Origin of the sequence: Serratia plymuthica NBRC 102599, assembly GCF_001590925.1 — a bacterium.
In the GTDB taxonomy this organism is placed as follows: domain Bacteria; phylum Pseudomonadota; class Gammaproteobacteria; order Enterobacterales; family Enterobacteriaceae; genus Serratia; species Serratia plymuthica.
Genome location: NZ_BCTU01000032.1, coordinates 1 through 57,671 on the forward strand (window position 1 = coordinate 1; position 57,671 = coordinate 57,671).

Genomic DNA, 57,671 nt, shown 5'->3' on the forward strand with positions numbered 1-57,671 from the left:
TTGGTGGGTCGTGCGGGATTATTCGGCTTTCAGCCTCACCCTTCGGGCCATCACTTCGTGATGTTGTCTCGCTTTGCGAGACTCGAACCTTTACGGTTCTCACCCTTACGATTTCACTTCATTTCTGATTTTAGGAATTGGTGGGTCGTGCGGGATTCGAACCTGCGACCAATTGATTAAAAGTCAACTGCTCTACCAACTGAGCTAACGACCCAATTTCCTAGCTGCTTTAACATCTTGCAAGTTGTCTTGGCAACGGCGGCATATATTACTAATTTATCTTGGCAGCGCAACTTAAATTTTAAAACAAGTGGTTCAACTGCTTGTTCTTCACACGAATGAGCCCAGAAAGCGGTCAGATAGACTAATTTCTGGGCTCATTTTTTTGCTTATTAACCGGCAACGCGACTTTTCGCCTGTTTGGCCGCAGCACTGGTTGGGTATTGTTTAATCACCTGCTGGAACACGGCTTTGGCTTTATCGGCCTGCCCTTTTTCCTGCATGATGATACCCACCTTGTACATTGCGTCCGGCGCCTTAGGTGATTTTGCGTAATTCTTCACCACGACGGCAAAATAGTAGGCCGCATCGTCTTTCTTACCCTTGTTGTAGAACAACTGCCCCAGCCAATAATTGGCGTTGGGCTGGTAAGTAGACTTTGGGTACTGTTTTACGAAGGTCTGAAAAGCGGAGATCGCCTGATCATACTGTTTTTTTTCCAGCGCCAATGAAACAGCGGCGTTGTAGTCGCTGTTTTCATCGCCCGTACTGGCCGGCGCAGCTGCTGAGGCGCCCGCAGACGCGCTGTCAGCGCCGTCGGTGGAGGCAGCCGCTGCTGCCCCACCTGCGGCACCCGCAGCGGCTGCGGAGCTCTGAGCGCCGCCCTGGCTGATGCTATCCATCTGTTGATAGATCTGCTTTTGGCGTTCAACAACCTGATTCAGTTGATACTGGCTTTCCTGGATTTGCCCGCGGAGAGAGTCAATATCGCGCTGGTTATCAGAGAGTTGTTGCTGGAGTTGGTTTAAAAGCTGGCCCTGAGCATTGGAGATACGCTCAAGTGAAGTGACACGGTCTTCGACCGAGCCGGAGCCGACATTACTGATTGGCGCTTGGGCAGTAGCGGCCCATGGGACCGCTACGCCAACCAGTAACGACAGACTCAACAAGTGACGTCTGAAGTTACTGTTCATGCGATTCTCTTAGTAAACCAGAACGGCACGACGGTTTTTAGCATAAGCCGCTTCGTCGTGGCCCAGTACTGCTGGTTTTTCTTTACCGTAAGAAACGATAGAGATCTGGTCAGCTGAAACGCCTTTGCCTTGCAGGTACATTTTAACTGCGTTAGCACGACGCTCGCCCAGAGCGATGTTGTATTCCGGCGTGCCGCGTTCGTCCGCGTGGCCTTCAACGGTCACTTTGTAAGACGGGTTGTTACGCAGGAATGCAGAGTGTGCGTCCAGCATCTGAGCGAACTCGGAGCTCACGTCATACTTGTCCAGGCCGAAGTAAACAATGTTGTTCTTCTGCAGTTCTTGCATCTGCAGACGAGCTTGTTCTTCAGAAGACAGGTTGCTGCTGCCGTTTTCTGTACCAGTGCCAGCGCCAGCGCCCAGACCAGATTGGTCGTTGTTTGCGCTTTTGTTAGAACTACAAGCCGCTACAGCCAGAACTGGCAGTGCCAGCAGAAGCCCTTTCAGCACTTTGTTCAGTTGCATTTCTTTGATCCTTTTATAGTTTGCCATACATATTTACACATGCATCACAGATACGGCGACCAGGCAGGGAATTTGACCTGTCCATCAGTTGCCGGAAGACGCGCTTTGAAACGCCCATCAGTCGATACCAGTTGCAGCACGGAGCCCATACCTTGCGTGGAGCTATAGATCACCATGGTGCCATTTGGCGCAATACTAGGCGTTTCGTCCAGGAACGTGCCGGTTAAAACTTGAACGGCTCCCGATCCAAGATCTTGTTTGGCGATATGCTGAGCGCCGCTATTGGAGCTCACCATCACCAAGAATTTACCATCAGAGCTGACTTCAGAATCCTGATTCTGAGAGCCTTCCCATGTCAGACGCTGTGACGCACCGCCACTGGCACTGACTTTATAAATCTGCGGTCGGCCGCCCTGATCGGAGGTATATGCCAGAGACTGGCCATCCGGGAACCAGGTCGGTTCGGTATTGTTGCTGCGCCCGTCTGTGATTTGCGTGATCTGGCCAGAGCCGAGATTCATCACGTACAGGTTCAGGCTGCCGCTTTTAGACAGCGCAAAGGCCAGACGGCTGCCGTCCGGTGAGAACGCCGGTGCGCCGTTGTGACGCGGGAACGAAGCGATCTGACGGATAGCGCCATTAGCCAGGGTCTGTACGACCAGCGCAGAACGGCCGCTTTCAAAGGTCACGTACGCCAGCTTGCTGCCATCCGGCGACCAGGCCGGGGACATCAACGGCTCCGGTGAACGGTGTACCACAAACTGGTTGTAACCGTCGTAATCCGCTACGCGCAGCTCGTACGGGAATTTCCCGCCGTTGGTCTGCACTACGTAAGCGATACGAGTACGGAACGCGCCCTTGATACCGGTCAGCTTCTCGAACACTTCGTCACTGGCGGTGTGTGCAGAATAACGCAACCATTGCTTGGTCACTTTATACTGGTTTTGCGCCAATACGGTGCCCGGTGAACCTGAAGTGTCCACCAGCTGATAGGAGATCAGGTAGCCGCCGTCTGCACCAGGTTGCACCTGGCCGACCACGACCGCGTCAATGCCCAATGCAGTCCAGGCCGCCGGCGTCACTTCAGACGCGGAGGTCGGTTGCTGCGGCATGCGCGCCACGTCAATTGGGTTGAATTTGCCGCTATTGCGCAAATCCGCGCCGACAATCTTGCCAATATCTTCCGGAGGCGTGCCTGGGCCAGCCCATTTAAACGGTACCACACCAATCGGACGAGCAGAGTCGACCCCTTGGGTGATTTCGATGCGAACTTCCGCGTGAAGAACGGACGCCCACAGTATTAAAAAACCTAACGCTACTCGAAATGCCTGCTTCATCTCATCTCCCTTATCCAGGCGGGATGCCTGCGATAAATTAGCAGAATTTTAACAAACCAACGCAAACAAAACTACATAATCCCTGTTGGTTACCTTAGTACATCCCTGCGATATGACTTAGTCAATCAACCGTTATTATGGCTTGAATACAAGGGGAGCATTCTTAAACACCTCATACACAGCCTGGCTAGGTGGTTTTGGGATCTTCGCCTGCTTCGCTGCGGCTATCGCCGCCTGACACAGAGCCGGATCACCCCCTTCAGCTTTAACATCAATCAACAGGCCATCCGGTGCCAGCTTAATACGCAGGTTACAGGTCTTACCGGCGAACGAGCTGGCATCATAAAACTTGCTCTCGATCGCGCCCTTAATCTGCCCCAAATAACCATTAATATCAGCCCCACTGGCCCCTGCGGTCTTGGCATTGCCCTGACCGGCAGGTTTACCGTCGCCCTTCGACTTAGCGCCGCCAGACTTGGCGCCGCCGCCTTTCGGCGCGTTTTTACCGTCTGCCAAACCGCCAAAGAGATCGTCAACCTCTGAGGACTGAGCTGCAGCTTCGGCAGCCGCCTTCTTCTTGGCATCCGCTGCGGCTTTCTTGGCTGCGGCCTTCTCGGCAGCAGCCGCTTTTTTCTCAGCCTCTGCGGCCGCTTTCTTCTCGGCGTCAGCAGCTGCCTTTTTCTCGGCTTTCTCGGCTTCTGCTGCGGCTTTCTTCTCGGCGTCGGCAGCCGCTTTTTTCTCTGCGGCTTCCGTCGCTTTTTGCTCAGCGGCAGCCGCTTTCTTCGCTTCTTCCGCCTGTTTCTTGGCGGCAGCGGCGGCGGCGGCTTCTTTCTTGGCTTCAGCTTCCGCTTTCTTCTGCGCGTCCGCTTGTGCCTTGGCAACTTTATCCGCTTCGGCCTTGGCCTTGGCGGCGGCCGCTTCCGCTACTTTCTGTTGTTCTTTGGCTTTCTCCGCAGCCTTCTCGGCCACTTTTTGCTGTTCAGCGGCCTGCTTTTGTTGCTCAGCGGCCTGTTTCTGCTGTTCTGCCGCTTGCTTTTGCTGCTCTGCGGCCTGCTTTTGCTGTTCAGCCTGTTCTTTCGCGTCCTGCGCCGCTTTTTCCTGCGCGGTCAAACGCTCTTTCTCCAGCTCTTTCAGGCGCTGTTGTTCCGCCGCCTGCTTCTGCTGAAGTTCTTCGGCCTGTTGCTCCGCTTTTTTCTGGCGCTGCTTTTCAGCACGCTGCGCGTCGTTACTCTGCTGTTGCTGGCGGTTGTACTGCTCCACCACTGCCCCAGGATCGACCATCACTGCACCAACAACCGAACCCTCGCCGCCACCGCCGGCGCTGTCCATGTTGACGTTTTCTTGCAGCGATCCCCAAATCAGCAGGGCAATCAATATGAAGTGCAGAACGACCGAAACAATAACGGCGCGGTTCAGCTTATCGTTTTGCTCAGTTGCCTTTACCAAAATAGATTCCCAAAAACTGGTGTTGCTTATACGGGGTTCCTGCGCCTGAGCACAGGAACCGGGTTGCCTCCAACCTTACGGTCAGATTGGCTGGGTCATCAGCCCCACGGAAGCGACGCCCGCCTGATGAAGAATATTCAATGCCTTGATAATCTCATCGTAGGGTACTTCCTTCGCCCCGCCGATCAAAAAGACCGTCTTCGGGTTAGCCGCTAAACGCGACTTGGCTTCGGCTGCAACCTGCTCCGGCGGCAACAACTCCATGCGGTTGTGATCCACCACCAACGTATATTGACCGACACCGGAAACCTCGAGGATCACCGGCGGGTTATCGTCACTGGACACCGCCTTGGAATCGGTGGCATCCGGCAGGGAGACCTCAACGCTCTGGGTGATGATCGGCGCGGTTGCCATAAAGATCAGCAACAGCACCAGCAACACGTCGAGCAACGGAACTATGTTAATTTCGGACTTCAGCTCGCGCCGATTGCGTCCACGAACTCTCGCCATGCTACCTCCTACTTATTTGCTGTCGCTGGAGAAGGCCTGACGATGCAGAATAGCGGTGAACTCTTCCATAAAGTTGTCGTAATTCTGCTCAAGCTTGTTGACGCGCTGGTTGAGGCGGTTATAGGCCATAACGGCCGGGATAGCGGCGAACAAACCGATGGCAGTTGCGATCAGTGCTTCGGCGATACCCGGTGCTACCATTTGCAGCGTGGCCTGTTTCACCGCACCCAGTGCGATAAAGGCGTGCATAATCCCCCACACGGTGCCGAACAAACCGATATACGGACTGATCGACCCCACGGTGCCGAGGAAAGGAATGTGGTTTTCCAGCGTTTCCAGCTCGCGGTTCATCGAGATGCGCATAGCGCGTGACGCGCCTTCGATCACCGATTCCGGCGCATGGTTGTTAGCGCGGTGCAAGCGAGCGAATTCTTTGAAACCAGAATGGAAAATTTGTTCGGAGCCGGTCAGGCTATCGCGACGTGCCTGGCTTTCCTGATACAGACGGGAAAGTTCAATACCGGACCAGAATTTGTCTTCAAAGGCCTCGGCGTCACGCGTGGCCGCATTAAGGATGCGGGTGCGCTGAATGATGATCGCCCAGGAGGCCACCGAGAAGCATATCAAAATCAACATGATAAGCTTAACCAGCAGGCTTGCCTTCAAGAATAAATCTAGGATGTTCATCTCATTCACTGCTTAAACTCCGCGACAATAGACTTAGGAAGCGCTATCGGCTTCATTTGGTGTGGATCAATGCATGCAATCAACACATCGGCCTGACTCAAAAGAGTTCCGTCAGAATTGACAATACGTTGAGCAAACGTGAGAGAAGCCCCGCGCATTGAGGTGATTTCACTCTGCACTTCCAGCTGTTCGTCGAGACAAGCCGGAGCCAGATAATCCACCGTCATGCGCCGGACTACGAAAGCGATATGTTCACTGAGCAGCTGCTGTTGATGAAAGTTGTGGTGACGCAGCATCTCGGTGCGCGCTCTTTCAAAAAAGGCGACATAGCGGGCGTGATAGACCACACCACTGGCATCGGTATCCTCGTAGTAAACGCGAACCGGCCATCGAAACAACGTATTACTCACTCTACTTCCCAGCAATGCAATTTAACGGTGCTACTATACGCAAGACGGATCGGGTTGGGAATGGGTTACAAGAAGGGAACGAAAATAATTATGGGCCGGAACGGCCCATAACACGGGGATATAACGGAGATTATAAAGAAACGTAAAATAATCCTGCGGCCAGGATCACAATTGCCGGAAGTGGCGCAAAAAAAGCACGCCATAACGAACGTTGCGGTCGGAACCCGACGCCGTGAATCACGCCCGTGCACACCGCCCAAATAAGCAGCAGGCCTTCCCAAATCTCCAGCGAGCTGGTCTTCGCCGCAAAGCGGGTCGGATCCCAGAAAATACAGCCCGCCAAAATCAACGCCAGCACCAATGAAAGGGCCCGAACCGGGCCCTTGTCAGTCATGGCGTACAGCTTGTCAGCCAATGACGAACTCATCACTTGCCGTCTTGCTGCGCTTTTGAATCTTCGTGATGCTCAAGCGCCAGCGCCGTGATGATGCCGAAGGCGCAGGCAAGAAGCGTTCCGAGAATCCAGGCAAAATACCACATGGTTTAGCTCCTTATCCTTAATACAGCGAATGCTTGTTGTTCTCGATGAAATTCTTGTCGAGACGGCCAAACATTTTGTAGTACGACCAACTGGTGTACGCCAGAACGATAGGCACGAAGATCGCCGCAACAACGGTCATCACTTCCAGCGTAAACAGGCTGGACGTCGCGTCCCACATGGTCAGGCTAACGTTAGGCACAGTGCTTGACGGCATCACGAACGGGAACATGGTTACCCCGGCGGTCAGGATCACACAGGCAATGGTCAGTGACGAAGACACGAAGGCCAACGCGTCTTTCTGCAAACGCGAGAACAGAGCGGTGAACAACGGCAGCACGACGCCCAACGCAGGCAGCGCCCACAGCGCCGGATACTTGTTGAAGTTAATCAACCAGGCCCCCGCCTGATGCGCCACTTCTTTACGCATCGGGTTAGACTCCGCCATAGTATTCAGCGCCGAGGTAATCACATACCCATCGATGCCTTTCACCAGCCATACGCCGCCCAGCAGGAAGCATACCGCCATCACCAGCGTGGAGATCTGCGCCGCAGCGCGTGCGCGCAGGTGGATCTCGCCGGAGGTACGCATCTGCAGATAAGTTGCCCCTTGCGTCACCAGCATGGTCAGGCTGACCACACCCGCCAACAGGCCGAACGGGTTCAGCAGTTGGAAGAAGTTGCCGGTGTAGAACAGACGCATGTATTCGTCCATGTGGAACGGCACGCCCTGCAACAGGTTGCCGAACGCCACGCCGAACACCACGGCCGGCACAAAGCTGCCGATGAAAATGCCCCAGTCCCACATGTTGCGCCAGCGGCTGTTTTCCAGCTTCGAACGGTAGTCAAAACCGACCGGGCGGAAGAACAAGGCTGACAGCACCAGGATCATCGCGACGTAGAAACCGGAGAACGCCGCCGCGTAGACCATCGGCCAGGCGGCGAACAGCGCGCCACCTGCGGTGATCAGCCACACCTGGTTACCGTCCCAGTGCGGAGCGATAGAGTTGATCATCACCCGACGCTCAGTATCGGTTCTGCCGATAATGCGCAGCAGGATGCCGACGCCCATGTCGAAACCGTCGGTGACGGCGAAACCGATCAGCAGTACGCCAATCAGAGCCCACCAGATAAATCGCAGTACTTCATAGTCAAACATACGTGGACTCCTGTTTAGCGCGCTTCCTGCACGGCGGCAGTCGGTTGTTCAAAGTGGTAGCGGCCAGTTTTCAGGCTGCTTGGACCCAGACGCGCAAATTTGAACATCAGGTACATCTCAGCCACCAGGAACAGGGTGTACAAGCCGCAAATCAGCCCCATCGAGAACAGAATGTCGCCCGCAGTCAGTGAAGAGTTGGCGACAGCCGTCGGCAGCACCTCACCGATCGCCCAAGGTTGACGACCGTATTCAGCCACAAACCAGCCGGCTTCAATCGCAATCCAAGGCAGCGGCAAGCCATACAGCGCCGCGCGATGCAGCCATTTTCTCTGACCGATGCGCCCGCGAATCACGCTCCAGAACGACAGACCGATAATGAACAGCATCAGCACGCCACAAGCCACCATGATGCGGAAGGCGAAGTACAGCGGCGCCACGCGTGGGATGGAGTCTTTGGTCGCTTGCTGGATCTGCGCTTCCGTCGCGTCGGTGACGTTCGGGGTATAACGCTTCAGCAACAGACCGTAGCCCAGATCCTGCTTGGCTTTGTTGAACTCGGCGCGCACGGCCGGATCGGTATTGCCACCACGCAGCTCTTCGAGCAATTGGTAGGCTTTCATCCCGTTGCGGATACGCACTTCATGCTGCGCCATCAGATCTTTCAGGCCGGTGACCTGGGTGTCCGTTGAGCGAGTCGCAATCAGCCCGAGCGCGTAAGGGATTTGAATCGCGTAGGAGTTTTCCATTTTATCCTGATTCGGGATCCCGAACAGGGTAAAGGCGGCCGGAGCCGGTTGGGTTTCCCACTCGGCTTCGATAGCGGCCAGCTTGGTTTTCTGCACGTCGCCCATTTCGTAACCGGATTCATCACCCAGCACGATAACGGACAATACGGCAGCCATACCGAAACTGGCGGCAATGGCGAAGGAGCGCTTGGCGAAGGCGACATCGCGGCCTTTCAACAGGTAGTAAGAGCTGATACCCAGAACGAACATCGCGCCACAGGTGTAGCCGGCAGCCACGGTGTGCACAAACTTCACCTGCGCAACCGGGTTAAGTACCAGTTCGGAGAAGCTGAGCATCTCCATGCGCATGGTTTCGAAGTTGAAGTCAGAGGCGATCGGGTTCTGCATCCAGCCGTTGGCAACCAGGATCCACAGTGCGGAGAAGTTCGAGCCCAGCGCCACAAGCCAGGTTACCGCCATGTGCTGCACTTTGCTCAGACGATCCCAGCCGAAGAAGAACAGCCCGACCAGCGTCGATTCAAGGAAGAACGCCATCAGACCTTCGATGGCCAGCGGGGCCCCGAAAATATCACCGACGTAATGGGAGAAATATGACCAGTTGGTCCCGAACTGGAACTCCATGGTCAAACCGGTGGCCACACCCAGAGCAAAGTTAATCGCAAATAACTTGCCCCAGAATTTGGTCATATCTTTATAGATTTGTTTGCCAGACAGCACATATACCGTTTCCATAATTGCCAGCAAAAACGCCATGCCTAGCGTTAATGGGACAAATAAGAAATGGTACATCGCCGTTAAAGCAAACTGTAAGCGCGACAGTTCGACAATATCAAACATCTTGACTCCTTGCTCCTCGCAGGAAGACTCCGACATGCGGTTATCGGTAATACTTCTTTCGAAGACACCGGTAACGCCCCGCAGTGAATGCCCTTAAAAACAACAAATTTGATCCAGCTTCTCCGCTTTCAACCGCACACTCACCGCAAGGCCACGCGGGCCAACGTCAAGCACACCACTGAAAACCGACAACGGGTAACAAATGCAACAAGATCAACCATCCATAATCACAACATGGATGATACTCGCCCAATCCCACACAATAAATAGGTTTTTGCGTGATGTGGGTTAGACTTTTGGTTACAGGTCAAATCCTGGCCAAAAGAGGGACTCTGGGCTAATTTGATCTGAAACAATTTAAGCCTATCTTAGTATTATTTCCATATTCATCAGCACATTTCTCATAATTTTCTTAGGGTCATGTTGCGTAATGGTTTAATTGTTTTTTAATGATATTTTTGTGTTAAATAAATGTAATTTAAAAGCAGTGCCATTGTATTATTACGCGCTTATTATGCGACATAATTAACTTTTTATTTCCAATAATCGAACACAGTGATTTCAGTCACAAAAGCAAAAAACTCTCTCCAATATTAGTCTATTTTTAGCTATTTGATCGTAAAGGTTGCATTTTTGTAGCAAAATAGAATCTTGTATAAAAAATCTTTGGCCTACAATAACTTATGAAAAAAATTCTTTTTGCCTCTGTGCTTGGACTCTCAGGGAGCGCCATCGCTGCGGAAACGGTGAACATTACGTTGCTGGGCACCTCTGACCTGCACGGCACCTTCGTGCCCTGGGACTACGCCAGCGATACCGAAAACCTGGCAGGCAGCCTGAGCCAGATCGCCACTCAGATTAAAAAACTGCGTACCGAACAACCCAACCTGATCCTGGTTGACGCCGGCGACACCATTCAGGGCAATTTTGTCGAAACCTTCAAACATGAGGCCATCAGCCCGATGATGCTGGGCTTTAACGCGCTCAAGTACGACGTCTGGGTGGTGGGCAACCACGAGTTCGATTTCGGCCTGCCGGTGCTGGCGACGCCACTCAAGCAGTTTGAAGGCACCGCGCTGGCGGGCAATATTTTCTGGGATAACGGCAAGCAGTTCCTGCCGGCGTACAAAATTATCGAACGCCAGGGCGTTAAAATCGGCATTATCGGCATGGATACGCCAATGACCGCCGAGTTTGCCAAAGGCACCGATCGCACCAAAGGGCTGAACTTTACCGACCCTGTGCAAGCGGTGAAGAACGTAATCAGCGAGATTGACGGCCAGGTCGACGCCATCGTTCTGGTGGCGCATATGGGTATCGATAACGAAAACCAGCGGCCAGGCACCGGCGTGGCCGACATTGCCAACGCCAACCCGCAACTGGCCGCGATCGTTGCCGGACATATGCATGTAAAAATCGACAAGGCAGTGGTCAACGGCGTCATTATTACCGAGCCGGATAAATATGGCCGCGCGCTATCGCGCATCGATCTGCAGTTTGAACGGCGCGACGGCAAGTTCGCCCTGATCAATAAAGACAGTTTTACCTACCCGATTAAGGGCATCACACCCGACAGCGGCATGCTGGCCCTCTACCAGCCGTATCACGATATTCTGCGCGCCAATGCCAATCGGGTGGTAGCGACGCTAACCGGCAGCGATCTGGTGCCGGCCGACGAGATCAAGGGTATTCCGCAAGTGCATATTCAGGATACCGGCATCAGCGCCCTGTTCCAGCAAGCCGCCCGTTATTACGCGCCGCAGGCGCAGGTGATCGCCCTGCAAATCGATAATGACTCCGCCAAACTCGATGTCGGTGAAATCAAGGCCAAGGATATCGCGTTTAACTATCAATACGCCGGCGGTGAAATCACCGTTTATCAGCTTAACGGCAAAGCGTTAAAACAGTATATGGAATGGTCCGCCGGTTACTTTAACCAGCTTAAGCCGGGTGATGTTACCTACAGCTTTAACCCGGCGCGTCGCTCCTCCAAATACTCCACCAACGACTTTTTCGACGGCGTCACCTACAGCATCGATCTGCGCCAACCCGCCGGTTCGCGCATTACCGATTTACACCTGGCCGATGGCACCCCGGTTACCGACGAGATGCCGATTCGCCTGGGCATGAACAGCTATCGCATGGGGCATCTGACGCAAAAAGGCGGTGCGCTGGAGGGGCAATCCTTCCCGGTGCTGTCCGACAGCAAGGCGCAATACGGCGAGGAGGAAGGCACCATCCGCAATCTCACCCTGCGTTATCTGACGGAAGTGAAAAAAGGACAATATCAGGGGCTGCCGCAGCAGCGCTGGAAACTGGTGGGCATGGAAGGCTATGAACCCCAGCGGGCGATCGTCAAAAGTCTGTTAAATCAAGGCATCATCCGCGTCCCCACCACCGATGACGGCCGTTATACCAACGTGGCATCAATCAACGTTAAGGATGCATTATTCAGTGACGCCGCCGGTTATAACGCCGCCCTCTCCTCGCTCGAAAAGCAACGGGGAAACAGCAACGACGCAATGCAAAAACAACGTCTGCAGGATCGCATCACGCTGATCAAGGCGCTCAACAGCTTCTGACCCCTTTCCATAAAAAAGGCCACCCAAAAGGGTGGCCAATCATGTCGAGAGACTATTGCCGTATCAGCGGTTCAATACCGCTTTTACCGCTTCACCGATGTCAGCCAGGCTGCGTACGGTTTTAACTCCGGCCGCTTCCAGCGCTGCGAATTTTTCGTCCGCAGTGCCTTTGCCGCCGGCGATGATGGCGCCTGCGTGGCCCATACGTTTGCCTTTCGGCGCAGTAACGCCGGCAATGTAGCCAACAACCGGCTTGGTGACGTGTTCTTTGATGTAAGCTGCCGCTTCTTCTTCCGCGCTACCGCCGATCTCGCCGATCATCACAATCGCTTCAGTCTGCGGATCTTCCTGGAACATTTTCAGGATATCGATGAAGTTGGAGCCTGGGATCGGGTCGCCGCCGATGCCCACACAGGTAGACTGGCCCAGACCGGTATCGGTGGTTTGCTTAACCGCTTCATAGGTCAGGGTGCCAGAGCGGGAAACGATGCCCACTTTGCCCGGCAGGTGGATGTGGCCTGGCATGATGCCGATTTTGCACTCGCCCGGAGTGATAACGCCTGGGCAGTTCGGGCCAATCATGCGCACGCCGGCTTCATCCAGCTTCACTTTCACGGTCAGCATATCCAGCGTAGGGATGCCTTCGGTGATGGTGATGATCAGTTTGATGCCTGCATCGATAGCTTCCAGAATGGAATCTTTGCAGAACGGCGCCGGTACGTAGATCACGGACGCAGTTGCGCCGGTAGCTTCGACCGCTTCACGCACGGTGTTGAACACCGGCAGACCCAGGTGTTGAGTGCCGCCTTTGCCCGGCGTAACGCCACCGACCATTTTGGTGCCGTAAGCGATAGCCTGCTCGGAGTGGAAGGTCCCCTGGCTACCGGTGAAGCCCTGGCAAATTACTTTGGTGTTCTTATCGATTAAAATGGACATTATTTACCCTCCACTGCCGCAACAACTTGCTGAGCCGCATCAGTCAGGCTGGTCGCAGCAATGATATTCAGACCGCTGTCCGCCAGTTTCTTGGCGCCCAGTTCGGCATTGTTCCCTTCCAGACGCACGACCACAGGGACGTTAACGCCCACTTCGGCGACTGCGCCAATGATGCCGTCGGCGATCAGATCGCAGCGCACGATACCACCGAAAATGTTAACCAGAACCGCTTTCACCTTGTCGTCAGACAGGATGATTTTGAACGCTTCGGTCACGCGCTCTTTGGTCGCGCCGCCGCCTACGTCGAGGAAGTTGGCCGGTTCGCCGCCGTGCAGTTTAACGATGTCCATGGTGCCCATCGCCAGACCCGCGCCGTTAACCATGCAACCGATGTTGCCGTCGAGAGCAACGTAGTTCAGCTCCCACTGTGCAGCACGGGATTCACGCTCGTCTTCCTGAGAAGGGTCACGCATTTCACGCAGCTCAGACTGGCGGAACAGTGCGTTGCCGTCGGCGCCCAATTTGCCGTCCAGGCAGATCAGATCGCCCTGCTTGGTGACTACCAGCGGGTTGATCTCAACCATCGCCAGGTCGCGCTCCAGGAACAGCGTCGCCAATCCCATGAAGATCTTGGCGAACTGGCCGACTTGCTTGCCGGTCAGGCCCAGTTTGAAGGCCAGCTCACGGCCCTGGTAAGGCTGTGGGCCTGCCAGTGGGTCGATGGTCATTTTGTGGATCAGTTCCGGGGTTTCTTCCGCAACTTTTTCAATCTCAACGCCACCTTCGGTGGATGCCATAAACACCACACGACGGCTTGCACGGTCAACTACCGCGCCCAGATACAGTTCTTTATCGATGTCGGTCGCCGCTTCTACCAGGATCTGGTGAACCGGTTGGCCCAGCGCGTCAGTCTGGTAGGTCACCAGACGCTTGCCCAGCCAGGCTTCAGCGAAAGCACGGATGTCTTCTTTGCTGTTAACCACTTTAACGCCGCCAGCTTTACCGCGACCGCCAGCATGAACCTGACATTTTACCACCCACGGGCCGGAGCCGATTTTGGATGCGGCTTCTTCTGCTTCACGCGGTGTGGTACAGGCGTAACCGGTTGGTGCCGGCATGCCATACCGAGCAAACAGCTGTTTTGCCTGATATTCGTGTAAATTCATGATGTTCTATCCATTCAGTTCTGAAGGTTTTAGCCGAGCCATTTTGGCGGAAAACCGCATGACTTTTGTCGGCCACATAGCACAGAGTGTGGGCGCGGCGTACCGCGCCCATCAGGGTTATACGTCCAGCAGCAGACGAGCCGGATCTTCCAGCATCTCTTTCACCGTCACCAGGTAACCAACGGACTCTTTGCCGTCGATCAGGCGGTGATCGTAAGAAAGTGCCAGATACATCATTGGCTGGATCACAACCTGGCCATTCACCGCCATTGGGCGATCTTTAATGGCGTGCATGCCCAGGATGGCGCTCTGCGGTGGGTTGATGATCGGGGTAGACATCAGTGAACCGAATACGCCGCCGTTGGTAATGGTGAAGTTACCGCCGGTCAGTTCTTCCACGGTCAATTTGCCGTCACGGCCTTTGACCGCCAGCTCTTTGATTTTCTTCTCGATGTCCGCCATGCTCATGCTGTCTACATCGCGCAGTACCGGGGTCACCAGGCCGCGTGGGGTAGATACCGCAATGCTGATATCGAAATAGTTGTGGTAGACCACATCAGTACCGTCAATGGAAGCGTTCACTTCCGGGAAGCGTTTCAGCGCTTCAACCACCGCCTTGATGTAGAAGGACATGAAGCCCAGACGTACACCGTGGCGTTTTTCGAAAGCTTCACCGTACTGCTTGCGCAGATCCATGATCGGCTGCATGTTGATTTCATTGAAGGTAGTCAGCATCGCAGTGCTGTTCTTCGCTTCCAACAGACGCTCGGCCACGCGCTTGCGCAGACGGGTCATCGGCACGCGTTTTTCGCTGCGGTTGCTCAGGGCAGGCTGCGGTGCGGCTTCAACTGCGGCTGCGGCCGGCTTGTCGGCTTTCTTGCCGTTAGCCAGATGCGCTTCCACGTCTTCGCGAGTGATGCGGCCACCCACGCCGCTGCCTTTGATGGCTGCAGCGTCGAGATCGTGTTCAGCAATCAGACGGCGGATCGCCGGGCTGAGTGCATCGTTGCTCTCTTCTTCCAGGCTGGCGGTTGCGCGCTGGGCCGGAGTGGCTTCTTTAGCCTGGCTCTTCTCTTCGGTCGGCTTGCCAGAGCTGTTGCCCGGGCGAATACGGCCGAGGATCTGGCGAGAAAGCACGGTTGCGCCCTCTTCTTCCACGATCGCATCAAGAATACCTGCTTCGCTGGCCGGCACTTCCAACACAACTTTGTCAGTTTCGATTTCAACCAGAACTTCGTCACGCTGGACGCTGTCGCCTGGTTTCTTGTGCCAGGTGGCTACGGTCGCATCGGCAACCGATTCAGGAAGGTCAGGAACCAGAATATCTACGCTACTCATTTAGCTTTCCCTTAATCTTTATTCAATATTCAGCGCGTCATTAACCAGAGCCTGTTGCTGCTTCTGGTGTACGGACATATAACCGACCGCCGGAGAGGCGGAGGCTGGACGTCCGGCGTAACGTAAAGAAGCCCCGAACGGCACGACTTCACGGAAATTGTGTTGGCTGCAGTACCAGGCGCCCTGGTTCAGCGGCTCTTCCTGGCACCAGACGAAATCATGCACGTGAGCATACTTCTCCAGCACGGCCTGAACGGCCTGGTGCGGGAACGGATACAACTGCTCGATACGTACGATGGCCACGTCTTTCTGGTCGTTCTTGCGGCGCTGTTCCAGCAGATCGTAATAGACCTTACCGGAGCACATCACCACGCGTTTGACCTCTTTCGGATCCAGTTCGTCGATCTCGCCGATAGCCGGCAGGAAGGTGCCGTTAGCCAGTTCTTCCAGAGAAGAAATCGCCAGCGGGTGACGCAGCAGGGATTTCGGTGACATCACCACCAACGGACGACGCATACCGCGCAGCGCCTGACGACGCAACATATGGTAAACCTGCGCCGGGGTGGACGGGATGCACACCTGCATATTTTGTTCCGCACACAGCTGCAGGTAACGTTCCAGACGCGCGGAGGAGTGCTCCGGACCCTGGCCTTCGTAACCGTGCGGCAGCAGCATCACCAGGCCACACATACGGCCCCATTTCTGCTCGCCAGAACTGATGAACTGGTCGATCACGACCTGAGCGCCGTTGGCGAAGTCACCGAACTGCGCTTCCCAGATGGTCAGGGTGCGCGGTTCCGCAGTGGCGTAGCCGTATTCGAACGCCAACACCGCTTCTTCAGACAGCACGGAATCCCAGACTTTAAACTCGCCCTGCCCACTGTGCACATTCGCCAGCGGAACGTAGACCGAACCGTTTTTCTGGTTATGCACCACCGCATGACGGTGGAAGAAGGTCCCGCGCCCGGCATCTTCACCGGAGATACGAATCGGAATGCCTTCATCGACCATAGTGGCGTAGGCCAGCGTTTCAGCCGCACCCCAGTCGAACGCTTTGTTGCCTGCGGCCATCTCTGCACGGTCACCGTAGATTTTCGCTACGCGCGACTGCATTTCGATCGCTTCCGGTACGGTGCTGATGCGACGAGCCAGTTCCTGCAAGCGCTTCATCTCAACCTTGCTTGGGTACTCTTCGTCCCACTCATGGTTCAGGTACGGCGACCAGGTAAAGGAATGCAGATTCATCGGACGCCATTCTTCAACCACGCAATCGCCGCGATCGAGCGCATCGCGATACAGGTTGACCATTTCCGTGGCATCTTCCAGGCTCGCGACTTTCTGTTCGGTAAGAACGTCAGCATAAAGCTTGCGCGGCGTCGGGTGTTTTTTGATCTTCTGGTACATCACCGGCTGGGTTGCACTTGGCTCGTCGGCCTCGTTATGCCCATGACGACGGTAACAGACCAGATCGATCATCACATCGCGTTTGAAGGTGTTACGGAAATCCAACGCCAGACGGGTAACAAACGCCACCGCTTCCGGATCGTCAGCATTGACGTGGAAGATCGGTGACTGCACCATTTTGGCGATATCGGTACAGTATTGGGTCGAGCGCGCATCCAGCGGGTTGGAGGTGGTGAAACCAACCTGGTTGTTGATGACGATACGCACCGTGCCGCCCACTTCGTAACCGCGAGCCTGCGACATGTTCAGGGTTTCCTGAACCACGCCCTGGCCGGTAATGGCGGCATCACCGTGGATGGTGATTGGCAGCACCATGTTGCTGCGCGCTTCGTCCAGACGATCGCGGCGGGCACGTACGGAGCCCATAACCACCGGGCTGACGATCTCCAGGTGCGACGGGTTGAACGCCAGCGCCAGGTGAACCATGCCGCCTTCGGTTTCGACGTCGGAGGAGAAGCCCTGGTGATATTTTACGTCACCGGTACCGAGATGTTCTTTATGCTTGCCGGCAAACTCGTCGAACAGGTCGGCGGGCTTTTTACCCAGCACGTTGATCAACACGTTCAGACGGCCGCGGTGAGCCATACCCAGCACCACTTCGCGCGTGCCGTTCTTGCCGGCATGGCGAACCATCTCTTTCAGCATGGGCACCAGCGCATCGCCGCCTTCCAGAGAGAAGCGTTTCGCTCCCGGGAATTTAGCGCCGAGATAGCGTTCCAGGCCTTCCGCTGCGGTCAGCTCGTTCAGGAAACGGCGTTTCTCTTCGTTAGTAAAGCTGGCGCGCCCCGCTACCGATTCGATGCGCTGTTGGATCCAGCGTTTCTCTTCGGTATTGGTGATATGCATGTATTCCGCACCGATCGAACCGCAGTAAGTCTGCTTCAGCGCAGCATACAGGTCGCCCAACTTCATGGTTTCTTTGCCGATGGCGAAAGAACCCACGTTGAAGGTTTCCTGGAAGTCGGCGTCGGTCAGATTGTGGTAAGCGGGATCGAGGTCAGCAACGGTCTCTTGCTGCCACAGGCCGAGCGGATCGAGATTGGCATGCTGATGTCCGCGGAAACGGAAGGCGTTGATCAGCTGCAGTACCTTGACCTGTTTGGCGTCGGTGTCTGGATCGTTGATGGTGGTATTGTAACGCGCAGAGTCTTTCGCCAGGCGGCGGAAGTAGTCACGCGTTTGAGAGTGAAGCTGATCGGGTTTAACACCCGCGGTTGGTAGCTGTTGAAAAATGGAACGCCAGCTATCTTCAACGGAGCCCGGATCGGTTAAGAAGTCTTCATAGAGCTGTTCTATGTAAGACTGGTTCGCGCCCGCCAGATAGGAGGAATCCAGCCAGGCCTTCATTGCGCCGTTCTGCATCATGATCCCTTAAGCTTTGAAGCTTTAGTTTTCGCCGTGGTTAACATAATTACCGTGATGGATACGGTTTGCCGTAGAAACGGTTCACTCGACATATCTTATGACCCTAATAAGGCCTGATACGTTTTGTTATGGACCTTGCGGTCCCTTACAAGGAACCTCTAAAAACCGGCGGACGAACCAGGCTGCATAGCGCCGCAGCCGCGGGTCAGTTTTTAGAGGCTCCCTCCTTTGCGATGTGCGCCGGAACCAGCCCGGCGCAGCATCTCATTGCGCTTATGCGCCGCGTTGCAGCAGCATGGACTTGATATGACCGATCGCACGCGTCGGGTTCAAGCCTTTAGGGCATACACTGACACAATTCATAATGCTATGGCAGCGGAAAACACTGAAAGCGTCGTCCAGATCGTCTAAACGTTCTTGTGTTTCCGTGTCACGGCTGTCGATCAGGAAGCGGTACGCCGCCAACAGGCCAGCAGGCCCTACGAACTTGTCAGGATTCCACCAGAACGATGGGCAAGACGTCGAACAACAGGCGCACAGGATGCATTCATACAGACCATCCAGTTTAGCCCGTTGTTCCGGCGATTGCAGGTGTTCGCGCGCCGGAGGATTCTTGCCGTCGTTCTGCAGGTAAGGCTTGATCTTTTCATACTGGGTATAGAACTGGCCCATATCAACCACCAGATCCCGCACCACCGGCAAACCCGGCAGAGGACGGATCACAATCTTGTTGTTGCCTTTGCGCAACGCCGAGATGGGGGTGATGCATGCCAGGCCGTTCTTGCCGTTCATGTTCAGGCCATCGGAACCGCACACGCCTTCACGGCACGAACGGCGGAACGACAGGGTCGGATCTTTCTCTTTCAACTGGATTAACGCATCCAGCAGCATCATGTCCCGGCCGTCTTCCGCTTCCAGGGTGTAATCCTGCATATGCGGAGCATCATCAACATCCGGGTTATAGCGATATATTGAGAATTCGAGTTTCATCAATCGATCTCCGCGATCAGTAGGAACGCACTTTCGGTGGGAATGCCGGGCGCAGCTTCGGTTGCATGTTCACTTCACGACGCGTCATGCTTTCCGATTGCGGCTGATACAGCGAATGGCACAGCCAGTTGGCGTCATCGCGATCCGGGAAGTCGAAGCGGCTGTGCGCCCCGCGGCTCTCGGTACGGAAGTTGGCCGACACGGCGGTGGAAAACGCAGTCTCCATCAGGTTATCCAACTCCAGGCATTCGATGCGCTGGGTGTTGAATTCGCTGGAGGTATCGTCCAGGCGTGCGTTCTTCAGACGTTCACGGATCTCTTTCAACTCTTCCAGCCCTTTCGCCATGGCATCACCTTCACGGAATACCGAGAAGTTGTGCTGCATACAGGCTTGCAGCGCCTTGCGAATTTCAACCGGATCTTCACCCGAACGGGTGTTGTTCCAGCGGTTCAGGCGCTCCAGCGACGCATCCACATCCGATTCGCTGGCGTCACGGCTCTCGCCCTGCTCCGCCAGAGATTCCTGTAAATGCATACCGGCAGCACGACCGAATACCACCAGATCCAGCAGCGAGTTGCCACCCAGGCGGTTGGCGCCGTGTACCGATACGCAGGCGATTTCGCCCACGGCAAACAGACCCGGGATCACCACATCTTCGCCTTTCTCGTTCACGGTCAGTGCCTGGCCGGTCACCTTGGTCGGTATGCCGCCCATCATGTAGTGACAGGTCGGGATCACCGGGATCGGCTCTTTTACCGGATCAACGTGTGCGAAAGTGCGCGACAGTTCCAGAATGCCCGGCAGACGGGATTCCAGTACCTCTTTACCCAGGTGATCCAGCTTCAGCTTGACGTGTGGCCCCCACGGACCGTCACAGCCGCGGCCTTCGCGGATTTCAATCATGATCGAACGGGCAACGACATCACGGCCCGCCAGGTCTTTGGCGTTCGGCGCATAGCGCTCCATGAAACGCTCGCCGTGTTTGTTCAGCAGGTAACCGCCTTCACCACGGCAACCTTCGGTCACCAATACCCCAGCACCGGCGATGCCGGTCGGGTGGAACTGCCACATTTCCATGTCTTGCACCGGCACGCCGGCGCGCAACGCCATGCCGACACCGTCACCGGTGTTGATATGCGCGTTGGTGGTGGACTGGTAAATACGGCCTGCACCGCCGGTCGCCAGTACGGTAGCTTTGGCTTTGAAGTACACCACTTCACCGGTTTCGATACAGATAGCCGTGGTGCCCACCACCGCGCCATCCTGGTTTTTCACCAGATCCAGCGCATACCACTCGGAGAAAATGGTGGTGTGGTTTTTCAGATTCTGTTGATACAGGGTGTGCAACAGGGCGTGACCGGTACGGTCCGCCGCCGCCGCGGTGCGTGCCGCCTGCTCGCCACCAAAGTTCAGTGACTGGCCGCCGAACGGACGCTGATAGATGCGGCCTTCATCGGTACGGGAGAACGGCAGCCCCATGTGTTCCAGCTCCAGAACCGCTTCCGGGCCGGTTTTACACATATATTCGATGGCGTCCTGGTCACCGATGTAATCGGAACCTTTCACCGTGTCATACATATGCCATTCCCAGTTATCTGCGTGGTTATTGCCCAGGGCTACGGTAATGCCGCCCTGTGCAGACACGGTATGGGAACGGGTCGGGAATACTTTGGATATCAGGGCGCACGTGGAGCCCGCTTGAGAAATCTGCAGTGCCGCGCGCATACCTGCGCCACCAGCACCGATAACTACAGCATCAAACTCTCTGACCGGCAGTTTCATTTACACACCCCACACTACGATTGTTCCGTACAGCAAATAGACCAGCAACACGACAACGATTGCCAGTTGCAACACCAGACGCACTGCCAGCGGTTTGACGTAGTCCGTCAACACCTGCCACAAACCGACCCAGGCGTGAACCAAAATCGACAGCAGCGTCAGCAGCGTGAACACTTTCGTAATAGAGGTGGCGAAGAAGCCGCGCCAGATTTCATAGGTGAGATCCGGAGCCGTGACGAAGAAGCCCAGGATATACAGCACGTACAGGGTGATGACGATAGCGGAAGCACGCAGTAACAACCAGTCGTGTACGCCGTTGCGCCCTAATGCAGAAACATTGTTTACCATACGAGGACTCCAGCCAGAACTGACAGCACGACGGTCAGACCGATCGCCACCTGGGCGGAACGGGTACCGGCGGCTAAACTCTCTTCGATATAGCCAAAATCCATTAACAAGTGACGGATGCCACCGCAAATGTGATAGGCCAGCGCCGTGAGGATGCCCCAGAATATGAATTTGACAACGAAGCTATTCATGATGGCAGCAGCCTGCATGAAACCCTCTTGGGAAGAGAGAGACAAGCCCAGCAGCCAGAGGAGGATACCCACGGCAACGAAGGTAATTACGCCAGAGACTCGGTGTAAGATGGACGCTATCGCAGTTACGGGAAACTGAATCGTTTGCAGATCCAGGTTGACAGGTCTTTGTTTTTTCACGTTTTTGCCCACACAGCTCTTATTATTTTCCTTCCTCCGGACCTGGGCGGGGATCAGACAGCGTTAAGAGCCAAAACCCTTACACGTCACACGCTTAAACCTCAACATCCTCTGAGCTTAAACGGTGCGCATTTATAACGCTGGGTGCTCCTACTTCAGGGTAATCCGGAGACCTGGCGGCAGTATAGGAGGATCACATTCTGATTACAATTCCCATACAATCTGTTTGGTAACATTTCCCCCGAACAGTGATTTACATCACGGATTTCACAATTGGCACAAAATTAATTATCTGATTTGACAAGAGATCAACATTTCCATTACATATAGGGGCACAAACGGTCCTATGATGCGCTATAGGTCAGCGGATACACTTCCCCCAGTGTTCAAGATATGCAACAGTGTATTTGGCAGAACCTATCCCAATAGCCGTTTTTGCCGGTCATGTTTGCAACAAATCACCGCAGGTAAAAGCAAATAAGGCAGATAAAACAGCTTATTGGGATAGGTTCATAAAACCCCCGAACACGTCGTAGGTACGATTAACAGAATATAACGAATTCCGATGAATCGTTAACAACTGGTCACCCGCCTCGTTCGCCTGGTTAGCACTCTGTACCCTACCCGCGCAATTGCGCAGTCGCTCACAGAGTTAGCGTCCGCTCCATTTTTTGCGGGCAACCTGCGGAGAATTAAGGTATTTCAGTTGTTAGAGGTTTTTAAAATAAGGCGCTAAGGAGACAGTAAATGACTGATAAGAAAGCGACGCTAACCATTAACGATGGTGAAGCTCCGATCGAACTGGGCGTATTATCCCCGACACTGGGCCCCGATGTCCTCGATGTCCGCGCTCTGGGCTCCAAAGGTTATTTCACATTTGATCCCGGCTTTACTTCTACCGCTTCCTGCGAATCCAAAATCACCTTTATCGACGGTGACAAAGGCGTGCTGCTGCACCGCGGTTTCCCGATCGAACAGCTGGCGAAAGAGTCTTCCTACCTGGAAGTGTGCTACATCCTGCTGTACGGCGAGACCCCGACCGCAGAAGAATTCGAGACCTTCAAAACCACCGTAACCCGTCATACCATGATCCACGACCAGATTACCCATCTGTTCCGTGGCTTCCGTCGTGACTCGCACCCTATGGCGGTGCTGTGCGGCGTGACCGGGGCGCTGGCGGCGTTCTACCACGATGCGCTGGATGTGAACAACGAGCGCCATCGCGAGATCACCGCGTTCCGCCTGCTGTCCAAAATGCCTACCGTGGCGGCGATGTGTTACAAATATTCCCTGGGCCAGCCGTTCGTTTATCCACGTAACGATCTGTCCTACGCCGGCAACTTCCTGCACATGATGTTCGCTACCCCGTGTGAAGAATACGTGGTGAATCCGGTGCTGGAACGCGCAATGGATCGCATCCTGATCCTGCACGCCGACCACGAGCAAAACGCGTCCACTTCTACCGTACGTACCGCAGGTTCTTCGGGCGCTAACCCGTTTGCCTGTATTGCAGCCGGTATCGCCTCCCTGTGGGGGCCGGCGCACGGCGGTGCCAACGAAGCCGCACTGAAGATGCTCGAAGAGATCAAAACCGTTGAACACATCCCAGAGTTCATCAAGCGCGCGAAAGACAAGAACGATTCGTTCCGTCTGATGGGCTTCGGCCACCGCGTGTACAAGAACTACGATCCGCGCGCCACCGTGATGCGCGAAACCTGTCACGAAGTGCTGAAAGAACTGAACAAGAAGGACGACAACCTGTTGGAAGTGGCGATGGAGCTGGAACACATCGCGCTGAACGACCCGTACTTCATCGAGAAGAAACTGTACCCGAACGTCGATTTCTACTCAGGCATCATCCTGAAAGCGATGGGTATCCCTTCTTCCATGTTCACCGTTATTTTTGCCATCGCCCGTACCATCGGCTGGATTGCACACTGGAACGAAATGCATGACGAAGGCATCAAAATTGCCCGTCCGCGTCAGCTGTATACCGGCTATGCCGAACGTGATTTCAAATCCCAGCTGAAAAACAAATAACGCCGCTTTACCCTACATAAAGCAGCACAGCGCCGCCCGATTGGGCGGCGTTTTTTTTTGCTACTTTTGGCAACCGGGGCACCAATAAAACGGCCGTGACGACAGTTGGGTTCTGACAATCATCGCGCCGCAGCGCTCGCAAGGCTCACCGCTGCGGTGGAAAACCTTAAAGCTGAACAGTGCGCCATGATGGCGATTCTCATCCACCTGCCCGCGCGTCTGGTAAGACAGGCGAGGCACCGCCAGCAGAGCCTGCGCCAGCCGCTGCAGCGTTTCCGGCATCAGGTCCTGTGGCCGGTGCTGTGGCGCCAGTTCCGCCTGCCAGAGAATTTCGGCGCGCAGGTAGTTGCCCAACCCGGCAAGAAACCCCTGGTCGAGCAGCATGCCCCCCAATTGTCGGCGGCGAAACGCCGGCGACAGCAGCCGTTGTGCCACCATTGTCACCGTCAGCGACATATCCAGCACATCGGGACCAATGCGTTGCAAAAACGGATGTTGTTCAATCTCTTCGCGCGGGCCCAGGGTGATCTCCGAGGCGCTGTACAATAAAATCGCCTGCTGCGCCGTTTCCAGCCGCACGCGCAAATCACGCTTGGTATCCGGCGATTCTCCCGCTTTTGCCACTTTCCACACGCCATACAGCTGGTTGTGGCTGTACATCGTCAGCCCGTTAGAAAAGTGGGTCAGCAGCGCCTTGCCGCGTGGCTCGATAGCAATGATACGTTCCCCGATTAACCGATCGCGGTAATGTTTAAGCTGGGGAAAAGCGAAGCCCACTTCCGTCAGCGGCTGGTCGATCACCGCCGCAGCCAGCGCATCCGCCGCCCGGCGAATTTCCGGTCCTTCCGGCATATTGCAACTCCTGAATTAGCCGGGCCTCCGCAGCGAGAGGCCCATAGAAAACACGATTAATGCGTCGCGCCGCCAACCACTTTCAGATCGTGCTCCACCTGCAACGCGATGGAGATAGCCAACTCCAGAGCGAACAGCACCGTCTGCGACGCCATGCTGGGTGCGCCAGGGTGGGCGGCAGCCTGCTCCGGCAGATAAGGGATATGAATAAACCCGCCCTTAATCTCTTGCTGGCCGTTTAACCGGTGCAACAGGCCGTACATCACGTGGTTGCAGACATAGGTCCCGGCGGTTTGCGATACCGAAGCGGGTATGCCGGCTTCACGCATCGAGTTGACCATCGCCTTTATCGGCAAGGTGCTGAAATAGGCCGCCGGCCCGGCTTCAAGGATCGGTTCGTCGATCGGCTGCCGGCCCTGATTATCAGGAATGCGCGCATCATCGACGTTGATCGCTACCCGCTCTATAGTGATATCGGTGCGTCCTCCGGCCTGGCCGATGGCCAGTACCATCACCGGCTTTACCTCATCAATCGCCGCGTTCAGCACCTCAAGCGCTACGCCAAACACGCAGGGCAGCTGGCGCGCAATGATGCGCGTGCCAACAAATTCCCTGTCGTTCAGTTGCTTTACCACTTCCCACGAAGGATTAACGCGTTCTCCGCCAAAGGGCTCAAAGCCCGTAATCAATACCTTTTGCATGGGTTCTCCTACAAAAACATCAGGAAATAAAGCAGGAACACGTTCACCAACAGCAACAGCGCCCCGGTCGGCACCTGCGCCTTGATCACCGCATTCTTGTCCGGCAATTCCAGCAACGCCGCCGGCACAATATTAAAGTTAGCAGCCATTGGCGTCATCAGCGTGCCGCAATAACCGGAAAACATGCCGATTGCCGCCATGACCGCCGGATTACCGCCGTGTTGCAGTACCAGGATCGGGATGCCGATACCGGCAGTGACGATCGGGAAGGCGGCGAAAGCGTTGCCCATCACCATGGTCAGCAGAGCCATGCCGATGGCGTAAACCGCCACGGCGATAAAGCGATTGTCGACCGCCAGGTATTCCTGGGTCAGATGGGAAATCGCGGTGCCGACGCCGGCAGCAGTGAACAGCAGCCCCAGCGTGGCCAGAATCTGCGGCAAAATAAACGCCCAGCCGACCGAATCCAACAGACGACGCGCTTCCTGTATCGGCTGCGAAAGGGTTTCACGAGTCATTCGCACCGCAATAATGCCGCCCAGCACCACACCCAGCGCCATCGAGAACAGCGTAATCAACGTGGCGTGATTGCCGCTGCCGAACACCGCCTGCTGCAGAGCCGGAATATTGTTGAACAGCAACACGCCGGCCACCGTCACCACCGGAATAGCCAGCGCAGGAATAAACAGCCGGTTCCCCAACCGTTTGGCACTTTCTTCACGCTGTTGCGGAGTACGTTGATGGTAGCTGCCAAGCCGCATCCCGCCGAAACCGGCGATCAATGCCATCACTATCACCACTACGCCGACGATGATATGCAGCATGCGTTTCTCATTGCTGCCCTCGCCCAACACGTCACCCAGCAGGCTGTAGGTCCAGTCGCCGACCAAAAAGACCAGGCCGTACAGCGCCCAAAACAGCCCGGTGGTGATGCGGCGCGGGTTGGCGCGATCGCGGAACGACATCACCGCCACGATCAACAGCACCACGCCGGCCAGCCAGTAGAGATATTGTTGTTGGAAATTCATTGGGCATCTCCTTTGGCCCGCAGCGCCGCCTGGTTAAGCTGCGCCAACTCGGCGCTGAGTTGTTTGTCCATCCGGTAAAGCCGGAAGGCATGGATCAGGAAAGCGAAAATGGCGGTCGGAATGCCCCATAAAGCGATATGCAACGGCTCGGTCTGGATACCGCCTGACTCCAGCATAAAATTATGCATGAAGATGATCGCACCAAAGGCCACGAAGATGTCCTCGCCAAAGAACAGCCCGACGTTATCGGTGGCGGCAGACATGGCACGCAGGCGATGCCGCGTGCGTTCCGGCAACTCGCCGTAGCGATTTTCGGTTGCCCCTTCCGCCATCGGCGCCAGCAGCGGACGCACCATTTGCGGGTGGCCCCCCAAGCTGGTCAGCCCCATGGCGGCGGTGATTTCACGCACAAACAGATAGACGATCAACAATCGCCCTGCAGTGGCGCTCTTGATCTTGGCGATCCACGCCTGCGCGCGCTCTTTCAGCCCGTGACGTTCCAGCAGACCTATTACCGCCAGCGGCAACAGCAGGATCAGCGGCAGATTCCGGGTATTGAGGAAGCCTTCACCCAGTTTTTCCAGAATGACGTCCAGCGGCATCAACGCCGCCAACCCGGTGATGATGCCGGCGGCAATCACCACCAGCACTGGGTTGAAACGCAAAACAAATCCAACCACGATGGCGACAATGCCAATCAATGGCCAGAGATTAATGGCCTGTTCCATGATCGTCCCTCGGTAGTTTCCAATCGTTTTTTAGAAGTGATGTTGTGTACTGCTCTTAATCTGCGCTGACGCTAATGCCCTCTACGGCGAAACGTTCGCGCAGCGTGCGGGCGAAACTCAACGCATGTTCACCGTCGCCGTGCAAACAGACGGTTTCCGCCTGCACCGCCGCCCAGGTGCCGTCCTGCGTGCGCACCCGATGATGGCGTACCATTTCCAGCGTTTGCTCCAGCGCCAGTTCGTCGCTGGTGATCAGCGCACCCGGCTGACCGCGCGGCACCAGCGTGCCGTCGGCCTGATAACCGCGATCGGCGAACACTTCCTGCCGCGTCGCCAACCCCAGTTTCTCTCCGGCGCGGATAAGCTCGCTGCCCGCCAACCCCACCAGCCGCAGAGCGGGATCGACCGCCGTCACCGCCCGGGCGATGGCCTCCGCCAAAGCCGGTTCAACCGCTGCCTGGTTGTACAACATACCGTGCGGCTTCACATGCACCATCACCCCGCCTTCGGCACGGGCCATCGCCGCCACCGCCCCCAGTTGATACACCACCTGCGCATACACCGTTTCCGGCGGCAGTTGCATGCGGGTACGGCCAAAGTTCTCGCGATCGGGGAAACTGGGGTGCGCGCCTATAGCCACACCATATTGCAGCGCCCAACGGACCGACTGACGCAGGGTTTGTGCATCGCCGGCGTGAAAACCGCAGGCAATATTGGCGGAACTGACCAGTTGCAACAGCGCTTCGTCATTGGCACAGCCTTCGCCGAGATCGGCATTCAGATCAACGAGCATCTAACCCCCAGGCAATTTGTTGGATAAAGCGATCCTGCTCGGCCTTGGCGCGTTGCGCCTCCGCCAGGGTACAGGGAACAAAGTGGATAGCCTCGCCCAGACGGATCTGCGCCAAATGGTAGAGATCGGCCTCGATCACGCAGGCAATGCGCGGGTAACCGCCGGTAGTTTGCGCATCGGCCATCAGCACGATCGGCTGGCCGTTATGCGGCACCTGCACCACGCCCGGCAGCAGGCCGTGCGACAGCATTTCGCGGTCGGTGGTGCGGCCCAGCGCATTGCTGCCGTGCAGGCGATATCCCATGCGGTTACTCTGCGGGCTGAGCTGCCAGGCGGTGCGCCAGAAAGCCTCCTGCGCCTCGGGGCTGAACTCGGCATACTCCGGTCCCGGCAAGGCGCGGATGCGATTATTGAACAACAGTTGCTTAACGCCACAGCTGTTTTGCGGCACGGAAACCGGCTTGCCCAACGGCAGGCTGTCGCCGTCTTTCAGGTTGCGCCCTTCCAGCCCGCCAAAAGCAGCTTTGATATCGGTGCTGCGCGAGCCGAGCATTTCGGGCACGGTGATGCCGCCGGAAATCGCCAAATAGCTGCGCATGCCGCGTTTAGGCATGTTCATGACCAGCTGCTGGCCCGCTTTAACCGGGTAACGCCAGCCGGTCCACAGCGGTTTTTCGTCCAGTTTTGCATCGCAACCTGCCCCGGTCAGCGCGATCCACCCTGACTGGGTGAATTCGGCGCTGAATTGGCCAAGGGTGATTTCCAGCCCGGCATCACCTGGTGAATTCCCCACCAGCAGGTTGGCGATTTTCAACGCCGGCAGGTCAAGCGCACCGCCCTGGCTAACGCCCAGATGGCGGAAACCGCGACGGCCCGCGTCCTGTACCGTGGTGTAAATACCCGCACGCAGGATCTTCAACATACGCCCTCCTTCTGCGGCACGAAGCGCACGTTATCGCCGGGGCGCAGCAGCGTCGGCGGCATGTCATAAGGGTTGAATAACGGCAGCGGCGTGCGTCCAATCAACTGCCAGCCCCCAGGGGTGACCAGCGGATAAATGCCGGTCTGGCTGCCGCCGATACCAATGGAGCCTGCTGCCACCGCCAGACGCGGTTCGGCGCGGCGCGGCGTCGCCAATTTTTCCGGCATGCCGCCCATATAAGAAAAACCCGGCTGAAAGCCAAGGAAATAAACCACATAGGCCGCCGAAGAATGGCATTCCACCACCTGCTGTGGCGTCATGCCGGTGTGGTGCGCCACCTCGTCCAAATCAGGCCCATATTCGCCGCCGTAGATCACCGGAATGTCCACCTGGCGCGATGGCGGCATCAGACTTTCCTCGCTGTCCCAGCCCTGCTGCAACTGTGCCAACATCGCTTCGGCGTCGGCCTGTGGCGTATTGAGCAACAGCGTAAGATTGTTCATTCCCGGCACCACTTCAAGCACATCGGGATGATGATTAAATATTTCGGCCAGCGCCCAGATCCGCTGCTGGCTCGGCAGCGTCATCGGCGGCGACAGTTCAAGCACTATGGCTCTTTCACCCAACAGGTAATAACGCGCTCGTTGTCGTTGCACCTGATTCTCCTTAATTACCGCGATGAAAAACACACCAGTTATGCGTGACGCAGCCCCGGCTGTCAATAGAACGCAACCATTGAAAAAATAAGGAATTAAGGCGCAAAAAGGATCCAGCCGGCGCGCAGGCCGGGCCAGATCCTGAGGAAAAATCAGGCGGGGTTCGGGATATCGATAAAGGTCACGTTAAAACCATGATGCTGCGCCAGCCATTCCCCCAGCGCCTTCACACCGCCGCGCTCGGTGGCGTGGTGACCGGCAGCGAAGAAGTGAACGCCCATTTCCCGTGCAGTGTGGATGGTTTGTTCCGATACCTCGCCGCTGATAAAGGCGTCCACACCGAAACGCGCCGCGCTATCGATGAAACCCTGGCCGCCGCCGGTACACCAGGCCACGCGACGAATGTGCGCCGGCGCGTTATCGCCACAGTGCAGCACTGCACGGCCCAGTCGGCTCTCAATGCGCTGCTGCAACTCAGCGCCGGTCAGCGGTTGTTCAAACTCGCCGTGCGGCACCAGCGGTTCCACTTCACCGATAACGCGAATGCCAAGCAGGTGCGCCAGTTGCGCGTTGTTGCCCAGCACCGGGTGGGCATCCAGCGGCAGATGATAACCGTACAGGTTGATGTCATTGGTCAGCAGCGTTTTCAGCCGATTGCGTTTCATGCCGCGCACCGCCGGCGCTTCGTTTTTCCAGAAATACCCGTGATGCACCAGGATGGCGTCCGCCTGCTGCTCCACCGCCGCATCCAGCAGCGCCTGACAGGCGGTCACGCCGGTGACGATGCGCTTCACGTGAGGCCGCCCTTCTACCTGCAGGCCATTCGGCGCATAGTCCTGAAACGCGACGGTGTTCAGTTCGTTGTTGATCAGATTTTCCAGATCGAGGTTACGCATAATCTTCTCTCTTCAATTCAAAATGTTTGCCGGTCGCCCTGTGCCATCAGGATAAACTTCACGCCCAGATCGTTGCCCTGATCCAACTGCTGTTTAATGGTAGCGCGCACGTCTTCGCCCTGCTTCAGGCTGGGTTTGATGTGGCTGATCACGACCGGGAAATCCTTCAGCGAGCCTTCGCCGCCGCTGTACTGAGCCAGACTTTTCAGCTCTTTCAACAGCCACGCCGGCGTCAGGTGGCCGTACAGGTTTTTATCTTCAACGCCATTGGGGTAAGAGGTTTCAATAATCATCCCCTTCAGCTTTTTCTGTTCAATTAACGGCCCCAGCGCACGCCAGGCGGTATCCAGATTGCGCGACTGCTCGAGCGCATCCGGCCCGGTGTCGCCGAAATAGGCGAAAGATCCGCTGCGATCGGACACCAGCAGCATCGAGGAGGAATAACGATCGTGGCTGAGCGGATACATCACGCCGCTCAGGCCGGTGACGCCCAGGGTAAAGCGCTGCAGTGGCCGCACCGTTTGCAACCGATAGGTACCCAGCCGCGATCCGTTACCGGCGTCGGTGAAGTTTGGCCAAGCCTTCCAGTTAAAGTAATGATTGCGCAAGGTCAGGATGGTATCGGCCTGGGCATAAATATTTTTCTTGCCGTCCTCCGGCGAACCGATAATCAGCCCGGCCACGTGGTCCAGATGACCGTGGCTGATAAAGTAACCACCAATCAGTTGCCGGAACACGTAACCCTGAGGGGTATAAGGCGCCGCCAGTTCGGGGGTCACCTGCGGGAAACTGCCTTTTTCCAGCCCTTTGGCAATGCCCGGCAACAGTGAACCGGCATCGAGCGCCAGGTACTGCGGCTGGTTGTCGCTGCGGATCAGATAGGATGTCAGATTGCCGTCGCTGACACCGCCGTCAACGCCAAGTGCTACCACGTCAAAGCCGGCCAGCGCCAGGGCTGAATAGCCGCTCAGGCACAGGGCCAGCACCTTGTTCATCATTCTTTCGCTCCTTGCTGTTGGCTTAATATTCCCCCCGCTTGGCCGCTTCAAAGGCCGCCAGCGTCTCCAGCCGGGCCTGTTTGTGATCGACAATCGGCAAAGGATAATCCAGCGTGCATTGCTGTTTTTCCGCCCAGAGATGGGGCTGATGAAGAGCATTGTCCGGTACATCCGCCAGCTCGGGCAACCATTTACGGATAAAAGTGCCTTGCGGATCAAAACGTTCGCCCTGGGTGGTCGGGTTAAAGATGCGGAAATACGGCGCGGCGTCGGTGCCGGTTGAGGCCGCCCACTGCCAGCCGCCGTTATTCGCCGCCAGATCGCCGTCCAACAGCTGCGACATGAAATAGCGTTCGCCGGCGCGCCAGTCGATCAGCAAATCTTTCACCAAAAAACTGGCGCTGATCATGCGTAACCTGTTGTGCATCCAGCCGGTTTTATTCAGCTGACGCATGGCGGCATCGACGATCGGGTAGCCGGTCGCACCTTGCTGCCAGGCCAGCAACAGTGCGTCGTTATTCCTCCAACGTACCCTATCCGTCCACTCGATAAAGGGACGGTGCCTGCATAACGCAGGATAGGCCACCATCAGATGCCGATAAAATTCGCGCCAGATCAATTCGTTCAGCCAGCCAAAAGCGCCGCTGTCGCTGTTTTCCAGCACCTGTGGGCATTCGGCGCGCAGGCGGTTAAAGCATTGGCGCGGCGACAGTACGCCAATCGCCAGATACGGCGACAGGCTGCTGGTACCGGCAATAGCGGGAAAGTCGCGTTGTTGCAGGTAATCCTGCACTTGCTCGCGGCAGAAAGCGCGCAGCCGCTGCAGCGCCGCGTCTTCCCCGGCGGGAAAATCTGCCCCCGCCTCAACCTGCGGATAATCGAACGCCGCCGGCGCAGCTGACACCGACAACGCGCCGCCTTCACGACGTTTGGGCGCCGGCAAGGAACGGACGTCGGATTCGGTCAGCCGTTGGATAAAAGCCTTACGGAACGGCGTATAAATTTTGTACATCTCTCCGCCACCGGTTTGTACGCTGCCCGGCGGTAACAGCAGGCTGTCATCGAAGCTTTGGCAAATCACCTGCCCGGATAAACGCCGTTGCGCCTGTTGATCACGCTTTAGTTCATTGATCTCGTACTGGCGGTTATAAAACAGCGCATTCACCCGCTCTTGCGCGCAATACGCCACCAACCAGTCAACAGCGACGGAAAAATCATCGCACTGATGGCAGACCAGCGGGATACCGCGATCCGCCAGCGCCTGCTGAACCTGCAGCAGGTTGGCGTGAATAAATGCCGCCTGACGCGGCGCCATCTCATGCTGTCGCCACTGCCCAGGAGTAGCGATAAACACCGCCAGCACGCGGGCGGCGGGATCGCAACAGGCGGCATGCAGCGCTTTGTTGTCGGTTATACGCAGATCGTTACGTAGCCAGACCAGATGCGTGGCCATAAAACTCCTCGTCGGTTAGTGGCCGTAACGCAGGCGCAACGCTTCGGGATAGGGTTCGAAATAACGTTGTTCGGCCAGATAGCGATCCGGGTATTCGGCCATGTAATGTTTAAGCAGGGTGATCGGCGCCAACAGCGGCTGCATTCCCTGGCGATAGCGGTCGATCAGTTGCGCCAACTCCTGCCGCTGAGCCGAGCTGAGCTGGCGGCGGAAATAACCCTGCACGTGCATCAACACATTGGTGTGATTGCGGCGCGTCGCCTTGTGCGCCAGCAATCTCATCAGGCGGCTGCGGTATTCAATGGCGAATGCCTCGAGCGATTCCCACTTTTCGATATCGGCGACAAAACGGCCCAGTTCGCGGTATTCCGGCTGCGAATGCGCCAGCAGCGAAAGCTTATAACGGCTGTGGAAAGCGATCAGCCCGCCACGGGTCAGCCCCTTGCGCCACAGCATATTCAGTTCATACAGCGCGTAAACCCGCTCGACAAAATTTTCCCGCAGGGTGGCATCATTCAGCCGCCCGTCTTCTTCTACCGGCAGCCAGGGCATCTGGCGCAGCAGTTCGGCCGTGAATAGCCCGACGCCGTTTTTGCGCGACTCTTTTCCGTTTTCGCTGTAAACCCGCACTCGCTCCATACCGCAGCTCGGGGACTTGGCGCAGACGATATAGCCGCACAGATGCCCCAGTTCCGCGACGCGTTGCTCGGAGAACCGCTGCATTTTGTCGGTCACGTCGACGCTGTCGTCGTTGCTGTAGCGCATCGCCGGCGACGGATGTTGTTGTTTGCTCAACCGCAGTGCCGGGCGTGGGGTGGGCAAACCGATCGCCATTTCCGGGCACACCGACTCAAAGCGTACATAGGGCGCCAGTTGATCCACCGCAAAGGCCAGGCGCTTATGCCCGCCATCAAAACGCACCGCGTCGCCCAACAGGCAGGCGCTGATCCCGACCGGAATTTTGTCACTCATGATTTGCTCCCACAGTCCTGGACGATGCTAAAAGTGTAGAGGAATTCACGCGGGGAAACGACAGTTAGCTGCGTAATGAGCGGGCTGCGCCCATAAAAAAACCCCCGCCGCGAGGCGAGGGTTTCAGGGGACTCTGGCTGCGATCAGTAGAAATCGCAGGACGCCAGCTCCGCCTGTTGCAGCCAGACCGGCTTATCGCTGGTTTTAGACCAGACGCGGTGCAGATAGCTGTAAAAACGTGCCCGGTCGCTGCGGAACAGCATAACCGGTAAAGCCAAAGTCCCTGCCAGGATCACTGCGCTGCGGCGCAGGAGAATCCGATGCAATGAATAAGCGTGATAAGTAGACATGCGAACCTCCTCAAAAACGCCTGGCCGTTGATTTTCTGAAAACAGCGCTGGCGTAGACAATGTAAATGCGACAATTTGGTAACTGAACAAAATTTTAGCGCAACTGATGAAAGTTTACTACTCATCCGACCACTAAATTGTACAAAAAATCGCAAAAAAATCCGCCATTCCGTAATTTTGTTACACCAAGGTTAATAACTAACTAACCATTGGTTATATTATGGTTATTTACAGCCTGTTTACGCGTACCGCTTCCCCAGGCAGCGCAGAACACAGGCTGAAACGCGCCACCCGCTCACAAAGCCGCCGTTAAAAAGCCATTTTTCGCTGTAATTTCAGCCATTTTTATACTTTTTTTACACTGCCCAGCGCTATTTTTTCATCTTCTTTTTACCGCCCTCCCTACACTCGCAGTATCAAAAACTACACCTCTGGAGGTGTCCTGTGAGTATCAGCGTTATTGGTGGTGCGCTGTTGGTTCTGCTGCTGTTGGGCTATCTGGTTTATGCCCTGTTCAACGCGGAGGATTTCTGATGGCAGCTTCAGCCTTTTTACTGATTGCCAGCTTCCTGCTGGTGCTTGTGCTGCTGGCCCGGCCTTTAGGCAGCTTTTTGGCACGCCTGATCGAAGGCGAACCGCTGCCCGCCCTGCGCCAGGTGGAAGCCACCGTCTGGCGCTGCTGTGGCAATGACACCGCCGAGATGAACTGGTGGCAATACGCGCTGGCGATCCTGTGGTTCAACCTGCTTGGCCTGGCGTTGCTGTTCGCTCTGCTGATGACTCAAGGTTCGCTGCCGCTTAACCCGCAGGGTTTCCCTGGTCTGTCGTGGGATCTGGCGTTCAATACCGCAGTCAGCTTTGTCACCAATACCAACTGGCAGGCCTACAGCGGAGAAAGCACCCTCAGTTACCTCAGCCAGATGGCCGGGCTGGCAGTGCAAAACTTCTTGTCCGCCGCCACCGGCATCGCAGTGGCCTTTGCGCTGATCCGTGCCTTCACTCGCCGTTCCAGCGCCACCATAGGTAACGCCTGGCTCGATATTTTCCGTGTGACGCTGTACGTACTGCTGCCGATTTCGCTGCTGATCGCGCTGTTCTTCGTCAGCCAGGGCACGCTGCAAAACTTCCTGCCTTACCTGCATACCACTACGCTGGAAGGCGCACAGCAGACGCTGCCGATGGGGCCGGTGGCCTCGCAGGAAGCGATCAAGATGCTAGGCACCAACGGCGGCGGCTTCTTCGGCGCCAACTCGGCTCACCCGTTCGAGAACCCGACCGTACTGACCAACTTTGTGCAGATGCTGGCGATCTTCCTGATCCCGTGCGCATTGTGCTTCGCCTTCGGTCAGGTTGCCGGTGAGAACCGCCAGGGTCACGCGCTGATCTGGGCGATGGCGCTGATCTTCGTGGTGGCGGTGATCGTGGTGATGTCCGCTGAACTGACAGGCAACCCGCATCTGGGTGAATTGGGCAGCGCCAGCAACATCAATATGGAAGGCAAGGAATCACGCTTTGGCATTCTCGCCACCAGCCTGTTCTCGGTGGTGACCACTGCAGCCTCCTGCGGTGCGGTCAACGCGATGCACGACTCCTTCACCGCGTTGGGCGGTATGGTGCCGATGTGGCTGATGCAGATTGGCGAGGTGGTGTTCGGCGGCGTGGGTTCCGGCCTGTACGGCATGCTGTTGTTCGTGCTGCTGACGGTGTTTATCGCCGGGCTGATGATCGGCCGTACGCCGGAGTACCTGGGCAAAAAGATCGACGTCTATGACATGAAAATGACCGCGCTGGCGATCCTGGTCACGCCGACCCTGGTGTTGCTGGGCACGGCGCTGGCCATCGCAACCGACGCAGGCCGCGCCGGCATCCTTAACCCGGGCGCGCATGGCTTCAGCGAAGTGCTGTATGCCCTGTCCTCTGCCGCCAACAACAACGGCAGCGCCTTTGCCGGCTTGAGCGTCAACACGCCGTTCTACAACCTGCTGCTGGCTTTTGCCATGTTCGTCGGCCGCTTCGGGGTGATCTTGCCGGTGCTGGCGATTGCCGGTTCGCTGTGCGCGAAAAAACGCCAGCCTGCTGGCAACGGCACCCTGCCGACCTACGGACCGCTGTTTATCGGCTTGCTGATCGGCACCGTGCTGCTGGTAGGCGCATTAACCTTCGTACCGGCGTTGGCGCTGGGACCGGTAGCCGAGCACCTGCAGCTCTGGTTGGCAAACTAACAGACGTCATAGAGAGAGAATAAAGAAATGACTCGCAAACAACGCGCACTGTTTGAACCGGCATTGGTCCGTACCGCGCTGATCGATGCGGTGAAAAAACTGGACCCGCGCACCCAATGGCGTAACCCGGTCATGTTCGTGGTGTACATCGGCAGCATTTTGACCACCGTCATCTGGCTGGCGATCCTGGCGAAACAGACCGACGGCAGCGCCGCCTTTACCGGCAGCATCGCCCTGTGGCTGTGGTTCACCGTGCTGTTCGCCAACTTTGCCGAAGCGCTGGCCGAGGGGCGTAGCAAGGCGCAGGCAGAAAGCCTGAGGGGCACCAAGAAAACCAGTTGGGCGAAGAAACTGGCCGGGCCAAGTCGCGAGGGCGCTACCGAGAAAGTGTCCGCCGAGAGCCTGCGCAAGGGTGACGTGGTGCTGGTGGAAGCCGGCGATACCATCCCTTGTGACGGTGAGGTGCTGGAAGGCGGCGCGTCAGTAGATGAAAGCGCCATTACCGGTGAGTCTGCGCCGGTGATCCGCGAATCCGGCGGTGACTTCTCGTCAGTGACCGGCGGCACCCGCGTGCTGTCCGACTGGCTGGTGGTGCAGTGCAGCGTCAACCCGGGCGAAACCTTCCTCGATCGGATGATCGCCATGGTGGAAGGCGCCAAACGGCGTAAAACCCCGAACGAGGTAGCGCTGACCATTCTGCTGGTGGCGCTGACCATCGTGTTCGTGCTGGCGACCGCTACGCTGTTCCCGTTCTCGCAATACAGCGTGGATGCCGCCAAAGGCGGGTCAGTCGTCAGCATCACCGTGCTGGTGGCGCTGCTGGTCTGCCTGATCCCAACGACTATCGGTGGCCTGTTGTCTGCCATCGGCGTGGCAGGGATGAGCCGGATGCTGGGCGCTAACGTCATCGCCACAAGCGGCCGTGCGGTGGAAGCGGCCGGCGACGTCGACGTGCTGCTGCTGGACAAAACCGGCACCATCACGCTGGGCAACCGTCAGGCCTCCGAGTTTCTGCCTGCACCTGGCGTGAAGGAACAGGATCTGGCCGATGCGGCGCAGTTGTCTTCCCTGGCCGATGAAACGCCGGAAGGCCGCAGCATTGTGGTGCTGGCCAAACAGCGCTTTAACCTGCGCGAACGCGACCTGCAGGCACTGAACGCCACTTTCGTGCCCTTCTCCGCCCAGACGCGCATGAGCGGCGTCAACGTGCAGGACCGCATGATCCGTAAAGGGGCGGTGGATGCCATTCGCCGCCATGTGGAATCCAATCAGGGCCACTTCCCGCAGGCGGTAGACGATCTGGTGGCTAGCGTCGCACGCACCGGCGGTACGCCGCTGGTGGTGGCCGAAGGGCCACGGGTGTTGGGCGTGGTGGCGCTGAAAGATATCGTCAAGGGCGGTATTAAAGAGCGCTTCGCCGAGCTGCGTAAAATGGGCATCAAAACGGTGATGATCACCGGCGATAACCCCTTGACCGCTGCGGCGATCGCTGCCGAAGCCGGTGTGGATGACTTCCTGTCGGAAGCCACGCCGGAAGCCAAACTGGCGCTGATCCGCCAGTACCAGGCGGAAGGCCGGCTGGTGGCGATGACCGGCGACGGCACCAACGATGCCCCGGCGCTGGCGCAGGCCGACGTGGCGGTGGCAATGAACTCGGGCACCCAGGCCGCCAAAGAGGCGGGCAACATGGTCGATCTGGACTCCAACCCGACCAAACTGATTGAAGTGGTGCATATCGGTAAACAGATGCTGATGACGCGCGGTTCGCTGACCACCTTCAGTATCGCCAACGACGTGGCGAAGTATTTCGCCATTATCCCGGCGGCGTTCGCAGCAACCTATCCGCAGTTGAACGCACTGAATGTGATGCACCTGCACTCCCCCGCTTCCGCCATTATGTCGGCGGTCATTTTCAACGCCCTGGTGATCGTGTTCCTGATCCCGCTGGCGCTAAAAGGGGTGAGCTATAAGCCAATGAGCGCCGCAGCGCTGCTGCGCCGCAACCTGTGGATGTACGGTGTGGGTGGCCTACTGGTGCCCTTTGTCGGCATCAAGCTGATCGATCTGGTCCTGGTCGCCTTGCATATCGCCGGTTAAGAATTAAGAGGAAATGAACATGTCATATTTACGTCCTTCGCTGGTGATGCTGATTCTGCTGACGTTGATTACCGGCATTGCCTATCCGCTGTTGACCACCGGGCTGTCGCAGTTGCTGTTTTCCGGCGCGGCCAACGGCTCGCTGTTGTATCAGGGCGACAAGGTGGTGGGATCGGCACTGATCGGCCAAAACTTTACCAAACCGGAGTATTTCTGGGGTCGCCCTTCAGCCACCGGTGATTCAGCCTATAATGCCATGGCGTCCGCCGGCAGCAATCTGGCCGCCACCAACCCGGCGCTGGATAAAGCCATCGCCGAACGTGCGGCACAGTTACGTCAGGCCAATCCGGCGGCGAAAGGCCCGATCCCGGTCGATCTGCTGACCGCCTCCGGCAGCGGGCTGGATCCTCAGATTTCCATCGCTGCGGCGCAATATCAACTGGCCAGGGTTGCCGCAGCGCGCCAACTGCCGCAGGAGCAAATCGCCAAGCTGATTGACGAAAACACCGATCAGGCAACCCCCAACTTTATGGGTGAATCGGTGGTTAACGTGCTGAAACTGAACCTGGCGCTCGACGCATTGCGGTAATACGCCGCATTCAGCATAGTGAGAGGGTTCGGCTTGCCGAACCCATTTTTGCTTTGTTACGCAAGGAATTGTAATGGTCGAAGAAGAACAGCAGCGCCCCGATCCTGACAGCCTGCTCGCGGTAGCCAATGAAAAACCGCGCGGCCGGCTGAAGGTGTTCTTCGGCGCCTGTGCCGGGGTGGGTAAAACTTACGCCATGCTGCAAGAAGCGCAGCGCCTGCGCGGCCAGGGGCTGGACGTGCTGGTTGGCGTAGTCGAAACCCACGGCCGTAGCGAAACCGCCGCGCTGTTGACCGGGCTGGACGTGCTGGCGAAAAAGCGTATCCAGTATCGCGGCAGGCTGGTGCAGGAGTTTGATCTCGATGCCGCGCTGGCGCGCCATCCTGCGCTGGTGCTGATGGACGAACTGGCGCACAGCAACGCCCAGGGTTCGCGTCACCCGAAACGCTGGCAGGATGTAGAAGAGTTGCTGGACGCCGGTATCGACGTGCTCACCACCGTGAACGTGCAGCATCTGGAGAGCCTGAACGACGTGGTCGGCGGCGTAACCGGGGTGCGAGTACGCGAGACCGTGCCCGATCACGTATTCGACGAAGCGACCGAAGTGGTGCTGGTCGATCTGCCGCCGGACGATCTGCGCCAGCGGCTAAATGAAGGCAAGGTGTATATCCCCGGCCAGGCCGAACGCGCCATCGAGCACTTCTTCCGCAAGGGCAACCTGATCGCCCTGCGCGAGCTGGCGCTGCGCCGCACCGCCGATCGGGTCGATGACCAAATGCGCGCCTTTCGCGATACCCAGGGCCGAGAAAAAGTGTGGCACACCCGCGACAGCATTTTGCTGTGCGTCGGCCACAACAGCGGCAACGAAAAGCTGGTGCGCATCGCCGCCCGGCTGGCGGCGCGTCTGGGCTGCCACTGGCATGCGGTGTATGTGGAAACGCCGAAGCTGCACCGGCTGCCGGAAAACCGACGCAGGGCGATCCTGCGGGCATTGCGACTGGCGCAGGAGCTGGGTGCAGAAACCGCCACCCTGTCCGATCCTTCCGAAGAACGTGCGGTGCTGCGCTACGCCCGCGAGCATAACCTGGGCAAAATCATTATCGGCCGGCGTGGCGAACAGCGCTGGAAACTGCGCGGCAGCTTCGCCGATCGTCTTGGCCGCCTGGGGCCGGATCTCGATTTGGTGATTGTCGCACTGGAAAACGACAGCTTCCCGCCGCCCGGCAAAGAGCACGACAACCGTAACTTCACCGAAAAGTGGCGTATGCAATTGCGCGGCTGTGCCGTCGCCGTAGCTTTGTGCGCCCTGATTACCCTGCTCTCCCAGTGGCTGCTGCCGGGCTTTGACCAGGCTAACCTGGTGATGGTGTATCTGCTCGGCGTGGCGATCGTCGCGTTGTTCTTCGGCCGCTGGCCGTCTGTGCTGGCCGCAGTGATCAACGTCGCCAGTTTCGATCTGTTTTTCGTTCAACCCCAATGGTCGTTTGCCGTCAGCGATATGCAGTATCTGCTGACCTTCGGCGTTATGTTGATCGTCGGCATTACCATAGGTAACCTGACCGCCGGGGTGCGTTACCAGGCTCGCGTCGCCCGCTACCGCGAACAGCGTGCCCGCCACCTGTATGAGATTTCACGCGGTCTGAGCCAGGCGCTGACCCCCGAAGATATCGCCAAAACCAGCCGCCATTTCCTCTCCAGCAGCTTCCAGGCCAAAACCGTGCTGCTGCTGCCGCAGGAGGATGGCAAGCTGCAACAGATGGTCGGCGAGGCCGGCGGGCTGTTGTCGGTGGATGAGGCGATTGCCCGCTGGAGCTTTGACAAAGGCATGCCGGCTGGTGCCGGCACCGACACCCTGCCCGGCGTGCCTTATCAACTGCTGCCGTTAACCACCTCGAAGCAAACCTTCGGCCTGCTGGCTATCGAACCCAATAACCTGCGCCAACTGATGGTGCCGGAACAACAGCGGTTGCTGCAAACCTTTACGGTGCTGATCGCCAGTGCGCTGGAGCGGTTGCACCTGGCGCGCAGCGCCCAGGAAGCCAAGCTGGACGCCGAGCGCGAACAATTGCGCAACTCTCTGTTGGCGGCGCTGTCCCACGATTTACGCACCCCGCTGACGGTGCTGTTCGGTCAGGCGGAAATTCTGACGCTCGATCTGGCGGCCGAAGGCTCCAGTCATGCGCCGCAGGCCAGCCAGATCCGCCAGCAGGTGCTAAGCACCACCCGGTTGGTGAATAACCTGCTGGATATGGCGCGCATTCAGTCCGGCGGCTTTAACCTGCGAAAAGAGTGGCAATCGCTGGAGGAGATCGTCGGCGCATCGTTGCATATGCTGGAGCCGCTGCTGACCCAACACCAGATCAAGGTCGAGCTGCCGCCTGAGCTGGTGCTGGTCAATTGCGACGGCAGCCTGCTGGAACGTGTCTTCACTAACCTGTTGGAAAACGCCAATAAATACGCCGGCATCGATGCTATTATCGGCATTCGCGCCCATACTCTGCCGGAGTGGCTGGAAGTCGAAGTCTGGGACAATGGCCCCGGCATTCCCGAAGGGAAAAAACAGCTGATTTTCGATAAATTCGCCCGCGGCAATAAAGAGTCGGCAATCCCCGGCGTGGGGTTGGGGTTAGCGATTTGCCGTGCCATTATTGAAGTGCACGGCGGCCGCATCTGGGCGGAAAACGGCGCCAACGGCGGCGCCAGTTTCCGTTTTGTTCTTCCGCTGGAGAAACCGCCCGAAATTGATGGCGAATCCTTTGATCTGTAATCACCCCCTGGGAGCACTGTGAGCAGCACGCCAACCAATATTCTGATTGTCGAAGATGAAAAAGAGATCCGGCGTTTCGTGCGCATCGCATTGGAAAGCGAAGGTCTGCGGGTGTTTGAAAGCGAGACGCTACAGCGTGGGCTGATTGAAGCCGGCACGCGTAAACCGGATCTGATTATTCTCGATTTAGGGTTGCCGGACGGCGACGGGTTGAGCTATATCCGCGATCTGCGTCAGTGGAGCGCCATTCCGGTGATCGTTCTCTCGGCGCGCAATGCCGAAGAGGACAAAATCGCCGCACTGGACGCCGGGGCGGACGACTATCTCAGCAAGCCCTTTGGCATCGGCGAATTGCTGGCGCGGGTGCGGGTTGCCTTGCGCCGCCACTCCGGCAGCCAACAAGAAAGCGCGCTGGTCAGTTTTTCCGAAATCACCGTCGATCTGATCAACCGCCGGGTGCTGCGCAATGGCGAAGATCTGCACCTGACGCCAATAGAGTTTCGCCTGCTGGCCGAATTGCTGGCCAACTCCGGCAAAGTGATCACCCAACGTCAGTTGCTGAGCCACGTTTGGGGGCCGAACTACGTCGAACACAGCCACTATCTGCGCATTTATATGGGGCACCTGCGGCAAAAGCTGGAAGCCGACCCGGCCCGGCCGAAACACCTGCTGACCGAAACCGGCGTCGGGTACCGGTTTATGCCTTGAGGTTGACGGGGGCCGCATGCGGCTCCCCTACTGTTGTGGGCCCTTCTTCAACCCCACCATGAACTCCTTGAACGCCTCGCGCAGCGGTGCGAACACCGGATGCTTGCGGTTCTCGATCATCACCTCCGAAAACAGCTTCAGGCCGACGGCGAAGGCCGCACTTTTATCTTCGCCAAAATTCAGATCTTCACGCGATTTGATTCGCTCGACGATGCCGAGAATATCGTCGTGATTTTCCACTTCAAAACTCAACGGCGCTTTATCGACCGGATCGCCTTTGCGATCGTTCAGGGCTTCAACGGTGATACGGAAACGGTGGCCTGGCATCAGTCGTTCTCCTGCGTTGTCGTGTTAATGTTCATTTCGCTTTCGATCGCCGTTACTGCAGTGAGCAACGCCTGGTTGATACGTTCAACCTGCTGCGGCGAGAGATCGGCGCGCATTACGTTGCCGCGCAGCAAACTGCGCAGACGGTTCATGGCTTCTGAGATACCTTCCGCCAGGTTACCGTGATGATGATGACTGCGGCCGGCCCCGGCCAAACGGGCAAGGATCAGATCAACGGCGGCCTGGTGTTTTTGCAGTTCGCTCTGGCCCAACGCGGTGATTTGGTAGCTTTTGCGGCCGTTACCGGTGGTGATCGGCTCGAGGAAGTCCTGCTCTTCCAACAGCGTCAGGGTCGGATAAATAACGCCTGGACTTGGCACGTACAACCCGGAGGAAGCCTCGTCGATCGCCTTGATCAGCTCATAGCCGTGGCTCGGCTTGCGCGCCACCAGCGCCAGCAACACCAACCGCAAATCACCATGTTCAAACATACGGTGACGCCCACCACGGCCGCCGCGCCCACCACGTCCATGTTCTTCGCCGTGCTCGCCGCCAAAGTGGTGGCGCCCGCCGCGACGACGATATTCGTGCCCTTCTTCGCCGTCATGGTGGCAACCGTGCCGGCGGTGTAAACCTAATCGATGGAACATAGGGTTTTACCTCTCAATGAATAGTCAGTTGACGAGGTGATTTAGATATATCTAACTCACTTCGATATAGCTAATCTAGATCGATATATCGAAATGTGCAACGGGTCTTTGTAAATAGATATATCTAAATTGCAGGCATAAAAAAAGCGCTGTAAAAACAGCGCTTTTCATCAGGAAAAAGAAGAGATTATTTGGCGGAGGCCAACACTTCGCTGACGATCTCTACCGCTTCATGCTCGATCTTTTCGCGGTGCTCGGCACCCAGGAAGCTTTCGCAATAGATTTTGTAGGCTTCTTCGGTACCTGAAGGACGTGCGGCAAACCAGCCGTTGTCGGTCATCACTTTCAGGCCGCCGATGGAGGCGCCGTTGCCCGGAGCCGCCGTCAGACGAGCGGTGATCGGGTCACCCGCTAACGTGTTGGCCTTGACCATTTCCGGCGACAGCTTGGCCAATGCGGCTTTCTGCGCATGGGTAGCCGGTGCCTGAATACGGTTATAGCTCGGTGCACCGAAACGCTTGGCCAGATCTTCGTAATGATTCTGTGGGTTTTCGCCAGTCACTGCGGTGATTTCCGCCGCCAGCAGGCACATGATGATGCCGTCTTTGTCGGTCGACCACGGGGTGCCATTGAAACGCAGGAACGAAGCCCCGGCGCTCTCTTCGCCGCCAAAACCGAAGCTGCCGTCGAACAGACCGTCAACAAACCATTTGAAACCGACCGGCACTTCCACCAGTTTGCGGCCCAGATCGGCCACTACGCGGTCAATCATCGCGCTGGAAACCAGCGTTTTACCCACGGCCACATCCGCGCCCCACTGCGGGCGATGCTGGAACAGGTAGTTGATGGCAACGGCCAGATAGTGGTTTGGGTTCATCAGGCCTTTAGGCGTGACGATGCCGTGGCGATCGTAGTCCGGGTCATTGGCGAACGCCAGATCGAACTTGTCGCGCAACGCCAGCAGGCCGGCCATCGCAGATTCCGACGAGCAGTCCATGCGGATAATGCCGTCGTGGTCCAGGTGCATAAAGCGGAAGGTCTGATCGATAGAGTCGTTGACCAACGTCAGATCCAGCTTGTAGTGCTCGGCAATGCGCTGCCAGTAGGCAATGCCGGAGCCGCCCAGCGGATCAACCCCCAATTTCAGGCCGGCACGCTGAATGGCGGGCATGTCAACCACGTCCACCAGCCCTTCCACATAAGGTTGTACCAAATCCTGCGCGTGCAGATGACCGCTGTTCCAGGCTTTGTCCAGCGACTGGCGCTGAACGCCTTTCAGCTGTTGCGCCAGCAGCTCGTTGGCGCGTTTTTCAATCACCGAGGTCAGGTTGGTGTCGGCCGGGCCGCCGTTGGTCGGATTATACTTGATGCCGCCGTCTTCAGGCGGGTTGTGCGAAGGGGTAATGACGATGCCGTCGGCCTGCGCCCCGCCGTTGCGGTTGTGGCACAAAATGGCATGAGATACCGCAGGGGTTGGCGTAAAGCCGTTATTTTCCTGCACGATCACATCTACGCCGTTGGCGGTCAGGACTTCCAGCACAGAAATGAAAGCCGGCTCCGACAGCGCATGGGTGTCTTTACCGACGTAACAAGGGCCGGTAACCCCTTGCTGGCGACGCACTTCGGCAATCGCCTGGGCGATAGCGAGGATATGGGCTTCATTGAAGCTGTGGCGCAGGGCGCTGCCGCGATGCCCTGAAGTACCGAATTTCACCGCGTGTGCGGCGTTGCCCGCTTCCGGCTGCAGTACATAGTACTGCGACGTCAGCTGGGCCACGTTGATCAAATCGCTTTGCTGAGCCGGCTGCCCGGCACGTGGGTTATTCGCCATCGACATATCTCCCTATTCCCTGTCCGGCAACCGGGCAATATGTCGCTCACGGCCACCATGACGGGCTGTTCGCTAAATTAGATAGTGCCGCAAACTTTATCTGTCAGTTCCGCAGGGAACTGCATAGCCTGCATGATGTGTTCAACCATGCTGCGTTTACGACCGGTGTTGGTATTGGTGATCACCCAGTAAGGCGTCCCCGGAACGTGCTTTGGCTTGGTATGCGTTCCGTTCGCCAGCAGGGTTTGTTGATCGCCGGCAAAATAGGTGCGGGTACGACCATGCAATGCATCGGTAGCTGCGGCAAAGCCCGCCGCATCGAGGGTATACAGGGTCGAAAGAACCAGCATGAAACGATTCACAGCTCTGCTCTGCTCGGCATATTCGTCCGACAGCAGCAGCTCGCGTACCGCGCGCACACGATCGCGAGGACGCTGCGCGGCGACGACTTTTTCCTGCTCGGCGCTCTGAGCACTGGCGGCAGGCACGGCGCGCAATGGCTGGCCTGCGGTAAACTTCAACATACGGCGCAAAATATCGGACGCGCTCTCACCAATATGTTGCGTGTGGCTGGCAATATAACGGTAAAGCTCTTCGTCGACTTCAATAGTTTTCATCTTTATCCAGTACTGTTTTTTTCTACTTAGAACCTGAAGCCAGATCCTGCATTCAAGCCATGGGATTATAAGGTTAAAAGCGCAAGGGCGAACACAACTATGTGCCTGCGGGCGGAAAAAGCAGACTAATACCTATAGCCGGCGCTGCCAAGCCCGAAACAAGAAAAATCCGAGTTATTATACCCTATGGATTTCAAGTTTCCGCCAACAAGGCTGAAGCTTGAAAGGCGACGGGTATATTCGTCGTGTGTTTTAATCATGATACCCTAATCTGAATCTCTCTCAGTATGAACTTCGCCATGAAATTACATTATCAACTGCTGGCCACCGACTCCGCCGCCCTGCCGGTCGTGCTGATCCACGGGCTGTTCGGCAATCTGGACAACCTGGGCGTGCTGGCGCGCGATCTGAATCAACAGCACAGCGTGATTAAAGTCGATCTGCGTAACCACGGCCTTTCGCCTCGTTCTGCGGTCATGACCTATCCGGAAATGGCGCAGGACCTGCTGGCGCTGCTCGATGAGTTGCAGTTGGAGAAGGCGATTGTGATCGGCCACTCTATGGGCGGCAAAGCGGCAATGGCGCTGACGGCGATCGCCCCAGAACGGGTTGAAAAGCTCATTGTTATCGACGTGGCGCCAGTGGATTACCGCACTCGTCGCCACGACGAGATTTTCGCCGCCTTAAAAGCGGTGAGTGCGGCCGGCATCACCCAACGCCAGCAGGCCGCGGAGTTGATGCGCAGCTACCTGCAAGAAGAAGGCGTGATCCAGTTCCTGTTGAAATCCTTTCATCAGGGCGAGTGGCGCTTTAATCTGCCGGTACTGATAGACCAATACGAAAACGTCACCGGCTGGCAGGACGTCCCCGCATGGCCGCACCCGACGCTGTTTATCCGCGGCGGCCTGTCGCCCTATGTGCAGGACAGCTACCGCGAAGATATCGCGCGTCAGTTCCCGCAGGCGCGAGCGCATGTGGTTGCCGGCACAGGCCACTGGGTTCACGCGGAAAAACCGGAGGCGGTACTGCGCGCCATCCACCGTTTTCTCGACGAAGCCTGAATAAAAACCACCCTCTGGCGAAAAAACGCGCTAAAGATAACGGCTTAGCGCGTTTTCGGCTCAGTTAAACATTGTCGTTGCTCTATCTGCTGGGGTAATATGGCGCGCTATAATTTTGCCGCCCTGCTCAGCGTGTTCAGTAACGCCAGGCTGGGGGTAAATTTGGGTTAGGGTTTATTGGCCCGAAGTGTGTTAACCGAACCGTCCGGAAGCGTATACGCTTTTTGATGCAAACTCCCTTGCAGTACCGCTACCTATGGCAAAAGAACAAACGGATCGCACGACGCTGGATCTGTTCGCAGATGAACGCCGTCCGGGGCGCCCGAAAACCAACCCGCTATCCCGAGATGAACAGCTTAGAATCAATAAGCGTAATCAGCTTCGACGCGATAAAGTCCGTGGCTTACGGCGTGTGGAACTGAAAATCAACGCGGATGCGGTGGACGCCCTGAACAAACTGGCGGAACAGCGCAATATCAGCCGCAGCGAGCTTATTGAGCAAATGCTGCTGGCACAACTGGCGGATGAACAGCCGGAACATTGATCTTTGCAGCCGCACATGCGGCGCGGTGTTATGGATGACACCGATCAACACCGTTTTATTCCTCCCGGCATCGCATAAACGCGATAAAACCCCGGGGTAAATCTCTGGCATGATACGCACTTACCGGTAAGAGGCAGATTCTTGCCATGTCATCATTTTAATCGGTGTTATCGCGTTCAACGCTAACATCGTGCAATGCAATTAATTGAATTTAAAGGTTATACGCGATATGGCTAATGTAGGCATTTTCTTTGGCAGCGACACTGGCAATACCGAAAACATTGCCAAGATGATCCAGAAAATTCTTCAGCAGCAGTTTGGCAAAGAGGTGTCGGAAATCCGCGACATCGCCAAAAGCAGCAAAGAGGATCTGGAAGCTTTCGACATTCTGCTGTTGGGTATTCCTACCTGGTACTACGGCGAAGCCCAGTGCGATTGGGATGACTTCTTCCCGACGCTGGAAGAAATCGATTTCAACGGCAAGCTGGTTGCGCTGTTCGGCTGTGGCGATCAGGAAGACTATGCGGAATATTTCTGTGATGCGATGGGCACCATCCGCGACATCATCGAGCCACGCGGCGCCGCGATTGTAGGCCACTGGCCGACCAAGGGTTACCACTTCGAAGCATCGAAAGGTTTGGCGGATGACAATTTCTTCATCGGCCTGGCGATTGACGAAGATCGTCAACCGGAATTGACCAACGAACGCGTCGCAGCCTGGGTGAAGCAGATCAGCGAAGAACTGAGCCTGGCCGATATCGTCGGCTAACCCTCAAAGGTTGAACAAAAGCCCTGCAAAGTGCATAGTGTTGCCAGCAGGGCCGTTCATCGGCAGCACGGATTTCTGCAATAGAAGCTACATGTTTGTAACTTCCCACATCGTCAAGGTAGACTGAGATATCGGTTTATCCCATCCATCAAGACGTTGCGTGTGTAACATGCAATTGTGCCATGATATCTTTGTTAACAACCGGCGGTTTCCATTTAGGGCAACCGGTTCTATAATGACACGCAATTAACTCTTTGTGCCGACCGATGCCACAGGCAAGAATGCCTCAACTTGATTAGCATAGTAACAGGACTGAATCCGCATGACTGACAACAACACCGCATTGAAGAAGGCCGGCCTAAAAGTCACGCTTCCGCGACTCAAAATCCTGGAAGTACTGCAAAATCCGGAATGCCATCACGTCAGTGCGGAAGATTTGTACAAAAAACTGATCGACATGGGCGAAGAAATTGGCCTGGCGACGGTTTACCGCGTACTGAACCAGTTTGATGATGCCGGGATTGTGACCCGTCACAACTTCGAAGGCGGCAAGTCCGTGTTCGAATTGACCCAACAGCATCACCACGATCACCTGATTTGCCTGGATTGCGGCAAAGTGATCGAATTCAGCGATGAGTCTATCGAAGTGCGTCAGCGTGATATCGCCAAGCAGCACGGCATCAAGCTCACCAACCATAGCCTCTACCTGTATGGTCACTGTGAAATCGGTGATTGCCGTGAAGACGACACCTTGCACGACAAAAAATAATGCCCTGACCGGCATTGAGGACTGGAGTACCCCCATCTCCGCAGACAGTTTTTGTCCTCACAGTGAGGCCTTTTCGAAGGCCTCCGGACTGACGCCACCGAGATGGCTGTGGCGTCAGTCCGGTTGTAGAACACGTCAATGTCATCAAAGATATCCGCCCGGGCTATGTCCCGGGTTTTGTATATCCACTTTCTGATGCGCTATTTTTTCAGTGAACTGAAGAACGATTCTGCCACATCATTGACGCTCCTATGTCAACGGCCGCAGTTTGACACGTCCCAAATCAGTTAAAGTTCTCGGACGAAATCGTGGTATACCCATAGACTCCTCCTATTATCAAAATATAGGCCAGACTTGTCTACGGGCTCGGGGGCACTCCAATCCGGCCAGACCAAAGGGGCACTGGCAGAAATAATTACAGCCTTTTAAGGTAATTGACGGGTAATTTTTCTCTTTGGCATCAGGGGGGTTCTTATGAACGGATGGATAGCCAGACTAAGGATAGACAGCAGGCACAGTACGCTCATGATGAAAAAGGGATCAACTTCTGAGAAGTTACGGACAATGGGTATCAGCGCCATCCCGCCCCCTAAAGATATACATGATGTTATGAAAGCGAAGTCAACCTGAGCCCTTCGCTGACTTGATTCAGGTATGTGAGACGCAATCAGCTTCATTGACGTTGCATACACCAGCGCGAAGGAAAAAGCATGGCCTATTTGCAATATAAAGTTCATTCCAAAAGAAAGGCTGTAGGTGAAAAAATACCATCTGGCCGCGGAAAATAATGCGCAGATCAGAAAGATACCGGAGGGAGCAATGCCTTTTGTCAACAGGCTGAAATACCGAAAGGCAAGCACTTCAAAGATGACACCTGTCGCCCAGAGCACGCCGGTGTAATAAGGCGCAATACCCGACTCAACCCAGTGCAACACTCCAAAGGCATAATAGTAAGCGTTTGACGCGAAGATAAAAAAAGCCGGGATAAGATAGAGCATCAACCTAGCGGATGATACGGACGCTTCCTTTACTTTACTGGCCTGCAAACCTGTCTCGTTACGAGCCCACAGGCTCAACGTCAGAAAAATGAAAGCCAGAGAGAAAGGCAGAATGAACGTAAATTCGCTTTCAGAAAGAAAAAGCCCCATGAATACATTACAGACAAGGTATGCGGCCGAACCATATGCGCGCAGACTGCCGTATAACTCCGGCCGTGTCCGGGTTGCAGAAATGCCCTGCTGCTCGACAAGAGGCATTAGGCTATAAATCAGTCCGCTACCCAAAATCAGCAATATCGCCGTAGATAAATGATTATGCCGGAGGAAAGGCACAGCTGTAAAAACCAGTACGATGATGAACGAGGTTATTTTTATCGAAGCCCCAATACTGGCAAACATAGACAATACATTTCCCGTCAGAAGAGTCAGAAAAGCTCTCGAAAACATGCACGCAGACATGATATATGCCACTTCTTGTACGTTGTAGCCGTTCGCTGCTATCCATGCCGGCAGGAACGGCATCAGGATGCCACTTGAGCTATAAAAGAGCATTAATGAAAAGCGCGCGCTGCAGACAACATTATCAGGCTGAAAAAACCTCATATCATGCAGGCTTGCTAATTTTTTGTATTATTTTTCCGCTCAACACTAAATCATCATGCGTTGAGATTAGCCACAACTCGCTGAGTTCCTCTTCCCAGAGCGTTTCATGTCGGAAGCGCTCAAGGATAGCAGCCAGCTCTTGCGTCTCCTGCGGGTCAAGGTGGTCTATAAGGTTATAGTACCCAACGAGAAAAAATTGCGTTTGCTTCAGTCCAAGCAGTGACTGGATCTCACCGAAAATATGCCCCCCTGCACTGGTCTGAGGATAAACCTTGAAATACAGTCTTCCCGTATTGACCGGCCCCATGAAAAGTCCGCCAAGCCTGTATTTCTTGGCTGGAGCAGTAGCTATAAACGACCGAAGGGCGTTCGTAATATATTCGCTACTGGTATGCCCTAACCCGCTACTGATCGTTGCATGCAGCAGGCTTTTACGCCTTTCCAGGAGATCCCAGGCTACTTTTCCGGAAAAAGATGCGGCCCGCAGAGCTTCATCTATTGCGGCAAACGTGGCCGTCTGACGCAAACGTTCATCACTGATAGGCAATACCAGAGAATGGCGCACGGTAGCATAATTTCCTGCACGGTAGTCCTCTTCGGCCGCTATAACGTCTGGGTGCGAGGGGTTGATCAGGGGAAGGTGAGCACGCCGATAGTTGGTGTCCAGAGTAAGCTTTTCCCCGGCAGAAAAAGTGCGCTGGGCATTACCGTACTCCAGTGAGTTATCGTTGGTAAACAGCATATTACATTCCTTTTTTAGCGGGCTAGTAACCATAAAAAGCTCAATGGCTTTACAGTAACCCTGTTCGTTACGCCTGCTGGAATCATCAGATCCTCTACAGGCTCGGGCATGTCCAGGTCAGCTGACTTTTGTGACGACAGGTTAATCACGGTATAAACCGTTCGGTTCTCTTTTTTCCGGGCGTAACACAAAACGTTCTCAGATTCATAAATCACTTCAACCGTTGCGTCAGCTTGAAAAGAAAATTCGGTTTTACGAAACGCGATCAAATCCAGACACGTTTCTAACAAGCATCGGTCTTCGGCTGAAATACCATTGACGTCTTCAAAGACATATCTGTTTGTGGTTCGGAGACTATCTTCAGCAGTACGCACCAGGTAAGGCGCGTCGAGGAGTGTATTCAGATAAAACATCGGGATCCCGGGACAAGAAGCCGTGACGGCTACGCCAAGCACAATTAATTTACGCCGGGTCGTCCGCTCGTCAGCGTAAAGAGCATGCACGGGACCTGCTATTTCATAAACATCGCCGGTATCAGCATTTTTGTACACGGGATGGTTTCCACGCCGGATGGCAAGGCTGACCAACTGTGCCAATTCATCAGGTGTAAGGATCGGCTGCTGGGGTCGAAGATAGAGCCCGTCATGCGTGGAAATGAACGTGATGTACTCATACGCACCCCGTTCACCACTGACCCTGCTGAGCCAGCGGGCCAGTGCCCGAGTCGTTCGGGTCGCCAGGGTATGTGTCAGCGAAGGGGCAAAATCATATCGGTAACAGTAGTCTACATGAGTATTTATTGATTCTGCACCGTATGAAAAATCTGTTTCTGCAATCAATCCTGGATGAAACGCATTGTTATCCAACATCGCTTTAATCAGGCGGATAATCTGTCCCGCTTCGGGAAGATTGGCGCAGCTGGAACCTACCCTTTTCCAGATAAATGCAACAGCGTCTAGACGCAGTAATTTGATCCTGCTGGACAACAGAAATGCTGCCAGCTCAGCTATCTCAAGAACCACTTTCACCGACTGGTAATTAAGGTCAATCTGGCTTTGGGCATACGTTGTCCAGACTTTTATCTCCCCCACCGCCGTTGGATAAGAGCTAAGAACCGGTGATTTTCGCGGGCGGGCAAGCAACGTTAAGTCGTATTTATCTCCGTCAGTAATAAAGTAGTCCTGATAATGCGCCTCACCTGCCTGAAAAGCCTCGAACCATGGATGCCTGTTGGAAACATGATTCAGCACCAGGTCACACATGAGGTCAAAACGTTGACCAATGGTTTCTATATCAGCCCAGCAGCCCAGCGAGGCCCGGATTTTCCTGTAGTCTGATATCTCAAACCCGCCGTCACCGGTTGACTGGAAAAACGGCAGAATGTGCAGGCAACTGAAGCTACGGGTAAATGACTCATCCAGGAAATTATTCAGAACCTGCAGGGAAGGAATACCGGCTGACCTGACGTGATCCGGATAAACGCACAAGATGCTCGACAGTGGCTTGCTGATATTAGTCTTATCAGGTGAGACGTCCGGACTCCACGTAACGAGTGAATCAATGTCCTGCGGATTGTCATACAGCAAGGCCGCGATTTCAGCGAGACGCATTATTCTGCCTGCTGTTATACAAATCTAAATCTGATGGCGTATCAACTTCTCCCCACTCCCCCCGGCAGGCCAGCGTGTTGATAACTGCACCGTGATCCAGTGCAGCCGAAAGAATACTCGTTATATCAATAGTTTCAGCGATAATTCCGGAGCTCTGTGACAGCGCCTTTAGCTCTTCCCATCCCTTCGGGGTGAACTTCATCAGGCCCATATACTGTCCCTGTACATCCTGAGCAGAAACGACCTTACCTCCGATATCCTGCAGAATTCCCTCCGGCGATACTCGGAAACTTTCAGCATCCGTTAGCGGGTTCTCTGAACGGGCGCTCCATAAATCAAGCCAGTCAGGATCAAAACAGACAACAATGTCGCCGGCGGACTCCAGAAGCTCATTTATCAACGCCTGCGGATAGAAAATATCGCCATAGCTGACGATCGTTTCAACTGAAGATAACCATCTGTCCGCTTTCATCAGAGAGTGAAAAATTCCTGTTATGTTCCATTCGCTATTGATAAAAACGGGTATGCCCCGGGCACTTATAGCTTCTTTTTTGTAGCCAACGACGGCTGCAATCGAGTAAATACCCATTTCTTCGAAATTACTCAGTTGCCGGTCAAGCAGTGTTTCTCCATGGATCCGCATCATGCACTTCGGGACACTGTCCGTCAGATGTGCGAGTCGACTCCCTCTACCTGCTGCAATAATTACGGCGCTGGTCATAGTTCCCCCGAAAAAAAATCACGGATTATCTGCACATCCCTTTCTTTAAATTCCGGTTCACGTTCCGGATGCCACATTATCCCCATGCGTTTCTGTCCTCTGAAAGTTGCGGCTTCAATGATTCCATCCGGTGCCCGTGCCAGTACGCTGACGTGTGCGTTTTCAGCTACGCAGGCATAGTCATGATATGAGTTAACATGTCCAGTGATGGTGCCTTCAATAGAGTGTCCGGCACCTACGTGTCCGGTCACCCTGTGAAGATCCAGCCCGGCAGCTGCCAGCATGACCTGAAAACCTCTGCACACTCCCAGTACCGGACGATGGTGCTGCGAAGCCCAGAGCAAGATGCCTTCCTCCATCTGGTCACGCCTGGTTCTCGTCCCCGTGCAGGCGGAAATGTCCCCACCACCACTGAGGATAAACCCGTCAGGTGAAATCCGGTCAAGGAGTGCGTTGCAAAGTGCAGGTTCATTGGGAAGAATAACTGGCATCATATTGATATTTTTTATAAAAAAAATAAGCCTCGTATCTAGGGCATCCATTTTCTCATCGTTGCGCGGGCCGTTTATTTCACGCGATGTTATTGCAATCAGCTTCATGAAATTATCTTTACGGTATGGCTGTCACAGTCGATGCGAAGGCTGTGGGACGCTACCCATCTTTCAAATGCAGCCTCACCCGCACCAATTACCGCCGGAATCCCCAGCTCTGCCGCCCGAATGGCCATATGAGAATTGGCTCCGCCATAGGCAGTAAAGAAGCCTTTTATGTTGTGTGTGAAGATCCAGTCGTAGCCGGGGTCCGCCTGCTCAATGCCGACTATTTTATTCTCAAGATCGTAGCTACTGGCGGACACGACGTCCCCTTCTACCACGCCGGTGAATATAAAATTAGGCACCGATGCAGTGATGACATGTGAATACGCTTCGCAGCTCTCTTTTATCAACGGAGGCAGCATCATGTGCTGGGTTTCCATAAAGTCTTGCCTGTTTTTTTTGATTAAGTCCGTAATTTCTCTGTTTAAGGGCAGCCCAGAGTTTATGGCATTTAATATGCAGGTAATATCGGCATGACTGATCTCCTCCACGGATATACCTTCAGCATTACCCGTCTTTTCCAGTAACTGAAGCGAATCAGATACGGATTTCGTGAAGATAAACTTTGCATACTCTCTGCCTTCGATTGCTTTCCTGGCAAACAGGAAGAAATCGGTACAGCTTATATTTATATCATTTCCGCAGAACAATTCCGTTATCGTCGCCTGCGTCTCAGCATCCAGGATGAATTTCTGTTCACCTGACAGAGCCGCTTTATGAGTATTACTGAGATAACGGTTTTCGTCTTCGTCATAACGGGCTATTCGGATATCATAGGTTCCGGGCCGGAGGTGCCCGTAAAGCTCAATAAATTTTTTCCGTGTCAACGACTCATAATCACTCAGCATTCTGCTGCTGATGGTCGAGATGCTTGCAAAAAAAGCATCGTGTTGGTGCTTGGAAAGAAACCCCGCAGAATATAGTGCTTTTATTATATCAACACTGATAAAGGCCAGTCGGGCTAACGTTGAAAAAGCATAAGTTCCATACTCTTTGCAGTTGGTCAGCATCCAATACAGCCGTGATCTATCGTCAATACTACTGTTATTGAGTTCAGCCGTTCTGGTTTCTAATTTTTCTATTTTTTTATACTCTCTGGAAAGTATCTTTTTATTGGACTCTAATATTTTTTTCGTCAGTAGGTTGAGGCTGGATAGTATTTTTTTCTTTTCATTCGGAGATAAATCAGCGGCTATTTCATTAATTCGTTTTTCCGCTAATGGTGTCCAACAGCTTACGGCCACGTTGAATTCAATCTTGTCATGATACTGAGGATTTTTACTAAGATACAGTAACTGGCTCTCAATGAATTTCTCTGCTATTCCGTCAGGTACAGCAGAGGGAATCAGCGAATTTAAGCTCAGGCGTACATCAACATATGGCATGCCTTTGAGCATAACCAGCAGCGGAGAGTTGCTGACGTCACGGTATCCAAATTTTTTCCGTGTTTTTGCCCAGACCGCGTTGGTGATGAGATACCGGTAAAGCGATGAAGACAGGCTACGGGGATGGGTTCCGATGATTTCTGCAGGATTCCAGTCAGGCATATTTCCCAGCATCCCTTTCTTACCCAGTACATAAGGGCTTGGCGCGATGGCCGATTCAATAAGATCGGCCGTCGAATGCAGATAAGCCTCTGTGGGTGTGTCTGAACTCTTTACCGGGCATAACAACGCCCTGACCTGAAGAATTTTCGCCGTGCCGTGTGACACTGCGAACTCTATATCGAGAGGCATGTCACCGGTCAGTGCCTCGATTTCCTTTATGGCCTCAAATAAATCTCCCAGGCTGTCTGGGATCGCGCCGCTGAATCCTTTTTTTAGAATAAAGGTCATCACCCTGCCGTTTTTTCCGGAAGTGACCGTATCAGTTCCTCCACCTTCCTCAAATTCGGTTACATAATATGCTGCGCCGGTTTTGGGAGCACGGGTGAAAACGACACCTGCAGCAGTACTGTCAGCTATGAAGCGCTGGATGAAAACTTCATTCCCCGGATTAATTTCCTCGTAAGAAGAGAAAACGGCATCAACAGTGAAGGAAATTCTTACAGGATCATTAGCAACAACTTCACTCAGATAGGCCCCTGCCTTTGAGAAACCTTTGGTATCTTCATCCACTGCACTGGACCGCACAATAACGTTCGTTTCACGGCCAAAGATTGAGGACACTTCCTGCAAGATTAAATCTTTTCCTGATTTCCATTCATCATAGGTGACGGCGAGTAAATCTGGAATCCGGTCTTTTTTTAGTTTACCCATTAAATATTTCAGCATTCCTGCTTTTGTCTGTGCCATAACCGGCTCGCAAACAGATGACATCACTTCTCCAGATACATTAATCATTCTTATGTGTACATTAATTCAAAATAACACTTTGTCACGTTAAGTTTTTGTTTCATTTTTTTTACCGTCATTATCGAGGCCGTTTATTTCTGAATAAGCACCCTGTTAAATGGGATTTTTCTTGGTCGTAATTCATTGCCGTGATATTTTTTAGAAATTAGTTCAATTAGTCTCTTGACATTGTATTTTACAGTGAATAATAATTCATAATAATAATGAAATTAACTTTTACAGTAGGAGGTTACTTTACCTAGCAGAAGAGAAATATGCGGAAAAAATTAACTCACTGTTACTGTAAATTGTCCTGACCGTTAATCAGCCATACGCTGAACTGAGGTACGTTAATCATTTTACAGGTAAGAGATCCATCGCAGTTTTCGCACGGTCGGCATAATAAAAAAATTTTCTGCTCAAGAGACTCTGGCTTTATAATTAATTTTGTCCACTTTACCATAACCTTAAGCCTAATATATTAAAAGGTACTTTCATTCAGAATAAACAGGCCAGGCTTTCGCCCTTCATTATACGCCAGGCTGGCGTTTTTCCAGCTCCGGTATCTAGGCAGAATATTAATGAATAGTGAAAGGATAAAATACAGGGGGTTATCATCCGGCACTCTATCCTTGTCTGATTTATCCGTGCTATTTAATGCTCGGAGGGTTTATACATAAATTTATGTTCCACGATGACGGTATGCGTAACTGAACAGGGTGCAGGTCAGGGGTTCGCTTCATTAACGGCGTTTTTTTATCCCTCCAGGTAAGGGACAAAAAAATCCCCGGACAGGCCCGGGGAAAATCACATCAGAAAGACAACAATTGCAGCGGCACTTCTCCACGGTACTTCTCTCACTTCCCACTGACGCTCACGTCACCGTCAACTCACCCGCCGACACGCGGATGGGCAAACTCGTCACAATGCATATTCAAGAAAAAGCAGCCGATCGAAGAAAATCGGCCAGGCATAGTCGAAAACGCCGCGAACGCGA

54 protein-coding genes, 1 tRNA gene, 1 other RNA gene and 1 pseudogene (1 of these 57 running past the window's edge) are annotated in these 57,671 nt (G+C 55.2%); 12 read left to right on the plus strand and 45 right to left on the minus strand.

Going from position 1 to position 57,671, the window contains the following annotated elements:
• Position 1: 1 nt before the first annotated feature.
• The 13 genes from SPL01S_RS20350 to cydA form a co-directional block, all read right to left on the minus strand.
• Positions 2–123: non-coding RNA, RtT sRNA (locus SPL01S_RS20350), on the minus strand.
• A 15-nt stretch (positions 124–138) separates the two neighbouring features.
• Positions 139–214, minus strand: a tRNA-Lys gene (locus SPL01S_RS20355).
• Between the two features lie 178 nt (positions 215–392).
• A complete protein-coding gene (cpoB, locus tag SPL01S_RS20360) occupies positions 393–1,193 on the minus strand; it encodes a cell division protein CpoB (protein ID WP_006324121.1) in 801 nt (266 codons plus the stop codon).
• Between the two features lie 9 nt (positions 1,194–1,202).
• Positions 1,203–1,718, minus strand: coding sequence for a peptidoglycan-associated lipoprotein Pal (gene pal, locus SPL01S_RS20365; protein ID WP_013811931.1), 516 nt, complete (start codon positions 1,716–1,718; stop codon positions 1,203–1,205).
• 44 nt (positions 1,719–1,762) lie between these two features.
• On the minus strand, positions 1,763–3,055 hold the full coding sequence (gene tolB, locus SPL01S_RS20370) for a Tol-Pal system beta propeller repeat protein TolB (RefSeq protein WP_004949773.1): 1,293 nt from the start codon (positions 3,053–3,055) through the stop codon (positions 1,763–1,765).
• A 135-nt stretch (positions 3,056–3,190) separates the two neighbouring features.
• Positions 3,191–4,501, minus strand: coding sequence for a cell envelope integrity protein TolA (tolA, locus tag SPL01S_RS20375; RefSeq protein ID WP_063202487.1), 1,311 nt, complete (start codon positions 4,499–4,501; stop codon positions 3,191–3,193).
• Between the two features lie 81 nt (positions 4,502–4,582).
• Entirely contained in the window at positions 4,583–5,011 is a 429-nt protein-coding gene (tolR, locus tag SPL01S_RS20380; RefSeq protein WP_013811929.1) for a colicin uptake protein TolR, read from the minus strand.
• A gap of 12 nt (positions 5,012–5,023) precedes the next feature.
• The gene (gene tolQ, locus SPL01S_RS20385) at positions 5,024–5,707 is read right to left on the minus strand and encodes a Tol-Pal system protein TolQ (RefSeq protein WP_006324117.1); all 684 of its coding nucleotides are present in this window, start codon (positions 5,705–5,707) and stop codon (positions 5,024–5,026) included.
• Positions 5,704–6,108, minus strand: a complete 405-nt coding sequence (gene ybgC / locus SPL01S_RS20390; RefSeq protein ID WP_063202489.1) for a tol-pal system-associated acyl-CoA thioesterase — start codon at positions 6,106–6,108, stop codon at positions 5,704–5,706. The genes tolQ and ybgC overlap by 4 nt, the downstream gene beginning before the upstream one ends.
• A 130-nt stretch (positions 6,109–6,238) precedes the next feature.
• Positions 6,239–6,535, minus strand: coding sequence for a cyd operon protein YbgE (gene ybgE, locus SPL01S_RS20395; protein WP_006324115.1), 297 nt, complete (start codon positions 6,533–6,535; stop codon positions 6,239–6,241).
• Complete coding sequence (gene cydX, locus SPL01S_RS20400) at positions 6,535–6,648, minus strand: cytochrome bd-I oxidase subunit CydX (protein ID WP_004949761.1); 114 nt, start codon at positions 6,646–6,648, stop codon at positions 6,535–6,537. Before cydX ends, ybgE begins: the two co-directional genes overlap by 1 nt.
• 17 nt (positions 6,649–6,665) lie before the next feature.
• Complete coding sequence (gene cydB / locus SPL01S_RS20405) at positions 6,666–7,805, minus strand: cytochrome d ubiquinol oxidase subunit II (protein WP_004949760.1); 1,140 nt, start codon at positions 7,803–7,805, stop codon at positions 6,666–6,668.
• A gap of 14 nt (positions 7,806–7,819) precedes the next feature.
• Positions 7,820–9,388: a cytochrome ubiquinol oxidase subunit I gene (cydA, locus tag SPL01S_RS20410; RefSeq protein WP_004949759.1), complete on the minus strand. Its 1,569-nt coding sequence runs from the start codon at positions 9,386–9,388 to the stop codon at positions 7,820–7,822.
• 683 nt (positions 9,389–10,071) lie between these two features.
• Between cydA and SPL01S_RS20415 the strand changes: the two genes are divergently transcribed.
• Positions 10,072–11,970 (plus strand): bifunctional metallophosphatase/5'-nucleotidase, encoded by a 1,899-nt coding sequence (locus tag SPL01S_RS20415; RefSeq protein WP_063202491.1) that lies wholly within the window; start codon positions 10,072–10,074, stop codon positions 11,968–11,970.
• A 63-nt stretch (positions 11,971–12,033) separates the two neighbouring features.
• Here the strand turns inward: SPL01S_RS20415 and sucD are convergent, their stop codons facing one another.
• The 8 genes from sucD to sdhC all read right to left on the minus strand — a co-directional run bounded on the left by sucD (position 12,034) and on the right by sdhC (position 21,743).
• Positions 12,034–12,906, minus strand: coding sequence for a succinate--CoA ligase subunit alpha (sucD, locus tag SPL01S_RS20420; RefSeq protein ID WP_004949757.1), 873 nt, complete (start codon positions 12,904–12,906; stop codon positions 12,034–12,036).
• Positions 12,906–14,072 carry an ADP-forming succinate--CoA ligase subunit beta gene (gene sucC, locus SPL01S_RS20425; protein ID WP_004949756.1) on the minus strand — a complete coding sequence of 389 codons (1,167 nt, stop codon included), beginning with the start codon at positions 14,070–14,072 and terminating at the stop codon, positions 12,906–12,908. Before sucC ends, sucD begins: the two co-directional genes overlap by 1 nt.
• 117 nt (positions 14,073–14,189) lie before the next feature.
• The gene (odhB, locus tag SPL01S_RS20430) at positions 14,190–15,410 is read right to left on the minus strand and encodes a 2-oxoglutarate dehydrogenase complex dihydrolipoyllysine-residue succinyltransferase (RefSeq protein WP_004949755.1); all 1,221 of its coding nucleotides are present in this window, start codon (positions 15,408–15,410) and stop codon (positions 14,190–14,192) included.
• An 18-nt stretch (positions 15,411–15,428) separates the two neighbouring features.
• On the minus strand, positions 15,429–18,236 hold the full coding sequence (gene sucA / locus SPL01S_RS20435) for a 2-oxoglutarate dehydrogenase E1 component (RefSeq protein ID WP_004949754.1): 2,808 nt from the start codon (positions 18,234–18,236) through the stop codon (positions 15,429–15,431).
• 276 nt (positions 18,237–18,512) lie between these two features.
• Positions 18,513–19,229 carry a succinate dehydrogenase iron-sulfur subunit gene (locus tag SPL01S_RS20440; protein ID WP_063202493.1) on the minus strand — a complete coding sequence of 239 codons (717 nt, stop codon included), beginning with the start codon at positions 19,227–19,229 and terminating at the stop codon, positions 18,513–18,515.
• Between the two features lie 16 nt (positions 19,230–19,245).
• The gene (gene sdhA, locus SPL01S_RS20445) at positions 19,246–21,012 is read right to left on the minus strand and encodes a succinate dehydrogenase flavoprotein subunit (RefSeq protein WP_062869946.1); all 1,767 of its coding nucleotides are present in this window, start codon (positions 21,010–21,012) and stop codon (positions 19,246–19,248) included.
• Entirely contained in the window at positions 21,013–21,360 is a 348-nt protein-coding gene (sdhD, locus tag SPL01S_RS20450; protein WP_004949748.1) for a succinate dehydrogenase membrane anchor subunit, read from the minus strand. It abuts the gene before it with no gap.
• Complete coding sequence (sdhC, locus tag SPL01S_RS20455; RefSeq protein WP_004949747.1) at positions 21,354–21,743, minus strand: succinate dehydrogenase cytochrome b556 subunit; 390 nt, start codon at positions 21,741–21,743, stop codon at positions 21,354–21,356. Before sdhC ends, sdhD begins: the two co-directional genes overlap by 7 nt.
• 735 nt (positions 21,744–22,478) lie before the next feature.
• Here sdhC and SPL01S_RS20460 point away from each other — a divergent pair.
• The gene (locus SPL01S_RS20460; RefSeq protein ID WP_004949745.1) at positions 22,479–23,771 is read left to right on the plus strand and encodes a citrate synthase; all 1,293 of its coding nucleotides are present in this window, start codon (positions 22,479–22,481) and stop codon (positions 23,769–23,771) included.
• Positions 23,772–23,831: 60 nt separating this feature from the next.
• Here SPL01S_RS20460 and nei read toward each other — a convergent pair whose 3' ends face one another.
• The 12 genes from nei to SPL01S_RS20520 form a co-directional block, all read right to left on the minus strand.
• The gene (nei, locus tag SPL01S_RS20465) at positions 23,832–24,623 is read right to left on the minus strand and encodes an endonuclease VIII (RefSeq protein WP_063202496.1); all 792 of its coding nucleotides are present in this window, start codon (positions 24,621–24,623) and stop codon (positions 23,832–23,834) included.
• Between the two features lie 56 nt (positions 24,624–24,679).
• Positions 24,680–25,324, minus strand: a complete 645-nt coding sequence (gene pcp / locus SPL01S_RS20470) for a pyroglutamyl-peptidase I (RefSeq protein ID WP_004949741.1) — start codon at positions 25,322–25,324, stop codon at positions 24,680–24,682.
• An 8-nt stretch (positions 25,325–25,332) separates the two neighbouring features.
• Positions 25,333–26,352, minus strand: coding sequence for a DUF979 domain-containing protein (locus SPL01S_RS20475; RefSeq protein ID WP_063202499.1), 1,020 nt, complete (start codon positions 26,350–26,352; stop codon positions 25,333–25,335).
• Positions 26,349–27,080, minus strand: a complete 732-nt coding sequence (locus SPL01S_RS20480; protein WP_063202501.1) for a DUF969 domain-containing protein — start codon at positions 27,078–27,080, stop codon at positions 26,349–26,351. Before SPL01S_RS20480 ends, SPL01S_RS20475 begins: the two co-directional genes overlap by 4 nt.
• 55 nt (positions 27,081–27,135) lie before the next feature.
• Positions 27,136–27,873 carry a 5-oxoprolinase subunit PxpA gene (pxpA, locus tag SPL01S_RS20485; RefSeq protein WP_063202503.1) on the minus strand — a complete coding sequence of 246 codons (738 nt, stop codon included), beginning with the start codon at positions 27,871–27,873 and terminating at the stop codon, positions 27,136–27,138.
• Positions 27,863–28,795, minus strand: coding sequence for a 5-oxoprolinase subunit PxpC (pxpC, locus tag SPL01S_RS20490; protein WP_063202505.1), 933 nt, complete (start codon positions 28,793–28,795; stop codon positions 27,863–27,865). The genes pxpA and pxpC overlap by 11 nt, the downstream gene beginning before the upstream one ends.
• The gene (pxpB, locus tag SPL01S_RS20495) at positions 28,789–29,451 is read right to left on the minus strand and encodes a 5-oxoprolinase subunit PxpB (RefSeq protein ID WP_174523969.1); all 663 of its coding nucleotides are present in this window, start codon (positions 29,449–29,451) and stop codon (positions 28,789–28,791) included. The genes pxpC and pxpB overlap by 7 nt, the downstream gene beginning before the upstream one ends.
• Positions 29,452–29,603: 152 nt before the next feature.
• Positions 29,604–30,347, minus strand: a complete 744-nt coding sequence (locus tag SPL01S_RS20500) for a type 2 GTP cyclohydrolase I (RefSeq protein WP_063202507.1) — start codon at positions 30,345–30,347, stop codon at positions 29,604–29,606.
• Positions 30,348–30,364: 17 nt separating this feature from the next.
• The gene (locus SPL01S_RS20505) at positions 30,365–31,345 is read right to left on the minus strand and encodes an MBL fold metallo-hydrolase (RefSeq protein WP_062869937.1); all 981 of its coding nucleotides are present in this window, start codon (positions 31,343–31,345) and stop codon (positions 30,365–30,367) included.
• Between the two features lie 22 nt (positions 31,346–31,367).
• Positions 31,368–32,798: a deoxyribodipyrimidine photo-lyase gene (gene phrB, locus SPL01S_RS20510; protein ID WP_063202509.1), complete on the minus strand. Its 1,431-nt coding sequence runs from the start codon at positions 32,796–32,798 to the stop codon at positions 31,368–31,370.
• A gap of 15 nt (positions 32,799–32,813) precedes the next feature.
• Positions 32,814–33,770 carry a YbgA family protein gene (locus SPL01S_RS20515; protein ID WP_063202512.1) on the minus strand — a complete coding sequence of 319 codons (957 nt, stop codon included), beginning with the start codon at positions 33,768–33,770 and terminating at the stop codon, positions 32,814–32,816.
• Between the two features lie 143 nt (positions 33,771–33,913).
• A complete protein-coding gene (locus tag SPL01S_RS20520) occupies positions 33,914–34,120 on the minus strand; it encodes a YbfA family protein (RefSeq protein WP_004949720.1) in 207 nt (68 codons plus the stop codon).
• A gap of 444 nt (positions 34,121–34,564) precedes the next feature.
• Here SPL01S_RS20520 and SPL01S_RS20525 point away from each other — a divergent pair, with 444 nt between their 5' ends.
• The 6 genes from SPL01S_RS20525 to kdpE all read left to right on the plus strand — a co-directional run bounded on the left by SPL01S_RS20525 (position 34,565) and on the right by kdpE (position 42,503).
• Positions 34,565–34,654: a K(+)-transporting ATPase subunit F gene (locus tag SPL01S_RS20525; RefSeq protein ID WP_004949718.1), complete on the plus strand. Its 90-nt coding sequence runs from the start codon at positions 34,565–34,567 to the stop codon at positions 34,652–34,654.
• Complete coding sequence (gene kdpA, locus SPL01S_RS20530) at positions 34,654–36,342, plus strand: potassium-transporting ATPase subunit KdpA (RefSeq protein ID WP_063202514.1); 1,689 nt, start codon at positions 34,654–34,656, stop codon at positions 36,340–36,342. The genes SPL01S_RS20525 and kdpA overlap by 1 nt, the downstream gene beginning before the upstream one ends.
• Positions 36,343–36,369: 27 nt before the next feature.
• Positions 36,370–38,439, plus strand: a complete 2,070-nt coding sequence (gene kdpB, locus SPL01S_RS20535; RefSeq protein WP_063202516.1) for a potassium-transporting ATPase subunit KdpB — start codon at positions 36,370–36,372, stop codon at positions 38,437–38,439.
• Between the two features lie 19 nt (positions 38,440–38,458).
• Positions 38,459–39,028: a potassium-transporting ATPase subunit KdpC gene (gene kdpC, locus SPL01S_RS20540; RefSeq protein ID WP_062869932.1), complete on the plus strand. Its 570-nt coding sequence runs from the start codon at positions 38,459–38,461 to the stop codon at positions 39,026–39,028.
• A 73-nt stretch (positions 39,029–39,101) separates the two neighbouring features.
• On the plus strand, positions 39,102–41,795 hold the full coding sequence (kdpD, locus tag SPL01S_RS20545) for a two-component system sensor histidine kinase KdpD (RefSeq protein ID WP_063202518.1): 2,694 nt from the start codon (positions 39,102–39,104) through the stop codon (positions 41,793–41,795).
• 18 nt (positions 41,796–41,813) lie between these two features.
• Positions 41,814–42,503 (plus strand): two-component system response regulator KdpE, encoded by a 690-nt coding sequence (gene kdpE / locus SPL01S_RS20550; protein ID WP_063202521.1) that lies wholly within the window; start codon positions 41,814–41,816, stop codon positions 42,501–42,503.
• A 27-nt stretch (positions 42,504–42,530) separates the two neighbouring features.
• Here the strand turns inward: kdpE and SPL01S_RS20555 are convergent, their stop codons facing one another.
• The 4 genes from SPL01S_RS20555 to seqA form a co-directional block, all read right to left on the minus strand.
• Entirely contained in the window at positions 42,531–42,830 is a 300-nt protein-coding gene (locus SPL01S_RS20555) for a DUF3861 domain-containing protein (RefSeq protein WP_013811905.1), read from the minus strand.
• On the minus strand, positions 42,830–43,480 hold the full coding sequence (locus SPL01S_RS20560) for a PadR family transcriptional regulator (protein ID WP_062869930.1): 651 nt from the start codon (positions 43,478–43,480) through the stop codon (positions 42,830–42,832). The genes SPL01S_RS20555 and SPL01S_RS20560 overlap by 1 nt, the downstream gene beginning before the upstream one ends.
• A gap of 187 nt (positions 43,481–43,667) precedes the next feature.
• Positions 43,668–45,311: a phosphoglucomutase (alpha-D-glucose-1,6-bisphosphate-dependent) gene (gene pgm / locus SPL01S_RS20565; RefSeq protein WP_006319960.1), complete on the minus strand. Its 1,644-nt coding sequence runs from the start codon at positions 45,309–45,311 to the stop codon at positions 43,668–43,670.
• A 77-nt stretch (positions 45,312–45,388) separates the two neighbouring features.
• Positions 45,389–45,928, minus strand: coding sequence for a replication initiation negative regulator SeqA (gene seqA / locus SPL01S_RS20570; RefSeq protein WP_013811904.1), 540 nt, complete (start codon positions 45,926–45,928; stop codon positions 45,389–45,391).
• A gap of 287 nt (positions 45,929–46,215) precedes the next feature.
• Between seqA and ybfF the strand changes: the two genes are divergently transcribed.
• The 4 genes from ybfF to fur all read left to right on the plus strand — a co-directional run bounded on the left by ybfF (position 46,216) and on the right by fur (position 49,071).
• A complete protein-coding gene (gene ybfF, locus SPL01S_RS20575; RefSeq protein ID WP_081113175.1) occupies positions 46,216–46,989 on the plus strand; it encodes an esterase in 774 nt (257 codons plus the stop codon).
• A gap of 256 nt (positions 46,990–47,245) precedes the next feature.
• The gene (ybfE, locus tag SPL01S_RS20580) at positions 47,246–47,533 is read left to right on the plus strand and encodes a LexA regulated protein (protein ID WP_004949692.1); all 288 of its coding nucleotides are present in this window, start codon (positions 47,246–47,248) and stop codon (positions 47,531–47,533) included.
• Positions 47,534–47,762: 229 nt separating this feature from the next.
• Positions 47,763–48,302 carry a flavodoxin FldA gene (gene fldA, locus SPL01S_RS20585; protein ID WP_004949690.1) on the plus strand — a complete coding sequence of 180 codons (540 nt, stop codon included), beginning with the start codon at positions 47,763–47,765 and terminating at the stop codon, positions 48,300–48,302.
• Positions 48,303–48,624: 322 nt separating this feature from the next.
• Positions 48,625–49,071 (plus strand): ferric iron uptake transcriptional regulator, encoded by a 447-nt coding sequence (gene fur / locus SPL01S_RS20590; RefSeq protein ID WP_004949689.1) that lies wholly within the window; start codon positions 48,625–48,627, stop codon positions 49,069–49,071.
• A gap of 57 nt (positions 49,072–49,128) precedes the next feature.
• On the opposite strand, the pseudogene SPL01S_RS24850 reads toward fur, so the two are convergent.
• The 8 genes and pseudogenes from SPL01S_RS24850 to SPL01S_RS20625 all read right to left on the minus strand — a co-directional run.
• Positions 49,129–49,313: pseudogene (locus SPL01S_RS24850) on the minus strand (IS3 family transposase); the annotation flags it as partial.
• A 183-nt stretch (positions 49,314–49,496) separates the two neighbouring features.
• Positions 49,497–50,672, minus strand: coding sequence for an MFS transporter (locus SPL01S_RS20595; RefSeq protein WP_063202523.1), 1,176 nt, complete (start codon positions 50,670–50,672; stop codon positions 49,497–49,499).
• 1 nt (position 50,673) lies between these two features.
• Positions 50,674–51,414 (minus strand): hypothetical protein, encoded by a 741-nt coding sequence (locus SPL01S_RS20600; protein ID WP_063202526.1) that lies wholly within the window; start codon positions 51,412–51,414, stop codon positions 50,674–50,676.
• A 14-nt stretch (positions 51,415–51,428) separates the two neighbouring features.
• Entirely contained in the window at positions 51,429–53,024 is a 1,596-nt protein-coding gene (locus SPL01S_RS20605; protein ID WP_063202527.1) for an alpha-amylase family glycosyl hydrolase, read from the minus strand.
• A complete protein-coding gene (locus tag SPL01S_RS20610) occupies positions 53,011–53,745 on the minus strand; it encodes a phosphocholine cytidylyltransferase family protein (protein WP_063202529.1) in 735 nt (244 codons plus the stop codon). Before SPL01S_RS20610 ends, SPL01S_RS20605 begins: the two co-directional genes overlap by 14 nt.
• The gene (locus SPL01S_RS20615) at positions 53,742–54,344 is read right to left on the minus strand and encodes a gamma-glutamyl-gamma-aminobutyrate hydrolase family protein (protein ID WP_063202531.1); all 603 of its coding nucleotides are present in this window, start codon (positions 54,342–54,344) and stop codon (positions 53,742–53,744) included. The genes SPL01S_RS20610 and SPL01S_RS20615 overlap by 4 nt, the downstream gene beginning before the upstream one ends.
• Positions 54,341–56,683 carry a PEP-utilizing enzyme gene (locus SPL01S_RS20620; RefSeq protein WP_081113176.1) on the minus strand — a complete coding sequence of 781 codons (2,343 nt, stop codon included), beginning with the start codon at positions 56,681–56,683 and terminating at the stop codon, positions 54,341–54,343. The genes SPL01S_RS20615 and SPL01S_RS20620 overlap by 4 nt, the downstream gene beginning before the upstream one ends.
• A gap of 912 nt (positions 56,684–57,595) precedes the next feature.
• Positions 57,596–57,671, minus strand: partial view of a glycosyltransferase gene (locus SPL01S_RS20625; RefSeq protein ID WP_063202534.1) — the 3' end only. Its footprint extends 1,886 nt past the window's final position; the window shows 76 of its 1,962 coding nt (coding positions 1,887–1,962); its start codon lies beyond the right edge, outside the window — the gene reads right to left on this strand; its stop codon occupies positions 57,596–57,598.

Coding starts and splice junctions, on each gene's coding strand:
- cpoB (WP_006324121.1), bottom strand. CDS start 1,193: ATGAACAGTAACTTCAGACGTCACTTGTTGAGTCTGTCGTTACTGGTT.
- pal (WP_013811931.1), bottom strand. CDS start 1,718: ATGCAACTGAACAAAGTGCTGAAAGGGCTTCTGCTGGCACTGCCAGTT.
- tolB (WP_004949773.1), bottom strand. CDS start 3,055: ATGAAGCAGGCATTTCGAGTAGCGTTAGGTTTTTTAATACTGTGGGCG.
- tolR (WP_013811929.1), bottom strand. CDS start 5,011: ATGGCGAGAGTTCGTGGACGCAATCGGCGCGAGCTGAAGTCCGAAATT.
- ybgE (WP_006324115.1), bottom strand. CDS start 6,535: ATGAGTTCGTCATTGGCTGACAAGCTGTACGCCATGACTGACAAGGGC.
- cydX (WP_004949761.1), bottom strand. CDS start 6,648: ATGTGGTATTTTGCCTGGATTCTCGGAACGCTTCTTGCCTGCGCCTTC.
- cydB (WP_004949760.1), bottom strand. CDS start 7,805: ATGTTTGACTATGAAGTACTGCGATTTATCTGGTGGGCTCTGATTGGC.
- cydA (WP_004949759.1), bottom strand. CDS start 9,388: ATGTTTGATATTGTCGAACTGTCGCGCTTACAGTTTGCTTTAACGGCG.
- SPL01S_RS20415 (WP_063202491.1), top strand. CDS start 10,072: ATGAAAAAAATTCTTTTTGCCTCTGTGCTTGGACTCTCAGGGAGCGCC.
- sucD (WP_004949757.1), bottom strand. CDS start 12,906: ATGTCCATTTTAATCGATAAGAACACCAAAGTAATTTGCCAGGGCTTC.
- sucC (WP_004949756.1), bottom strand. CDS start 14,072: ATGAATTTACACGAATATCAGGCAAAACAGCTGTTTGCTCGGTATGGC.
- odhB (WP_004949755.1), bottom strand. CDS start 15,410: ATGAGTAGCGTAGATATTCTGGTTCCTGACCTTCCTGAATCGGTTGCC.
- sucA (WP_004949754.1), bottom strand. CDS start 18,236: ATGCAGAACGGCGCAATGAAGGCCTGGCTGGATTCCTCCTATCTGGCG.
- SPL01S_RS20440 (WP_063202493.1), bottom strand. CDS start 19,229: ATGAAACTCGAATTCTCAATATATCGCTATAACCCGGATGTTGATGAT.
- sdhA (WP_062869946.1), bottom strand. CDS start 21,012: ATGAAACTGCCGGTCAGAGAGTTTGATGCTGTAGTTATCGGTGCTGGT.
- sdhD (WP_004949748.1), bottom strand. CDS start 21,360: ATGGTAAACAATGTTTCTGCATTAGGGCGCAACGGCGTACACGACTGG.
- SPL01S_RS20460 (WP_004949745.1), top strand. CDS start 22,479: ATGACTGATAAGAAAGCGACGCTAACCATTAACGATGGTGAAGCTCCG.
- nei (WP_063202496.1), bottom strand. CDS start 24,623: ATGCCGGAAGGACCGGAAATTCGCCGGGCGGCGGATGCGCTGGCTGCG.
- pcp (WP_004949741.1), bottom strand. CDS start 25,324: ATGCAAAAGGTATTGATTACGGGCTTTGAGCCCTTTGGCGGAGAACGC.
- SPL01S_RS20475 (WP_063202499.1), bottom strand. CDS start 26,352: ATGAATTTCCAACAACAATATCTCTACTGGCTGGCCGGCGTGGTGCTG.
- SPL01S_RS20480 (WP_063202501.1), bottom strand. CDS start 27,080: ATGGAACAGGCCATTAATCTCTGGCCATTGATTGGCATTGTCGCCATC.
- pxpA (WP_063202503.1), bottom strand. CDS start 27,873: ATGCTCGTTGATCTGAATGCCGATCTCGGCGAAGGCTGTGCCAATGAC.
- pxpC (WP_063202505.1), bottom strand. CDS start 28,795: ATGTTGAAGATCCTGCGTGCGGGTATTTACACCACGGTACAGGACGCG.
- SPL01S_RS20500 (WP_063202507.1), bottom strand. CDS start 30,347: ATGCGTAACCTCGATCTGGAAAATCTGATCAACAACGAACTGAACACC.
- SPL01S_RS20505 (WP_062869937.1), bottom strand. CDS start 31,345: ATGATGAACAAGGTGCTGGCCCTGTGCCTGAGCGGCTATTCAGCCCTG.
- phrB (WP_063202509.1), bottom strand. CDS start 32,798: ATGGCCACGCATCTGGTCTGGCTACGTAACGATCTGCGTATAACCGAC.
- SPL01S_RS20515 (WP_063202512.1), bottom strand. CDS start 33,770: ATGAGTGACAAAATTCCGGTCGGGATCAGCGCCTGCCTGTTGGGCGAC.
- SPL01S_RS20520 (WP_004949720.1), bottom strand. CDS start 34,120: ATGTCTACTTATCACGCTTATTCATTGCATCGGATTCTCCTGCGCCGC.
- kdpA (WP_063202514.1), top strand. CDS start 34,654: ATGGCAGCTTCAGCCTTTTTACTGATTGCCAGCTTCCTGCTGGTGCTT.
- kdpB (WP_063202516.1), top strand. CDS start 36,370: ATGACTCGCAAACAACGCGCACTGTTTGAACCGGCATTGGTCCGTACC.
- kdpC (WP_062869932.1), top strand. CDS start 38,459: ATGTCATATTTACGTCCTTCGCTGGTGATGCTGATTCTGCTGACGTTG.
- kdpD (WP_063202518.1), top strand. CDS start 39,102: ATGGTCGAAGAAGAACAGCAGCGCCCCGATCCTGACAGCCTGCTCGCG.
- SPL01S_RS20555 (WP_013811905.1), bottom strand. CDS start 42,830: ATGCCAGGCCACCGTTTCCGTATCACCGTTGAAGCCCTGAACGATCGC.
- SPL01S_RS20560 (WP_062869930.1), bottom strand. CDS start 43,480: ATGTTCCATCGATTAGGTTTACACCGCCGGCACGGTTGCCACCATGAC.
- pgm (WP_006319960.1), bottom strand. CDS start 45,311: ATGGCGAATAACCCACGTGCCGGGCAGCCGGCTCAGCAAAGCGATTTG.
- seqA (WP_013811904.1), bottom strand. CDS start 45,928: ATGAAAACTATTGAAGTCGACGAAGAGCTTTACCGTTATATTGCCAGC.
- ybfF (WP_081113175.1), top strand. CDS start 46,216: ATGAACTTCGCCATGAAATTACATTATCAACTGCTGGCCACCGACTCC.
- ybfE (WP_004949692.1), top strand. CDS start 47,246: ATGGCAAAAGAACAAACGGATCGCACGACGCTGGATCTGTTCGCAGAT.
- fldA (WP_004949690.1), top strand. CDS start 47,763: ATGGCTAATGTAGGCATTTTCTTTGGCAGCGACACTGGCAATACCGAA.
- fur (WP_004949689.1), top strand. CDS start 48,625: ATGACTGACAACAACACCGCATTGAAGAAGGCCGGCCTAAAAGTCACG.
- SPL01S_RS20595 (WP_063202523.1), bottom strand. CDS start 50,672: ATGAGGTTTTTTCAGCCTGATAATGTTGTCTGCAGCGCGCGCTTTTCA.
- SPL01S_RS20600 (WP_063202526.1), bottom strand. CDS start 51,414: ATGCTGTTTACCAACGATAACTCACTGGAGTACGGTAATGCCCAGCGC.
- SPL01S_RS20605 (WP_063202527.1), bottom strand. CDS start 53,024: ATGCGTCTCGCTGAAATCGCGGCCTTGCTGTATGACAATCCGCAGGAC.
- SPL01S_RS20610 (WP_063202529.1), bottom strand. CDS start 53,745: ATGACCAGCGCCGTAATTATTGCAGCAGGTAGAGGGAGTCGACTCGCA.
- SPL01S_RS20615 (WP_063202531.1), bottom strand. CDS start 54,344: ATGAAGCTGATTGCAATAACATCGCGTGAAATAAACGGCCCGCGCAAC.
- SPL01S_RS20620 (WP_081113176.1), bottom strand. CDS start 56,683: ATGATTAATGTATCTGGAGAAGTGATGTCATCTGTTTGCGAGCCGGTT.